The organism is Tissierella carlieri, from assembly GCF_018917285.1.
GTDB classification, from domain to species: Bacteria; Bacillota; Clostridia; order Tissierellales; family Tissierellaceae; genus Tissierella; species Tissierella carlieri.
The window spans coordinates 1-57,671 of record NZ_JAHLOH010000058.1 but is presented as its reverse complement, the minus strand read 5'-3'; the positions used below and the strand labels follow the sequence as shown (position 1 = coordinate 57,671).

Here is a 57,671-nt window from a genome sequence, read left to right as displayed (position 1 = left end):
TCGTATATTGTGATGAACCATTACTACCTTATCCAATGACTTGTTCATTATAAATCCAGAACTCGTAATATGTGCAAATTCATTTTCTCTTAACAAAATATTATGAGGAAATCTCTCGATATAATCAAGAATTACCTTTTTATCTTGAATTTCCTGTTCGTTGGCAGGAAGGAAATCAACAATTTGTTTTATATAATCCATTTATGTCCTCCTTAAATCATCCTAGGTAATGAAAGAAATATCTATTAAATCTATTAAATCAATTCAAATGATGTATGTAGTTACTTAAAGTTATTTTCATTTTTCCTTCATCTAATTCGACCTTATGTATACTTGTGTTTCCAGACTTGAAAATCTTATTTTTATTACTCCATTCAATCTCCTCTATTAAATGATATATAATATTTATCACTCCACCATGTGTAACTACTAATATATCTTCATTTTTGGCGGAAACTTCGTCTACTAACTTATAAAACGTTCTTTTTATTCTATATAAAAATTCTCTTGGACTTTCTCCTCCTGGATATCTTTCATCCATTCCCAATGTGTTAAAGTACAAATCTGGAAATGCTGTTTCAGCTTTTTCATTTGACATGCCAGCCATTATTCCATTGTTATGTTCTCTCCATTTCTGGTCTAATTCAACTTTCATTTCAGACTTTTTAGCAATATAGAATGCTGTTTCTTTTGATCTATTTAAATCACTACTAATTATTCTAGTAAAATTAAATCTTTCTTTATTTTCATGTAAATATTCAGCAAGTATCTGAGCTTGCTTCTTTCCTTCGTCCGCTAAACCTCTTTGGCTCCATCCTCCCCTAAATCCTTCCTCTTCCTTTCCATGTCTTACAAGATAAATAGTCATGCCTATACCCCCTAACCGTTTTATGTTTGACCTATCTATCTATCAAATCCTTCTTTACTAAATGCATCTTAGCAAAATGTCTTTCTTCGTTATATATAAAGCCTAAATCCATATATCCTTTATCTAAAAACCAATCAAGTGGACCATTTGGAAATGGAGTATTCTCAGAAGCTACGACTATTATGGAATTAAAACCCAAGTTAGGTAATTCTTCCTCTAACTTTTGCAAGGGATATGTCTTATAATCACCATCTTCACTAGAAGCAAAAGAACATGTAAGGAATGCTATATCCTCAGCCTTGGGTATAGGATATGGAACTGCTACTGAAGGAACAAATTCTGCTCCTCCAATACAAACTTTATTTAAGTAATGGAGTTTTCCAATGTATGGGAGATTATATTTTTCCCTTAAAGTTTTTATCCAATTTCCTTTCTCATTACAATAAACATTTTTCTTAGAAGAAGAACACAGATCACAAGTATCTATAATTGTTTCTTCTGTTAAGTCTTTTATATCTCCTATAATAATATTATTACTTATTTTAACATTATAAGGTCTCACCTTTGGTATGATCCCATTTAAGATACTTTCTAAGCTATCCATAGAAATAGGTCCATGCCATCTTAAATTATCATCAATCACAATCATATTAGGGGAAAATATATTTAAATATTGAGCAATCTTATGATTTTTTGATATATCAAATAAATTAATTTTACATCTCTTATCACTTACAAGAGTACTTAATAAACTTCTTATTTTATAATTATGGGGACATTGATCTTCCCAATAATAAAAATCAATTTTTATCATATTCTTCACATCCTTAACTAGCATATATTTAAGAGCTTCTTTTATTATGTTTACTATTTTATATGGCTAGTATCAGAGAAAATACAGTACCCTCTACACAAAAATAGTATTATATGAAATTTTCACAAATGATATTACTTAATTTTAGTTCTAAATCTATCATCTTTTTTACACTTTCAATAAAATTTGGTTTATTACTAGAATAAAGTAATAATGCAAGCATGCCTCTCAATATCCACAACTGAATATTTTTCTGTAATTTTTCCCATTGGAAATCTCCCATATAATTTTTATATTCTTCGTAGAAAGTATATAAAAATTTATAAGCAAACTCTTTACCTAAATCAAAGTTAATCATAGATGTTAAAGTAGCTGCAATATCAAAATGATGGTCTCCTCTTCTAACTTCACCAAAATCAATAATATACACTTGTTTTGAGTTATAAATCAAATTCCATTTACCTAAATCTCCATGTATAAATGTATTTTTTATATTTTGATATGTAACCATCTCATCGATTAATTCTTCAAAATTACTCGTAGTAAATGTGGAGCAATCAAATTGTTTTTGAACATCTTTCCATTTATTCTTAGTTTGTTTCCATATATCTTCTAAACTAAATCTATCTTCTTGTTCAATCAAATCTGTATTATTTTTTAGCTTACTATGTAATATACCTAAAACTCTTCCCAATTCTTTAAATGTCTCCAAATCATTTTTTATAGGCTGAGAAGGTATATATTCCTGTAGGTTATAGTAATTTCCTAAATAATGGCTGTATCCGATATTAGATTTAGTTGTAATTATTTTGGGACAGATATCATTAGCTAAAATATTTGATATGGCATGTTCCGCAATTCCTTGATCTATATTTTTTAACTTTCGTAGAATCCATTTGCCTTTATCCGATAAAATATAACTTGCGTCTGAAGTATTTCCTTTATTCATTGGTTCCATCATTAGTATTTTCCCAATAGAATAATCATACAGTATATTCTCAATATTTTCATTCATACATTTTTCCTCCATTAGAACAACATAAAATCTCTATAACTTAACCACCAATTACAGACAAAAAATACTTACTTAATCCATGGATGTCCCTCTGGATATGCTATATTCATAGCATTTATAAACCAATCATATCTTTCTTTTTCAAGCTTATTTATTACTGCATCAAAGTCATGTTTATAATCATTATTCTCATAATTTCTTGACTTATAAAGTAATATAACTTCTGGAGCGAGAATACTAATTTTATCTTTTTTTATAAAAGCCTTATCTGTATTAATCATAATGTTGTGATTTTTTTGATAATAAAAAATCCCATTTTCTACTTTATTAAATAAAACTTCTATAAAATCTAGCTCTGTTTGTTCTCTATCAATAAACTTCACATATTTAAATACGCCATCGGTTTTCTCAGTCTTTATAAAGTCAGCATCTTTTTTGTAACACCAAATATTATCAAAATATAATTCTGAATGCTTAAGAGCAAATTCTACTGGCACTAATCTTCGATTACCAACGGGCGCATCTATCTCCCACCCCTTTGATTTTAGGTACTGAATACATACTTCCATATCATCAAAACTAACAGTTATATCTATATCTTTATGCTTCCTTGTTATACTTCCTAAGAAAACATCAATAGCAAATCCTCCACAAAGATGCCACTCCACGTCCATATCATATAAATGATTACATAAATCATCCAATAGCTTCATTTTTATTTCCTCACCTTATTTATCTTTTCATTTCCACGTTTGAAATTTCCAGTAATTTTAGCCATAATTAACTGTAACTCTAGGGTACCTGCTTTTTCTATTTTAGCTAAAAACTTCTCACTCTCTTTACCTTTCAGTATCATTACTTGTTTTTCATGCCAATATATAAATACTTTATTATTTTTTGATACTCTATATGAAAAACACTCTTCTTGAAGTCTATTATGTTTGTCTATATTATTCAACTATATCATCTCCTAAATGAATGATCCTAAATAAATGTGCTTACTCCCTAAAAACTTTAAGTTACAACTTACCTTTATGCCTATTTTAAATACATATCTGTGAATTTAACCCCTGAGAAAAACCCCATTCTATGATACATTCCTTCAGCTGGATTACCAATAGTAACACACAATATTTTCTCTAGTTATTACTTCTCATTATTATCTATATAGGTTTCACAGGCTTGAAGAATTATCAATAGAGTTTGACAAATGATTTTCCAGATTAAAATCGATATGATTAAGAAACCTATGCCGATTAAAATACCAAGTATTATATTAGGGCCAGATGTAAAAGTAAACCAACCGGGTGTCTCTGCTGGAATCTGACGAGTTGCTGGAAATAAAACAGCAAAATATTTTCCTATCCAAAAAGCTGGAAGAAATAAAGTAAATATTCCTATATGAAAAATTCTCTTCATAAGATTAAAAGCAGAATCTTTTTCGAAAGATAAAAAGTTCTTAAGCATAACATAATACCTCCTTGATTAAGATTATCAATAATGGCAACCAACTAGTAACTATCTATCTTAATACTATTCTACATTGTTCCCTAAATTCCTTCTTTTCTCAAAATATTCTTTGGTAATCTTATACTAAGTAATCTACAATACAAAAAGGCTATAATAGTCAGATGATTATTATAGCTTTTCATTGTCCTTATATTATTTTCAATTTTTAAATATTTGTTAGTGTATTTATCATTAGCGGCACTACTTACTTTTTTCTTGAAAGGACTTTATAGATTAAACTCGCTCTAATGTTGCCTCCCTATAAATAATTTTTAGAAACTTATTTTCAAACAAATAAATTGACAAAACATTTAAGTTAAAGTCATGATCCTTAGTAACATCTTTTTTTCTTTAATTTTTCACATAATATAAAGATTCTGTATTAAATGATATTACAAATTATACTTATTTTCTTTGATCAATTTTGTTTTCCACATCAATAATAATTTTCCTACAATTTTCACAGCAAAATGATTCCACACTATTATTCATAAATGCATCCGAGAGTTTTATTCCCCTTGCAAACCATTGAAATATAACTCCTTTATCTTTTTCTTCTGGAATCCATTTAAGAGAATACCTATCCCCATATATAAATCCTCGTTTCATTTCTTCTCCACAATATGGACATTTCATATAACATCCATCCCTTCATCTTTAATACAGATAACTCTCATTGAATATAACTCTATAAAGCAGATGCCTTAACTATATCTCCTCGCTCCACATTATAGTCATAATTTACATCTAATAATAAGTGAATTTTATAATTCAAACAGAGTCTTCAAATTTCTTTAAATGGTCTCATACCATGGTGTGCTATAACAGGAATCCAGTTTAGGAATTCGCCACGAACCTCATTAATATATGATAAGCATTTTCCACTTCACCCCAAGTATCTTCCCCGCACATTATATCTGAAAAATATGCTGTATATGAAAAGTTGCTTCCCAAATCATCAACATAAGTAACATTATTACGGCCATATTTTGCCAGATCACTATGTTCTCCTAATCTTTTCATTTAATCAAGGCAATGTCTATCCCAAAATATATTTGTTTTTTTCGCCTCGTCTTTTGAACTATACACTATAAGTTTTGATGTGTTTCTGATATTTGATATTAATAATTCAATAGATTTGGGGTTTTTAGAAAGTTTAAGTATCTCTGCAATCTCGGATTGGCGTGCAAAATATTGGAAATTTTTCTCCATTTCTTTTACTTCCATAGTATTTATATCATAAGGTATCTCCATCTGTTCGTACTTAATGATATCTCGCCAATACGGATAAAAAGTAATAAGTTCTAGAAAATCCTTTAGACTATCTGCAATTTTGCCATAATTCCCTTTGTGATTTACATATCCAACTGGATAGTCATCATCTACTATATTACTTATACCTCCAATTGTACCAAAGCAATTCCCTTTACTATCAACAGCAAAAATTGAAAACTTAGGCACAGGATAAAATTGAAAATCATCCAATGTCTGAGTGGTACAAAAAATCACATCACAGTTTTCTTCGAGTAGTTTATAAATTTTATGTTCTCGTTCATTTTCAGGAACTGGAACAACGATTTTTCCCGCTAGAACAACTTCGATTTTTTTACCTTCCTCAGGTTTAATAAAATAGCTTATCGCTTTATTTTCTTTTTCAATATCTATTAATAACTTTTGGAATATATCCATTACCTTCAATCCTTCCTGTTATATAAATATTTTACTTAATATAATCTAACAATCATGAAATATAGATTCCTCTCTCTTTTTCTATATCCTCGGACACTATGCTAGGGATAACATCAGCATTTTCATATTTACAAGCCTCTTCTATATTAGATAAGTTTTCATTTCAAAGTATTTCTGCTATTGCTAAATCTAAAAATTAATCTATTTCCATCATCTTCTGTTTCTGAAACTTCCTCCTGATAATTTCCATCTGTATAATTTTCAATGGTTTTTCTCCAAAAAGTTTGTGCTCTTTTATTACCTACATTAGGGTTTGTCTGCAATTCCCAGGTACCAAGATGATTATTAAACACTTTAATTGCTGCTTTTTCTGCTACTCCCTTTCCCCTATAACTTCGTAAAACAAAAAATTCATTTACATAAAAATCACTACCCTGTGGTGTATAAGGAGGTGTTGCTATTAAAGCAAAACCTGCTGGAATGTCATCTACTTTTATTAGGTATGGGAATAATATTGATTGTTTAGACCACCATATATCAAAAACTTTGTTTTGCTCATTCAAAGTCAAAATTTCGTCTTCTTCAAAAACTCCGTATTTATTTGGTTTCCATTCCCATATCTCAGATAAATCGTGTAAATATAATGGATATAAGTTATTTATAATAAATTTAGTACTTTGATCTGTCAAGTTTAAGGTTACTTGCATTTACTTCACTCCTTTATGTCCTATAACATCTCCATAACGTGATGACACTTTCTATTACTAAATAAAGTTTACCACAAACCATATTTGTTTCTAGATGAGATATTCTAATATTTTTTAAAATTAAATCCTAATATTTTTACATCTTCATCTTTGTCCAATATTTTATCATAGTTTTTTCTAAGCTGTATTAAATTTAGATGATTAAATCCAAAATCCCTATATAACTTTATTGCTCCAGTATTTCTTGGTATGACATCTACAAATATGGCCACCACATTCTTTTCAATCATTAATTCATCTAATTTCTGCATAGCATATTTCCCAATTCCTTTATCTCTATGTTGTTCTAATATAAACAAATCTTCTAACCATGCTACATTTTGACCACCAAATCTAACATAAAAGAATCCTACAGGTTCATCATCTAAAAATATATTATATACTGTCCCTTCTTCAATCCAATTCCTTAGAGTTTCTTGAGATTGTTCATCAGTCTGCCAGTATTCTTTAGGAGCATTATTTAGTTTCCTATGATAATTCATTAACTCCGTAATCATTTTTGCAGTAATTAAAAATAGATCATCTGATAGTTCATTGATATAAATATTCATATTTTTTCCCCCAATCAAATTACAGTAATATACCTGAACTAGTCCCTAAAGATAGACTTCCTTAATGGAGTTTTCCTACCAATGGTTCAAGCATATACCCTAATCACTTTTTCCACCTATTTTCCTTCACACAAAATAGAAAATGTATCTTAAGTAGAACTACAAATTATACTCATAATTTCCTACAGTATAATACTCCAAATTTTATTTGCAATTGCCGGCTGGATAAAAAACATAACCAATATTATTATTACGAAAAGAATAGTTCCTTCCAATTTAATTATTTTATCCTTTGAAACATCTTCCGTTAAACAAATTTCTTTTATTAGCTCAGGCTTTTTCTTTGAAAAAATCTTGAAAAGCATAAAACCAAGTGATGTGCCTAAAGTGTTCATAATCAAGTCATCTATATCCGTTGTACGATAACAAAATAGTTGGGAAATTTCAATTAGCAATGAAAGACCAAATCCGGTAAATATCGTTCTCTTGGATGTTTGATACTTTGTCCACAATGTTGGAAGCAAGAAGCCAAAGGGTACAAATAGAATTAAGTTCAGTAAATACTGAATAAAATTTCCCACAACATTACAAAAAGGAATATAATTAATTGTAACATCAAAATGTAGCGAATGAAAAGAAGGTACTCCAGTGGCTGCAAATATAGCAACTACAAAAAAGGTATATATAAAAGTTACAATCTTATGTTCAATAGAAACCTTATCTTTTTCAATCAATATTTGAAATAAAGCTAACATAAAAAACACAACCAAAATACCAGAAAAGGTTTCTATTCCTATTGCTAAAATTCTAAACATATAATCTTCTCTCCTATCATCTTTTTCAATATGTTAATTCTAATTTATTTAGAATAATTCCATTAATCGTAGAATAACATTTAAAAATATATTCGTCATCTTTACAACGTTTTCTTTTAACCAAATAATACCTAAAAAATAATCACGATATTACAATTTCTTATAGCATCATCAAACCTTTTCTAATCATCTCTCCTAAATGCTACTAATCCTATGTTATAAAAATCGACAGCATATTTTCTTCTATAATCCTCGGTATGATATGAAGAATATGGTGTAACATGACTTCAGATCACACTAAACAATTCATCATATCACATTCAAATTTGAAACCTTTATGGTGTAATCTTCTATCTTTAGAGCATTAACAAAATCAAAATGATTATATATTAAGTATTGGAAATAACTCATTTAAAGACTCAGTTTCATAATCTGGCTTTATATGGAATCTTTTTCTATAATTATGTCTATTTATCCAACATGTATCTATACCTGCTCTATTAGCACCTATAATATCAGATGAAGAATCTCCTATATGTATTATTTTTCGTGGCTCTATATTGTAATGATTTATGACTTCTTTGAAAATCCTATAATTTGGTTCTCCTTTATAAGATTGTATGTCTTCTGATATAAATATCTTGTCAAAATCAAAATTTTCAATTTGATTTTTAATCATTTCAGTATCAGCATCACTTACTAAACACACTTTATATTTTTTATTAGCTCTATTAATAAATTCTTTACTATCATGATATAAATCTGCTCTATCATGTTCTTCCATAAAAACTCTTGTTGCATAGCTTGGGCAATATTTCACTTGGTTTTCTTCAAAAATGTCCTTAAAACTCTCAAAAAATATTTCCTTTAGACTTTTAAATTTGGTACTAGTACTTTCACTAACGTGAAACTTATCGACTATTTTGATTCTAACAGTTTGTACATATTTATCCCTTAATTCTTCATTATAATCTTCTTCTAGTATCCTTTTCCAGATATATTCAACTCTAGATTCTATATTTACTAATGTTTGAAACATATCTATGCAAATTACTTTATATTCTTTCAAAACTTACACCTCTTATATAAATTTTTAGATATCTAGTATTGTCTGTTTTCTAAGGAGATTTTTTCACATAACAGTCTCAGCATTTCAAATATACATCATCTTTACATATAGCTTGTCTACTAGCTTAGATAATTGCTATCTTCAATAGACATGGTACCATCTTAGTCAACTGAAACACTTGATTTGTCTCGCCTAGAATTTCATCCTTAACTTAGTCAAGGCAAGCTAGAGTGCTATGTTTGTAAAAGTATCTTGCCAATATACTATTGCTTCACAAACAATTTATAAAGCTTTTCTTATTTCAAAGTATTTTGATTCAATTCCGTCTTCAACAAAATTTTCTATTTCAATAAATCCAGCTTTTACCATTAGGCTTATCGAGCCATAATTATTAGAATACGTAAATGCTCCTATTTTTTCTATATCAAACTTACTAAAAACCTCTTCAACAAAAATTTTTGTAACCTCTGTCGCTATCCCTCTTCCCCATAGTTCTTTTTCAAAGATAAGAATACTTAACATAGCCATTTTCTCACTATTTTCATCTATACTGTAACACCAAATATCTCCAATATACTTTCCTTCAAAATAGATTACTTTTCCATAACTTGATGCATTTTCCTTAAGGGATTCCTCAAATAATATTATTGATTCCTCTAGGGACTTACTTACAATAGGGAATAATCTTTTTATTTCTTCATCTTGAGTCTTATTCCAAAAAACAGTAACATGATCTAATGTTCTCGCTTTTAGTATTATGTTCATAAAAATCATCCTCACAAAATATAAACTATTTTTACTTCATATTTTTTAACTACCTTTTATTAATTAATTTAACACCTAAGATTATGTCCTCGTGCACCTTTAAGCAGATATAAGGTTAGCTGAAGTCTAAAATAAAACTTGAATTACAACAAATCTATCAATTCTTTCAATTTAAATATTTCATTATCAGGCTTAATATCAGTATCATTTAAAGTAAGATTCTTATTGAACCATATTCCAGTTAAACCTAATTTTTGTGCTGGCTCTATGTCACTTTTAAGATTATCTCCTACCATTATGGCATCTTCTGGATTAACTTTCATCCTATCAAGAGCAATTTCAAATACTTGTTTTTGGGGTTTGGATATTTTTAAATAGTAACTAAATGTAAACACGTCTATGTACTTAGCTAGTCCAACTTTCTTAAAACAATTGATCATGACCTCATCATAAAGTCTTGAATTTGAAATAACACCAATCCTATATCCTTTTTGTTTGATATTTTCTAATATATGATGAATGTTTTCTTCAGTCCAAACGTCATTCCTATATTCTGTATAAAAAATGTCTAATGCTTTTATACACATATCTAAGTCTAATTCTATATCATATTTTTTTAAAAAGCCATTTAAATAGTCTTCTACTGCATATTCTGTATGATTAATTTTTCTTAAAGGCATAACCTTTTGCCATTCATCAAAGAAATGTTTTTTTACATCATTAAACTCCACTTGACGATTATATTGCTTAAGAAAATTTGTTAGATGTTTTATTCCAATAATATCTTTTTCTTCGTCAGTTTTTCCAAAATGAAAATGTAATAATGTGTTACCCATATCAAAGAAAATTACTTTTGAACTCTTTGTCATCTTTTCCTCCAAACATTGTTTTTATAGTCAATATACATTGCTAAAAATTTCAGCTAACGTCGCGAGGTTTAGCAGTGTAGAATTTTTCCTAGATTATTTCCTTCCGATACCGATAAACCTCTGTTATATGTCGTTTCGTTAAGCCTAGTATTTAGCTACTCATACTCTTTAAGTATGTTTGACATTTATTAATCCATAGCCTTTCATACTCTTCTGGAGTTACTATTCTATTAGCCAGATCTTTATCGGCTTCTTCTATAGTGTTTATCTCATATTCTAATACTCCAATAACATTATCCTCTTCACATGCAATTAAAGTAGTATTATGAATTAAACTCTTCTTGTACTTTATATACTTAAAGTCATTTTCTCTAGCTCTGTAAAAATCCATTTTATTACTTCCCCCTTTAATTCTAAAATTTTCCTATAATAGTTTCACTCAATTTACACATGAATTTAGTCTAGAGATGACATATAACGTCCAGATATTTACAACGTCCTTGAATCCCCCTAGTGTACCTTTATGAAAATATAGTATTATGTGATGAACTCCATGCTACAGAAAAATTCTTTTCAATCTACCATATATATGGAAGAAGCCTATATTTTGTTCTATTACAATATTCAACATAACCGACTAATTTTTCTTTCAACATCTTATCTTCCAAATATGTTCTAATCACTATGATAATAGATATAAGAAATGATGGAATCATCACATATACTGATCCAAATACAAAAGGTATCGCCATAGCCCATAGTATTATAGCCAAGTAACCTGGATGGCGAATAGCTTTATATGGGCCTGAATCGCAAATATTCTGTATTCGATCATTTTGTATGCGTGATGTAGCCTCAAAATTCGCATTTTCTTTCATAGCCCATACTGCAAGAAAAGAAGATAGAATTATAATTGCCAAAGCAGGATACATACAAAATATAGGTACACTAGACAAACCGAATCTTATATCAAAACCAGCAACAATATAAATTATAAAAAACGCCAGTGATATATATAACTTAAGCAATATCTTATCCCATTGTTCAGTATTATTTCTTTCCTTTGCTCTTTCATTTAAGACCTCAGGATTGCGTTTTGATAAATAGAGTATTCCTAATATAGTCGAAATTGTATAAACAGCAAAATAAATCCACCCCTGATGATTCTTAATGTCCCAGAAGAAACAAAAAACAGAATAGCTCCAATAATAACTTAGAAAGCGACTTTCACTAGATAATCGACTCCACTCTTTTCCAATTTTGTATACATAAAACCACCTCTCCGATTCAGTTTGCAACGAGTAATCCACTTTATTCGCAGTGTTTCACATAACATCTTAGTATTTCCCAGTTACAGGTAGTGATCAATCCTTAGATAGCTACTTTCTTAGGTTCAAGTCTACCGCCTAGGTTAAATACGACCAGTAACCTATAAGACTTTTTGTTTATGCCCAAACCTTGCAGAAATATTTTGTTATGTGTGATTGATTAACTCACCTCAACGTACCTCCTATTCATCTTAATTGTACTCTTTTTATAATCATTTATTGGCAAATAAAAACTACCTCATCAATGTTACATAACGTTTTCGATTAGCAATGTCTCTAAATTCAACCATTAAGGAACACTTCTTAACGATGCATTGTACCTAGTGAATGAAGGGATACCTCTAATCTTTTGTTAATGAAAGCCATGTTATTTCTAACCTAACAATTATTTCAGATTTCATTCCCCAAATACTCCAATGGAGAGAATAAAGATATCTAGTTTATACTATTACAATACTACCTCTCATGGTAATTTCGAATGTAATTACCAACCGAATAGAGAAAATGAAACATTATTGAGATAGTTATTTATTGCACAGTTTACATAATCAACCATATTCACTGGTAATTCACGTATACTAAACCATGATAAATCATCACATTTATCTGACTCATTATTGATTACATTACCGTTCCATTTATTGCAAAGGAAAAAATAATCAATTCGTTCATGTCCTACACATTTTCTATGCATAACTTGTACTATTTTCAATTGATTATCTTCTATAGTAATATTAACTTCCTCTTTTGCTTCTCTTTGCATAGCTTTAATAACAGTCTCATTTCCTTCAACATGACCTGCCACAACACTATAGCATCCATCTCCATACCCTGTATTAAACCTTCTAGATAATAATATTTTATCCTCTTTAATTAAAAATAGATGCACTGCCACAAGCATTGAAAATCTTTCCATCACTCTTTCCTCCCCAGATATAAAAATCTGCAAATTTTTATACTATTATGTCTTAATAATTTTAAAACTCTATTATCTTTGACTAACCTCCCCAGAGATTTCCACTAACGGAGGCTTAGGGACGTCTACTTTCCGCTGTCTGCTAAACCTCTGTTAAGTATAGCCTCAATAACTAATCTTTAGTTAGATAAACAGTCATACATTTACTATATTCTCCATTTTCAGTATTCATTATCTTCTCAACAATAAATCCTGCATCTTCCAATTCCTCTCTGTGATTTTTCCAATTGATAGCTCTATATGAAGTGCTTGCAACCTCAAATGTTTTGCCTGACTTCATATGACTTCTCTCTTGCAGATCAAAAGCAGTTTCTATTTCTGTTTTTCTTTCTATTTCTCCATCACCCATACTAATCAATAATAATTTTCCTTTAGGGTTAAGTAGAGAATTTATTGTATTTAAAAATCTTTTTCTATCTTCATCCTCTACTAACATATGTAACGTTCCCACTGAATAAATCCAATCATAATGCTTTTTGAGTTTTTTATTTAGTTGTAATGCATCAGAAACTATCCAGTTTACATTAATTTTTCTTTCTTTTGATAACTCCTCACATTTTTTTATAGCTTCTTGTGAAATATCTACACCTGTAATTTTATGCCCTTGTTCTGCAAGATATAAAGCATCTCTTCCTTCTCCACAGCCAACCTCACATATCTCATCATCTACAGAAATATCATAATACTCTATCCAACTAATTAGTTCTGGAGTTGGCTCTTTAGAAAACCACAATAAGCCTTCCCCATGAATTTTCTTATATCGTTCTTCATATGCATGATAATATTTTTTCATAACACTCACTCCTAATCTACTAGAATCTTATATTTTTTATTAATATTTTTTATTAATATTTCTCTCTAAATACACAAATGTATTTATTATAACTTCCCTATTCCATTTTGTAGCGTTTGATATATTAGACTTCCCCATGAGTTATTAGTTAGTTTTCTAGGCATAGTCATAGCGTAAGCTAACAAAAGGTTATCGTATCTATAAGACTAAATTCATAAGTTCTTCCTTCAATAAATCTTCTTATTAAATAATGTATCATAAAATTATATAAACAAAAAATTATAGGGGCTAAAGAAAGCCATGGATTTAAAGTATTTGGAAGAAGATCATCAATTTTTTTAATAATTACAACATAGTAAATTCCTTCAATTATGCCCCAAATTAGAAAAGTTAACATTATTCCAATCAAATTAAATGGGAACGATAGGTTTAATGAGTATTTGATACTGGTATGATTTCTCATTGGAAAATAAACCACTCCTCCGGCATCAATTGACTTTAATAAAACCATTATTCCTATAAAGCTTAATGTAAATAATATTGATTTTTTTATATTCTCTTTTTTTATACCATAATCAGAAAAAGCCTCTTTTCTTATTAACATAACTATAAAAACTCCAAGACCTGCAGAACAAAATTCTATTATTGATAAAAGCACTACTGAAATAAAATTCGAATTATTGTTAATATAATTTCCAAATAAAATAAACAGTGAAAGCGATAATGGTAAAAATATAAAAATCAAACCTAGATCAATTGCTATATTTAATTTTTGATTCCTTTTTGGTTGCTCATTAATTAACATAATGTCCTCCCTTCTACTATTATTACATAATTTAACTAAGCAAAATAAAAAGCAATAGCCTAGTGGACACTCAAGACCTTCTTTGCAAGTGGTGCTTGTTCCTCAGTGAAGAGGTGTTTAAAGATCTTGCTTCAATTCCCAAACCTACTGAGGTATATTGTTATCACCTCTGACAATTAGTACCCTTTACGTAAATACTTTGCTATACGATATCCATAACATGCAACTTAAATTAATAATAGTAATTTATCAATTCTAATTCAAATCCTTCTCCATTACTATAGCATCAAATAATCTATCCATCCATTGTAATTTGATTTTCTTTATTCCTTCAAATCCCCTGTTCTCCCAGAATTGTAGTACTTCCTCACTGTAACCATATGCAACATCAATTCTAATCCTTCTAAGATTATTCTCTCTTAGATAGCCCTCTAATGCATCATATATTTCTTTTCCATATCCTTTACACCTAAACTCATTATGCACCATAAGTAAAGACAAATAACATTCTTCCATAAAACCAATATCTATAAATCCAATTATGGCATTACTTTCATTTTCTTTAACTACTAATATCTTAAAGTCTATCGCTTTCATTTCTTTTTGTTCTTGAATTAACCATTGGATATTTACTTCTTGCCTTCCAATATGAAACATGAGAAAATCCTGATTTGAATTATATACTTCTATGACTCCATTAATATCTTCTTCTGTTATTTCTCTTATACTCAAATTTTTTGTCCTTAAAATCATTTTTTCTTCTCCCATTTATCAAGTATTCTATCTAGCAAATATATACTTAGATGATATATAACATTCCTGTCATTTCCAACACTCTCTGTCCACCATAGACTTTCCCTAAGAGGTGAGTGTAGCATATTATATATACCTAATCTTGTGTTGACGATAATTCCTTTATAAAGTTATATATTGCATTTTCCATTTGAGTTAGACCTGGCTCCTCTATTGGGAAATGACCTGCATTATCTAAAATTACTTTGCGTTTATTTGATGTAATTTTATTAAAAAACATTTCGCTTATTTCCACAGGGGTCCATAAATCATTTCCTGGATGTACCATAAGTACTGGTACATTTTTAAAGTTGTCTGGCTCAATTAAAGGTTTACTATTCATCAAAGATAGTAGAAAATTAATACTTATACTACTTCCTGCACCATACTTATCTTTCAGTAAAACATTCAAAATTTCTTTATCATTAACAAGTGCATTCATATTTGTAACCATTCTAATAGGAATTTTAAGAGTTCTTAAAAAAGATGGAAGTAAATTTAGGAATCTTATACCATATTTAGCATGAAATTTATTTTTTGCCGAATATATTCTTACTTTCTCTTCTCGATTATCAAGTATATTAGTAACAATAAGTCCTGAGATATTCTGATGTCTACATGCTACATTGTATGCTAACATCCCACCTGCACTTAATCCAATTATAAAAACTTTTTTTGATTTAGATAATTCAGTTTCAACTATTCTGCTTCCAACATTAATCCAATCTGAATAAGTTACTTGCTTACTATATTTGCTAAATCCATATCCTGGTAGGTCGGGACATATTACGTTATATCCAGCTCTAACTAAAGGTATTGCAAAAAATGATAGCAGACGCCCATTACCTCCAACACCATGAAATATGATCACTGTAATTTGTGAGTTATTATCATATTCATCAATATGGATTTCCATACTATCTATATTCACATACTTTTCAAATGGAGTAGAATTAATATCAATTTGATTTTTATCTGGTAGCAATGACTGTAGCTCTTTCCAAGAGTTATTACTGCTGTACACGTTATTTCCTCCTAATTAAATTATATTAATGTTTTTTATAATTAACCAGCAATGAATAATCTACATCCCTAGCTATTTCTTCTTAATGCCCCAAAGATATAATTGCCCATCATCATCTTTTGTGAAAGTATACTCTTCATCTATCCATCTATGGTGTAAAACATTTTCGCTAATTGGGTAGGTAGGTAAAGTATATTCATCATCAATAATTAATAATATATCCTTCTTTTCTTTTTTAAGCTCTAGTTTGAACCCGTCTTCTTTGTAAACGCCTAAGTAACTTTCCAGTGCATTAACACTCAAAGGGAATGCTTCAGGTTTTACAGGAATCTCATATTTTTCCCCAAAGGCAATAGATGTAACGACTTTACATAATTTATTGACAGCTGTAAATCCATAATTACTCAAGACCACAACAGCAAAATCATCATCCACATATCTATGTATTTCAGCTAAAAAGCCCTCACAACCACCATTATGATGAACAACTCTTCTATTGCCATTCATATTTATTGCAACACCATAACCATAGTTGTTTTTAAATGGGGTATTCATTTTCTCAATAGACTTTCTGCTTAACAGTTTATTATTATTTAGAGCCTGATCCCATGTCAATAGATCCCCAACTGTTGAATACATAGCACCAGAAGAAAGAATTAAATTCATATTAATATAATTGCAGTGTATCAAATCATTGCCATTTAAATAGTAACCCGATGCTTTATTTTCAACAATCTTTTTCTCATCATCTATCCCTGTATTAAGCATTCCTAAAGGCAGAAAAATATTTTCAGTTAAAAATTGACTAAAGGTCTTTCCTGATAGTTTTTCAATTAACATTCCCAGAAGATAATATCCTGTATTGCTATAATTCCACTGTGTACCAGGTTCAAAATCCAATGGATTACTTGTAAACATCCTAATTAGTTCAGATTTTTGATGATACATCTTTTGAAAAATTTTATGTGAGTTTGGCAAATTTGAATAGTTAAAAATTCCAGAGGTATGCGTTAATAAGTGATGAATAGTAATTTCAGGGTTTAGATTAACCCAATCAGGAAAATATTTCTTCAAACTGTCTTCTACTTTTAATAATCCTCTTTCCTCAAGAATTAGAACAGCTGCAGCTGTAAACTGTTTTGTAATTGACCATACTCTATATTTAGTCTCTATGGTATTTCTAACCTTGTGTTCAATGTTGGCATATCCATAAGCTTTCTCAAACAGTATTCGCCCATCCTTTATAGCAGCAATAGAACCACTGAATGACCAAAATTTTGTATATAATTCTAGGTATTCATTTATTTGATATTTTACATCTTTATCTTTCATTACACTATCTCCCTCATTTCAACCCATAATATTCTACAATTCCGTAACATTTTGCTTTCTATCAAATAGCCCCCAACGAATAGCTCCGATCCTATAACGTTCCGAATATTACTGATGTTTCTCAATATTAGATAGCTCTTATCTTAGATTGAGGAATATTAGGAATACTGTGTTAACTCGACGTCACATGACCATACCTTTAAAACTTAATCATTAAACACTCTTATCCATAAAATTACTTATTGTCAAATTTTCGATAATAATCTCTTTTAATTTCAATTCATCACTTTCGCAATATGTAAAAACATCTGCTCTATAATCATTACTATCTTTGAATATTATCTTTTGATCTTTTGTAAGCTTGATTATAATTTCATTATCTTTTTCATAAATATCTTCAAATATATTTTTTATCTTTCTTTTATCACTAGCTGTTAATCTTCCTTTAATAATAATTGTTTTAATACCATTTATTTTGTTATCAGTACTATTAGGTACCATATACTGTTCCATAAAAGCTCTAGATTTATCGTCTTTCATTTGCTGAAAAGAAATTTGTAAAGGTATTCCTTCAAAAAATGATATATATGAATTTCTCCAGGGCATTGTCCGAGTGAACAAATTAAAGAACCATTTAAATTTTAAAAATTCTGGTTCAGTAACTTCAACCCTTTTTTGTTTTAATCTATGATAATCTTTATCTAAATCATTTGTTTCAAATATTATACATATTAAACCTCTATGGCCTTTGTTATATTTTTCAACCCACTCCTTACGCCAACCACCACCATCTTTTTTTAAAAGTCTTATCATTTCAAAATATTCTTGTCCTATCCAAATGTTTGAAGCTTTAAATCCTTTCGTTCCTTTTCCCCACTTAGGCTCATAAGGATATCCTGAATTTCTAATGCTGTTAATTGTATCGTTATCTATTTGATATTTTTCATCAATATTTATCACTAAATGATCTATCCTTAACATAGCATGTCCTCCTTTTTATACAATCATTTGGTTAATTAATTTTCTTTAATCCATATATTTTTATTCGATGTCAGTTAACGTTCTAAAGCTTATCGATGTCAGACTCCCCAACATTATTTCTTCCCGACATCCATAATCCTCTGTTACAAGAAGTGGCGACATCTTTTCTTCTGTAATTCTTCACATAATAAAAAGAATGAGCCACAAGTGACATATAGATATTCTATAAACAGAAAAACAATCATGTTAAGTGCAATGATTAACCAAGATTTGAGAAATTGTCCTCAACCCTTTTATTCATTTTGATGATTCATTTATAAGACATTCTCATATTAAATTATTAATCTCTTTTCGCATTGTATTATAAAAATTCAATATCTCTTGGAGCATATAAACATCATCATCATTTAATAATATATGTTCTTTACTATCTGCTCTTTTGAAAAGTTGTTCATAATATAATCTTATATCTTCTTCGTTTATCGGCTCAATAGAATTATAGTTATCCCATAGTTGTTGAAAACCATTATCTAATTCAGAATTTATAAAACGAGATTTTTTCTTGAATCCAAATATGCTTCTTTCTAAGTTACGATGATATATTATAAGGCATTTTATGTCTTTATAATCTATATATATTTCTTCCTTATTTAAAATGATATTGTCTATCTCAACTTTACTCTTAGTAATTGAATTATTTATCTCGTAAATAAATTGTTGCTTATCTTCATCTATATATCTTTTTTGCTTAGAATAAACACTAATAGCGAATAAAAGCGATACAATACTAATAGGTATTAATACCACTACCCATGCCTTCCACTTATTAATTATAGTCACTTCACTTCCCCCTATTTATAACATAAGTAAATACCACTTATGACATACCAAAAAATCATTATTAGATTTAAATCTTTATTTTCAACTAAACCCACATAAAATCCTTTTGATTGAAAAAAATTTTGAATTCCTACATTAGTCAACTATTGCACAACATCTTGCCTACGCGTCCCAAACGCTCTCACTGTTAGATGACGTCCTCGTGACTCAGAAACTGCCAAGGACAGTGGCTCCTTATACATATTTCCTTCATACATCAAGTCAGCTTTTTCATGTTTTTAGGTCTAGCTCTATGCTTTCTATTTATATCATATACTTGTTCATATACTCTTTTATCATTAAACTGTTCTCTAGGTCCTTTTACTTCATTAGCATATCCAATGTATGCAATTCCACAAGGTACAACATGCTTAGGAAGCCCTACAATATCAGATATCTTTTTTATAGATTGCTCTCCATAGACCCCAACCCATAATGACCCCAAATCTAGTGCCGTTGCACATAGCAATATATTTTGCATTGCTGCACTACAATCAAAAATATACATACCTTTTATATTTCTACATAAATGAGTATTTGCACATACAATAATAGCACATGGAGCATTATAATTTGCAAAGCTAAACTTTGCTCTTATTTCATCCATAATACTCTTTTCAGTTACAACTATCATTTCCCATGGTTGATTATTACATGTCGAAGGTGCAACAAATGCAGCTTTTAAAATCGTATCTATCTTTTCTTTTTCTACAGGTTTATCAAGATATGAACGAATACTTCTACGTCGAATGAATAAATCTAAAATATCTTTATACACTCTAGTATCCTCCTAATAAAATATTTTCGATTTTGTATTTCGTTAAAACACATTTTTTTCTAATCTGCACCCTCGATGGACCGCCTTTTGCATATGATTTCGTAGAACATTGTGAGTACTTCTGATACTGCTACATTCACTTCTTGCCTCTGATTCAAGTGTTGGAAATACCCTATTAACTGATGTCAAGTGTCCCGCAATTAAATGATGCTATGAATAGCTGTGATATAGACTATATTACTTTGCCACTGTTACTTTACAAGATATCAAGCATATGGATTGACTTTTTTACGACGTTTTTGACTATCAGAAAAAACTTCTTTGCAAAAAAGAAACTTATCAAAATTTCAACGGCAATCCATTTCTCTTCTCCTTGTTATAGTTATTTGTTGATAAATAAAAAACATTGGTTTATTCTATCGCTTAGTTTTCATTCTAAGCCAAATATACTGATTTCGCTTGAATGTAATGTATATTAACTTAATAAATGGCATCCAAAACTTTAAATCCCGTAAGTTACTACCGCATTCAAACTCTATAATCTCCTCATTCATTTCGAATTCAACAATATTACTTCGACACCAATCAATTTTAAAATACAGCTGATGATTGCCTGGAACTATATCTAATTGGATCTTTTGACCATCCTTTATTTTGTCTACTACATCACCGTCGAGGACAATCTTATATTCACGAATTTTATCTACATATCCTGAGTCTCGTTTAATTCTTACTATCACTTCACCACCCCTTAACATGACTTCTTTCAAAGTTCGTAGTAATAACAGTAAGCTCTCTAAATAAACATTAATATTCCTAGTATAATATTAAATATAGATAGTAATTTAAAAAATCTCTGCAATCGAGAAGCCTCTGTTAGCTGATGTCCTTTTCTATATTTCATTATAATTACTAAACTATTTTTTAATATATGAACAAATCTTACATATACTTATAATACAAACATTAATAGTATTATCGGATATGTATAATAAATATATTGAAAAGTAAATTTAACAGCTCCATGATGTTTAAATTCGATAAATGGTTTAAAACCATTCCAATCAACTATACTTACTGTAGTTATTATTATTAATAAAATTACAGAGATAATAAGTTGATTTTTGTTAGGTCTATTTTTATACATAAATACATCAAATGAATATTTCTTTATAGAGAACTTAATAAGTATCAAAGCAACCAAACCCCACCAGACACTTGTTATTGTCCAATGGATCATATGACCTAGATGTTCAAATTGGTTAATTGACTTCCCAGATATAACACCTTCGATAAAAATAATTAGGTTTTCCATGCCAAATCCTGTTAATGCACATAGCTCAAATATAAGATGCTCGCTCCATCTTACTGGTTTGTTTTCAACTATTTTCAACACCTCTTATATTAGTTACTTAGTTTTTCTTATACTATAAAAAAATTATAATCTAATATCTGTATTATTTTAATTAGCTTCCTTTGGATTTTAGCTAACGTTATGCAATTTAGTGACATAGGACTCATCCCTAGATAGCTCCCCGATATCTGCTAAGCCTCTGTTATAAGAAGTAGCGAAATCCTTTCCTCCATAATACTTGTTCATAAAATAAAGAATATGACTTAAATTTATAATTAATTTATCAAGAATAATGCTTAATTATAATTATAAGTTTTGTCTATCCAATCTTTTCATATCATCATATGATTTATATTTTCATTCTTTGTAGCTACAACAAAGTTACATTTTCTAATTTAAGTTTATCTCTAGTCAAATTTATTAAAAGACCTATAACTCTAAACAAATTGTCGCTGAATATGGAACAATCAAATGCCCTACTTGAATATCCTTCTTTAATACACCAGCAGCCCCACATACGATAAATTTCTTAAATCCCATGGCAATTAGTTCCTCAAGTTGTCCACCAGAACCAGCTGCTCCTAAATAACCTTGCACTATTCCAATAAGTTTTCCGTTAAACTCTATCTGATATATAGGCAAGACGACTGTTGTTGTATAAAATTCTGCAATTTTCTTTAATCTTCCTTCATTTAGCATTCTCTTAATAACATCACCAAAGAATGTAATTATGCAATACTCTGGAACATTTCACTTTTCGTTGACATCAGAAGGTTCAATTTTGGATCTTAGGACAGGGTCAAACTCCAATACAGGAAAATCTTTTTTAATATCATTGATTTCTTACCCTTTTATATTAGTTTTATTTACTTCACATAATTTTACAATTGTGTGGCATCTCAGCTTTTATCAAGCAGATCCAAACGAACAGCCCCATATCTCAATTTCTTATCACGTTTTGAATTTCCGCCGTCGAGTCACATAATCAAACTTGGCTTAGCGTCTCAGATAGTTTGATTTTTTATCAGAGAAATTATTAAATATATAATCAACAAGCCAATTTACAGTAATTGTTCCAATTCCTACACCTTGCCATCATGTTTTCTGAAATTGCAAGGATTTGATGAGGTTTATTTACGTCGGGCTTTCCCTATATCATTTCTTTTCGATGTCATTAAGTCTCTGTTAGATGAGATGACTTCTACATCTCACTTAAAATCCTCCCTCTCTAGTTCTATATCAATTATTTTCAAAATATCACTACTGGTGTTAATATTATTTAAATACTTAATAAACTTTAATTCTACTTGATCCAAGGACATTCCAAACGACTCTTTAAAACAATAATTAAAGTCTTCATTTAAATTTTTATAAAACTCTTTGTATGTTTCGATCCCAAAAATAGATATAATATAATCAGTAAACACCCCTGATAAAGGATATGTAATAATATAACTATGTTTATAAAAATCTGAATTCTCTATTAAATCGTAAAGTCTAGGCAACTTATTCTTTTTTAAGAAATAAGCTATCCAGGCAAAATTGGATATACCCCACCAGCTTTTATCAAAAAACATTGCCAAACCTTCTCGAATAAAATTTTGAGGTGGTCTTGATAAAGTATTATATGAAATCATATGGGCATCTTCATGATATCCAATACATTTAATGTCTTTATTATAAACCGCATAAATTTTATTAGGCATTCTTGTGAAACCATTACATGGTTCATTATCTCCATACAGCTCACCTACCTCCACTGGTGAATTACAAAGAAAATAATTTAGTTTCTTATTTAATTTAACATTTAAAACTTCACATATATATTCATAACAATTTTCTTGTCTCTCAATAATTTTGACTATGTCTTGTTCAGCATAAGAATTTTCATGATAATTAAATATATAATGTTCCGACTCTCTTATTTTCCACACCTTTATTCCCCCTTACAAACATAAGAACTGTTGCTAGCCATTTTATCTAACGTGGTGTATCCAAAATATCAGCTAGAACTACAAGGATTCTGAAGTTCGCTTCATAACTCTTATATTATATCTCGATAACTAGGTTAACTAGTTGATGTGATATTTTATAACTTCTCCTAAATCTTGTCTCATTATAACTACAACAAACTTGAATGCAATGTTAATTAAAGTACCACACCACTAAATTCACAATCAATTCTACGTAAACTGATTATTATTACATAAAATAAAAATACTCCTCATTAATTCAATTTTTAATATGATAAAAATCAGTATAAAGCTAAATCTATATATTTATTTCTAAATCATCATATGCAATATGATAACCATTATTTATTGCAACTTTTTCCATGACATCATGGATACTATTCCTTTCATGTAATATGTGCGTTGCATAAACTAAGCTACTTTCATCTATTATTTTTTCCACCTTCATTTTCGAAATAATATCAGTTACTTGTCCTGAATCCAGGTGTCCACCTGCATTCTCACCTTCTCCATATGTCTGGTCCAATATACCCAAATCAAGTCTAAATGATTTGAAAATCTTCCATACTCTATCAGATATCTTCAAGCAATAAGTTCCATACATTATATTTCTATTATTATAATTAATAATAAACATCAAAGAATTATCTCTTATATCATGTAAAGATTCTAAAGGAGTAACTAAATAATTCTCTATCTTCACATTCTCTCTGTGTCTTAGATATTTAATATCCATGCATAACCTACTCAACCAATTTGAATCAAATAAATCAGCTGTTGGTTCCTCAGTTTTAAGCCACATATCTAGAGTACAAATAGTTTCTTTAGACGCAAACAAACTGATATGCCCTACATTTTCCGTTGCATATTCTTTAAGTCGTGTTATTAAGTGGCCCGCATCAAAATGGTCAGAATGTCCATGTGTTTGTAAAATATACTTTATCTTTGTCAAATCAATGTTATACATAGCTGCTGAAGTAGTAATATCAGGGTCTAAATCAATTAATAAATCATCATTTATTAACAAGGATGCTCTTTTTCGAATATCTTTCCCTTTATTAATCCTAGCACTTTTACATACCATACATCTGCAAAAAATCAAGGGATATGATGTTGCCGCTGAGGTACCTAAAAACGTTATTTTCATTAAGGTTCACCTATTTTCTATTCTAAAATTATATTTTGTACGCATAAATTTACTATTGCGACTTCAATCTTTTTCCAAACTCTAAAATCTTTACTATTGTCCTATAGGATTTCGGTTAACAGCCTATCCCTGAACCTGGCACTAAAGCCTTAATTCTTGGCGAGGCTTCGCTCCCAACGAAGTATTATTGTATACATTGCTCTAGGCTTGCACCCCTTGCATCTTTACGTAAATACATTGCTAACTGCTGTCCTGTATATCAAAACCTCAATAATCAATGCATTGTTTTCTTTATCTATAATGACTTATGTAATTTCTTTCTATCTAGTATAAAAAAATAAACTCCTGTACCTATAGCAGTAAGAACTCCTATTCCTCCTACTGTATAATCTAATATTGCATGAACAAATACAGGTATAAATAATGATTTGGATTTCTCTAGAAGATATATAAAGTAGTAACCTGCAACAATTCTTCCACCTATCTCACTGAGCATTCTAATTCCTATTTGTTTTAAACCATCTCCAGCCAATAGTCGGGCAATATTGCATGTAAAATACCCCAAAAGAAACCACTTACAATAACTGCCAAAAACTTATTATGTCTTAGCAACTCATTATAAACGTATCCACGAAAAATAAATTCTTCTCCAAAACCAACCACAACTAGATAAAAGAAAAGCTTATAATACCCTCTTATTGTAAAATCCCCGTGTAAAAGAAAAAGTGTCATCATAATTGCTATTAAAACGTATTGAAGATATGTATGTACAAAATGAAGTTTGAATTCTATTAATCTTTTTCTATAAATCACTGCCAAAATAAGTGGAACTAATAACATTACAAAAAAATCACCAATAAACTTCGTACCTATATTATTAATCGTAATATTGTTAATACTAATCAGCATATTGCATTCTATAATAAACTTTATTGCTACATAAAAATAAATTATATAAAGTAATGAAATTATTATTGGTATAGCTATATAATTATTAAACTTTTGTTTATTCATCCCAGTCACTCCTCAGTAAATATAACTATTAATTATTTTATATAATGCATCTTTTGCATATTAATATTTTTATTTATTGTATTCTTATAGTCTGTAAGGATAGCAGATAATATCCCTTGTATTCACTCCCCCGAGCATCTTAAGCACTCTAATGCCGGCCACTGCACGATTAGATTCACAGGGTTATCACCCTAAATCAGCTTCTCTAAATCCAATTTTTTGATATAATTTCATTGCTGCCAAATTATCTGGATCTACACTTAATGATATTTGTCTTATTCCCTTCTCTTTCAGTTCATCGAATAGCTTTCTTAATAGTGCTGTACCGCTCCCTTTACCACGATATTCTGCTCTTAATGCTATTCCCAATTCAGGTATGTCATTACTAACATACCCAAAACCTTTATTGTCTTCACTAAAATATCGCATGGTAATTGAGCCTACTTGCCTTCCTTTACTATTTTCTGCTATGTAACCTAAATCTCCTTCTTTACCCCAATTTTCCACATACTTAGATAAAAATGACTCTTCAATTACACTTCTACTAAAAGATTCTTGACCTTCAGGAACATATAATGATTCATATAGCATCTCCTATAAGAAGGGTGCATCTTTCTCTGTAATTATTCTAATTGTGTACAACTTCACCGAAACCTCCTTTTTCTTATCTTTTTACATTATCTTTAAGTGATTTTCCCTAACGTTCTAAGTGTTATGTGACGGAATGACATTGGAAACTAGGACATGCTCTAACAAGGAATACACTACATTTCATCCAGTCTATAAAGTATTGTCATAATATTTTTCTTTGAATCGTTCAAGAACATCTTCTGTTGTAACTGTTAATTCTAATGGTAACCTATCCATTGGAAAGCAGCCAATTTCCAGCACTTCTTCATCAAATGATATGTTTGTCTTTTCAACTTCACTACAAGTATAGACTATATCTGTTATATATACTTCATGTCCATTAGGATAAGTGTAATGTCGTCTTTCACCTGCAAAAACACCAAACAACTTAATGTTTTTTGCAATATATCCTGTCTCTTCAGTAAATTCCCTTTTTGCAGACTCTTCTGGTGTCTCGAATATCTCCATACAACCGCCGGGATACCCCCACAATCCATTATCAGCTCTTTTCTGTAATAATACTTTTCCATCTATGCAAGCAATAATACTTGTCCCAACTAACATTAATGGCCTATTACCAATAAGTTCTCTCATCTCCTTTATATAGTTCATCTTTTTCCTCCCTAGCTGATTATTCATTTTTTAGATTTATCTTTATTTTTTTATCAATCCCTAGAATTTCACAATAAAACAATGTCATTCTGTACACAACATTCTTATATTTAAGAACTCTCACTGCGTAGATACGGTGTTATACGGAGTTCATGACATCTTTCATTTCGCAATCTAGAATGCTTTTAATACTATCAAACATCTTATTCCAATCTCTATCTGTATTATTCAAAATATAAGAACGAAAAGGTAGGAGCTTGACTATTCTAAGTTCCAAATTTTTTCGTTTTATGTAATATTCCACTGTTTCAGGATTTGACCATTTTGGTTTTGACCGAATAATAGCCGTGTGTTTCAATGATTCTTCAACACTATTTTGCGATATATACAATAAAACTGGATTTAATGGGCTAATTATAACTGTAAGATTTCTTATGTATTCGATGATTTCATCTTCTGTGATTTGAGGATACAATCTATTGATATCATGAATTTGGTGCTGAAATAAGACACTCTCGAAAATTGTTACTGCATCCGTATTAGACATTCTTGTAACATACTGTTCAAAACGTGTATAAAATGCCTTCTTATATGTATTAAATGGGACAATAGCCTTATTTGAATAACAAAATTCTTTAAAAGATAAATACTCAGCTAATTCATCACTCCATGGTTTTGGCTCAGGTACTTTATAAGGTGTTAAGATATAATCATTTTCTATAATAGAGTTTAATCGAATCCATTCTGCTTGTTGAGGGAATCTTATTAGTAAATTATTGTATTCATTCTTCGTAAGATAAGCATAAAAAGGCAAATCAATTGGATGTTCACTACCTTCAATATAAACTTCTGAATTTACACCAACTTCTTTAAGATATGTATATAGCAATTGAGATGTGGTTGTTTTGCCTGAACCTGGTATACCCTCAAACATAATTAATTTAGTCTTTTTCATTTTCTCCATCCTTATCATATATAATAAACTCATTATTAAATTTTAGGTTCATATTGATTTAATTAATTTTCAAGGCTCTATATAGCTTTTCATGAATTCCGCATAACGTTTTGCACTTGAGATGTTCCTGAGTCTTATCCAAACCTAGCTATCGAAGGAATGTGCTTTGACTACTTCAAAGGCTCAACCCTAACATTGCCAAAGCGCACTTGAGTGCATTGTTATACGAAGTGGGGTGTCCCGTTATTCAGAGGGAGAAGACATCGCTCCTTTAAACCTTAGAAATCATTATTAGCTTCACAATTTATAAAGAATGCGTCTTAACTACAAATATTGATTTTGATTATATCTATTATAGAATTTATTAAACTTTTCCAAATTAAGTTTAAACGTAAGACCATCATATAACTGACCTCGCAGCTCTCGCAACTTTTCTTCATAATTACATACTTCAAAGCCAACTTTTTCTGCCATGGCAATCATAGGATAATTTCCGGACCATGTCTCTGTATAAATATCAGTAATTCCTTTAGAGAAATGATAGTCTATGAAAGCAGTAAAAGCTTGTGTACCATAACCCTTGTACCAGTATGCTGACTCACATATATCAATTCCAAGAGTATGTAAACATCCACCTTGTGAGGCAGGCTTCCAATTATATTCTATATCGTTAAGATAAGAATTCACGCCTCCTATATGAATCCCATCTTTCGTATCAATTTCAAATTTCCAACGAAATTCATTATCATCTTCCTTGTCTTGCAATTTTTTCATTGCTTTTTCATAGTACCTATCTGCATTGAAATTCTTAAAATTTTCTTCTGCTTCCCAAGGTGCATCCCATTCATGCCAAGCTATTTCTTCTGCCATCCATCGAATGTCATCAACAATGTCTCCTTCTTTATAATCACGTAAAATAATATCCTTATAAGCAATTAACATTTTTTTCTCCTCTCAAAGTTAAATGTTCTTACTATACATAATTCATCTTATATTATAAAATCAAATAATCTGTGGTTAAAATTACTATTTGCCTAAATCTTATGCAAATAATTTATATACCACACTGTTTTTAAAATGCCGACTTTGCAAGTCCTAAGCTAAAAGATCGGATTTAAGTCACTTTTTATTCGGGAGCGCTTTATATACATTTGAATTTACGGCTATTTCATCGTAAACTCTTCCGTTGACGGCTGACCATTCCGGATATACCCGTCGGAGCGATAGTATACCCTTTCTATAGAACTGTCTGTTTTTGTATAGTCTATAACAAAAACTTGTCCTGTTTCTATCAGCATTGGGTAATTGTCATAAGGTAGCACATAGCCTATTTTCTTCTTATCCTTAAAATGTTCATAAGCATTTTCCAAGCGCCAAAATTCCCGGCATGCGTAATCTTTGAATCCTGACAAATCTTGTTTTCCGAAATAGGACGCCTCGTAATCTTTTTCGTTGACTGTGATTGTATCCACTCTGAACGGTTCAATCTCTTTCGCTAACCAAGCTAAGTCCTCGGAATAAATGGCGTCGTCGTAACGTTCCTTTAGTTGGTTTGCCATACAGGGAACAGAATTAGTCATATAGTCCATAGCGTCAAAATCCGTATGAGCTCCGCCGTAAATCCCCATAATCTTCTCGCCCTTTAGTTTGTCAAATTCGCGGATAAAGTTCTCCACCATCTTGTTTTCGCGGTATACATGATCAGAATGTTCGTAGTAATACTTGCCTTGCTCAATCGCTTGTTGTCCCAATAAATATTGCTCGGAGCTCTCCAAATTATTTTCTTCAAGATACTTCAAAAATCGTTGTCCAGTAGTACGGTGCTGGTGACCCACATCCGTACCGTGGAAAATAGTTTCGGGACACTCACTTTTTATTTTCTTATAAAATTCCTTAATATAAAGGTTTTGTGACGCTGTACCTCCCCAATCCTTATATAATTCCTCCAGAATATCGTCGCTATCCGACTGCATCCACAAATTTAAAAACTCTGCAGAATAGTAGGGATATTCAACAAATAAATGTCGGATATTCCCGTTATGGTAGTATTCACGCCACAACTCTAATTCTTTTTCCAGTATTTTTTTTACACCATGATGTTCTCCATACAGATAAATCTGCCCCGTTGATTGTTCTAAAGGCCTGGCTGTATCGACCGATGTGGTACTATATGAACAAGCAACCAATGCCAACAGCATGATTAACGCGACAGCAAACATAAAAAATCTTGTATTTTTCATAGGCTCACCTCGTAATATAAATTATTTTTGTTGACTAATTTATCTCAAAAAACAAAAAATACGAAAAAACATCTCTTTCATGCTTTATAAACAATATTTTACTTGCACTATACGTTTGTATCACAAGTTAAAAGCTTTCCCAAAGGTATAGTAAATCCTTATACATATCCACGTCTATATTGGTACACCCTACATAATATTTCTACTTTATTTTTCAATAAATTAAAGATAACCCCCTTGGTTGAGCTTTGCTCCCAGTGAGAGGATGTGGCGCACAACACCCTAAGATTGCACCCAAACACCCTTGCGCAAATACATTGTTATGGGAAGTGATGACGCTTTTCACCCTACACTTCTCTATATTAAATAATTGATGTGAACTTCCTACTCTGTTATATGATTAATAACATGCTCATTTGAAAAAATAAAATCTGTAGCCAACTCTTTAATAGTTGGCAAAACAGCTAAATAGTATTTTTCTCCTGGAAGTGTTTCTTCATTAAATTTTGTATCTTTATATCCTAATTTGACAATAACTTTTTTTATAAATTCATAATGATTAATAACTTCACTGCTACCAAGATGAAATATCCCTTCTAAATCATTTTCAATTATATAATATATCTGTTTTGCTAACATTTCATCTGTATTATTATTAAGATATAGATTTGTGTAAACATCAACTTTTTCATTATTCTTTAATGATGTTACAAGACTATTTAGTCTAGGTGAGTCTTTACCCCATATCATTGGAAGTCTAAAAATTATGCCATTGCCGTTTAAATCTTTTCTTAATATTTTTTCGCACTCTATTTTAAATTTACCATAATCACTTTTAGCAATTGGTTCATGAACTTTGAGATGTGGTATAGTTGTATCACCATCAAAAACATTTGCAGTAGAGCAGAAATAAAGTTTTCCGTTGATAGGTATTAAATATCTTATAAGTTCATTGAGAAGTTCTATTTGAGTCTTAAAATTCCCTGTTAAACAGTACACTATTCTTGAAGGCTTAACACTATTAAGAATATTAATTATCTTATTAACTTCGCTCATATCATAATAAATCGAATTTATCGAAACTATTTTATTACTGTTATATGTACCATAAACATCATATTTCTTATTTAGTTTTTTTGATAAAGCCTTCCCTACTAATCCACTTGCCCCAAGTATTAAAATTCTTTCCATTTTGTACCCCTTTCTTCTTGAATTCGCATTTTACTATTTTACAGCATCTAGTTTTCTATCAAATAGACCCCCAAAGAACTGCCTAATATCATCATTTTCACTAACTATTGCATTAAGGTGTATATCGCTAATATTTACTTTAGACTACGTTCTTTTATCCCTTCTAACCATTGTATTAATAAGGTTTACAATATTTTATCTTCTTTCCTTAATTACATGAATCTATATTTCTGTAGTCTTTGAACTTGCTGCATCTAATATCAGCTCCAAACTCTAGTCGACCTATGGCAAATTTACTTCTTAATACCATTCCCCTTTACCATTTCCTACCATATACTATTCTACATTATACTATTCTACATTGTTTTTCAAATTCCTTCTTTTTTCAAAACATTCTTTTATCCTTCACTACTAACGAATTCATCCCAATAAATATTGTCTTCAAGTAATAATGAATTCTACGCAAAAAGGCTATAATAATCAGCTGATTATTATAGCCCTTCATTGTCTTTATATAATTTTACAATTCTTTAATATTTGTTAAGGTATTTGTAATAGGAGGAACTACTTGCTTTTTCCTTGAAAGGACTCCTGGTGCATAGAATGAGTTATTTACAAGATTCTTTCCAAATGCCTTTGCCACTAATTCTTTATTATGTCCTACTACTACCATTTCTGAAGCCTCTTTAAATATATCTGTTAGCATTAGTATAAATATAGAATACCCTCGTTCTTCTGCTCTTTCTTCCATTAATGATATTAAGTCGGATTTCATATCCTTTAAGCTATCTGGGTCCATAGTATATACTTGGGCAATTCCTATCTTATCTTCATCTATAGTAAAGGTTTTAAAATCTTGGCTAAGTAATTCTTGTGGTGTTTTTCCAACTAAGGAAGTTCCAGCCTTAAACATTTCCATAGCGAATTTTTCTACATCTAAGTCTGCAATTCTTGCTAGTCTTTCCAATATCATTCTATCTACATTAGTTGATGTAGGAGATCTAAATAATAAAGTATCGGAAATTATAGCTGCTGCCAATACTCCTGCCATTTTTTTTGAAGGCCTTCTGCCATTTTCAAATAATATTGATGCTATTATTGTAGATGTACTACCTACAGGCTCATTTCTAAAATATATTGGATTTCCCGTAAATACATCTGCCACTCTATGGTGGTCTATAATTTCTAATATTTCACATTCCTCTAAACCATCTACTGATTGACTACGCTCATTATGATCAACTAGTATTACCTTTTTCTTCATACTTGATATTAAATGGTACCTAGATATTAAACCTACCACTTTATTGTTATTATCATCATCTATTACTGGATAAGATCTATATCTAGTTTGAGACATCTGCTCTTTTACATTATCTACTAAGTCATCAAGTGTAAATGTCACTAGATTGTCTGTAGACATTACATGGCTAATGGGTACAGATTGAGTTATTAGTCTAGAGGTTGTAAAGGTATCGTGAGGTGTGGATATTATGGTTATACCCTTTTCTTTTCCTAGATTAATAATTTCTTCATCTACTTTAACATCTCCTGTTACAATCATTAAAGAAATATTACTATTAATTGCAAGTTCTTGGGCATCTTTTCTATCACCACATATGACTATGTCATTTTCTTCTATGTATTTTCCTACAGATTTAGGTTCCATCGCCAAAACTAAAAGTTTTCCTGTAAGTGGCTTAGTTTTATCTGCTATTGTAATGATTTTAGCAGACAGAGTATCTATAATATTATCTATAGAAGTATCTGATTTTCCTAAAATACCATTATCCCATACATCTATATAAGCCCCTATTATATCTGATATTGTTACAATACCTGCTAATTGCTCATTTCCATCTATCACAGGAAGACTATTCAAATTGTTTTTCTTCATCAATTCTAATGCCATACGTAGTGATATATCTGGACTAATGGAAGCTATTTTGTCAAAGTCTAAATCCTCCACACTTAATCTTACTGTTTCTAAAAGAATAGGTGCATCAACTCCAAAATATTCTAGAATGAATTTTGTTTCTCTATTTATCTTTCCAAGCCTTACAGGAATAGCATTAACATCCCCATTGCCATTTTTATACTCTGCATAGGCTAAAGCTGCACATATGGAATCTGAATCAGGATTTTTATGTCCCGTAATATAAATCGTTTCCTTCATATTATCCCTCCCCTATGGTTCATCATTAGTTCACTGTAAAGATATTATATCATTAAAATGGTAATATTAAAGTACAAAAAGCTGATGTAAAAACATCAACTTTTCTGTACCTCTAATTCATTATAATCAAAAATAATTTGCTCTCCATCGTTTACAACTATACAAGGTAATCCTATTTTTCCAGATTCCTTAATCTCTTTAAATTCTTCATAGTTATCCCTATACTTCAAAAATCTTTTTAAATTCAACATTCCTTCTGAAATATCTAAATATAAGAACTTAATATTATGACTTGAAAGATACTCTTTCGCTGGTTCACAATCCGGTCAATATTTGCTTCCAAATACAATTATTTTATCCATATAATTCTCTCCTAACCCACTACTCATCTGTTTTATTTTTTCCTTTTCTCCTCTGCTTCACACAATCTGTTAAAAGGTATTCTATTTGCCCATTGATTGAGCGAAAATCATCTTCTGCCCAAGCAGCCAGTTCCTGCCAAAGGGATGAGGATAGTCTCAAAAGTATCTGTTTTTTTCCATTATCTTTATTCTCCATCTACAACATCCCTCCCTTCAATTTATTTTAATATAAGGAGCCACTATTTACAATAGGCTGTGCATCCTTATTTCCACATAATACAACAAGCAGGTTACTAACCATAGCAGCTTTACGCTCCTCATCTAAATGAACAATATCATTTTCGTTTAATTTAGCAAGAGCCATCTCTACCATACCTACTGCTCCCTCAACTATCATCTGCCTTGCATCTATTATTGCTGAAGCTTGCTGTCTTTGAAGCATTACAGATGCTATTTCTGGAGCATAAGCTAAATGGGTGATTCTTGCTTCTAAGATTTCCAAACCTGCTACTTCTACATTAGCTTGAATCTCAGTCTTTAGCTTATCCGCTACTTCTTGGCTGCTACCCCTTAAGGACTTTTCATTATCTTCATTGGATACATCATAGGGATATACCCTAACAATATTTCTAAGGGCAGCATCAGTCTGTATGGATAAAAATTCTGTATAGTTATCAACATTAAAAACAGCCTTTGCAGTATTAACAACTCTCCAAATTACAACAATTCCTATGACTATAGGATTTCCTAGCTGATCATTGATCTTTTGTTTCTCATTATTTAGCGTCATAGTCTTAAGAGAAATTTTTTTATTGGTTCTAGCAGGTAATGTGACTTCTGCACTACCTAATTTAGTTTGTTCAACACCTAATTTTCCTGTAGTTGTTCCGGATTAATAGCACTAACAAATGGATTAACAAAGAAGAATCCTTCACCTCTAAGTGTACCATAATACTTACCAAAGAGAGTAAGAACTATTGCTTCATTAGGTTTCAACACTTTCAATCCAGAAAACATGATAGGACCTATTATAAAAGAATAGGAAATTCCTGCAATTATTAGCAATATTCCTTTATCGTATCCATAATCAACCAAATTAATTCCATAGACAAGTGCAGCAATACCAGCAATTATAAATATAATGTTTAAAAGGAGGATCCCCATACCATTCATTGATCTAGGTATGATTTCTTCATTATGCAGTTTGCTTTCATTTTTGTTAATTGTATTTGACATTTTAAAACCCCCTTAATATATTTTTGATATCATTTTGATATTAATTATATATTATGCCGGTGTTATTAAAATGTCAATATTTTTTTATTAACTTGAGACAAAAGACTACTGTTCTGTTACAGTAGTCTTTTTAACTAAGCTATATAATCAAAATAATTATATCTAAAAAACGCCTCAAATATTCTTTTTTATCTCAAACAAATTCCTTATTTCTCTATGGTTTTTCTTTCTATTAAATATACCTAAACCTATAATCTTTTTAATACTAAGAGTAGAAATATAAAACTAATCGAATATAAATATTTCTTCGATAGAAGCATCTACTGCCCTTGAAATATCTACAGCAAGTTTTAATGAAGGGTTATATTTTCCAGCTTCAAGTCTCATTATTGTCTCCCTTCGTACACCAACAATTTCTGCAAGCTGTTCTTGGGTAAGTTCTTTCAACTGCCTATATTTTTTTAGATTACAAATAAATTCAGCCATATTACTTTTCCTCTAATATATAGTTTTGTAGCATATACATTTAGTGTAATTGCATATGACAATGAAACTAATATGCAAATAAAGTCAATATTTCTAACAATCATTGTAGCACACTATATAATAAATAGTTCTATAATAGCAAGTTGACCAGTTAAGGCTAATGCTGTTTTCCTATCCTCAATATACCGTTCATCTTCCTTACTCCCACTAATTTTCGCAATAATAAAGTTTGCAAAGAAACCAAAAAATCCAATGTACCATAAGTCTAATAAATTACCAGAATAAAAGTAGCGAAGGCTCACGAAACCCAAGAATCCTGGAAATCCCATGTAAAACTGCTTTTTTATCATTATAAAACTCCTCTTTTGTGATATATTTATCTCTTAACGAGATAAATATATCACAACATTTTTACTTTGTCAATATCAAAAGAGAAATATTTGTCACTTTTATATCCATAAAATAAGTAGTCAATAAGCTACCTATTTTATAAATTATCTTTATTACACATAATTTAGCAAGTGTATGTCAAGTTATAGAATGTATTTGTCCTTCTTCAGATTTATGGGATATTGCATATTCCAACTTTCTCTTAGTACAGCATTTCTGCTCTTCAATATATTTTTTAGTCATACCTTCAAATTTTATTGAAATTCTGAGTAAATTATTTACTAATGGTCTATAGATTGCTGTAATTTATATCATATTTTAATTTATCATAAATATCCTCATTTAATAAAAACATATCTTGAATTAAAAATTCACCTTCTTTATTTCGAGTAACTTTTACCATTAGTGTGCTACCATTTTTATATTCTATAGCAATATAACTTTTCATGTTATATGTTGTCCCTATCTCTGGTTTAATTTTTTCAAATTTGTCTATCAAATAATCTAAGTCTTCAGGTAGTAGCTTTAGTGTCAGTGCTTCAGTGAAATTTTCATTTGCTGCAATTGTTATTGCACGAGATATGTTAAAAACATAATTAGAATTCCTATCCATTTCTTTAAATTTTCTATAAAAAAATAAATTTGATATAAGTAATAATAATACGAGTACTATAAGAGCATTAAAAGTTACTTCACGCCATTTGATATTTTTAATATTCTTCATAATCTTCTCTCCTCTTTGAATCAAGTAGTATTTTTCAATATCCTATTATTTTTTACTATGAATATATCTATATTACTTTTATATTCTACTTTATCAAATTAGTACAATAATTTCCATAGAAGGTTGTAAAGAACAATCACTCTGCATCGCGTAATTCTACAAAAATTTTAATCGATATATAATACTATAAAAATAAAGATGAGAACAGCCTATCTTATATAAGGTGATGGGAAAAATAATCTACGGTTTTAACTTATTTGATTTAACAAATGTGTATTCCTTGCCACACATAAAGGCTCTTCCAATAATCTGAAAGAGCCTTTTATTATCTTAAATCTTTATATTTGAACCCTATTTAGCTGCGTTTTGTCCGGCAATTCTACCAAATACTGTAATGTCCGCAAGTGCATTACTACCTAATCTATTGGCACCTTGGATTCCTCCTGTGACCTCACCTGCTGCATATAATCCTTCTATTACATTTCCTTCTGTATCTAATACTTGAGCATTCGTATTTATTTTTATACCACCCATTGTATGATGAACAGCTGGAGTAGCTTTTAAGATATAGAATGGACCAACTTCTACAGTTGAAGGTAAACTTCTTTTATTGAATTCTGGGTCTTTTCCATCTGCTATATATCCATTATATTTATCAACAGTTTTTTGTAATTCTACTGCATCAATTCCGAAGAAATCAGCAGCTTCTTTTATAGTATCAGCTTTTACTAATAAATCATTTTTATATAAGTAATCAAGTTCTGGTCCATGATTTTCTTGCAATTTACTTGCTTCAAATCCTTTTTGATCAAGTAATTCATAACACACATGACCTGTTTGAGCCTTGATAGCCATAGACATTACATCACGTCTACCTAATTCTTCTACAAAACGCTTGCCTTCTTTATTTACAATAATTGTATGTCCATATAATCTTGCATCATCATAGTAAAGTAATGTTCCAGTTAGTGGGTCACATATTGGGTATGTTTGAATATATTCCATACCTACTAGAGATGCTCCTATTTTTTCAGCCATTACAATACCATCACCTGTACTACCTGTTGAGTTAGTTGATAGAATTGTTTCGTCTATATCAGGATTATACTTAACTCTCATCTCTACATTAGAGCCAAATCCTCCTGATGCAATGATTACTGCTTTGTTAGTATTAAAAGTATAATTTTTATTTTCCCCTTCTGCTTCTACTCCTATAACTTTTCCATTCTCATCTGTAATTAAAGCTGTTGCTTTAGTATTTAAAAGAACAGGAATATTCATTTCTTCGGCTTTTGCAAGTTGCTTAGATATGATTTCTCTTCCACTAGCTCCTGCTGGAACTAAACTTCTCTTAACTGAATGTCCACCGAAAAACATCAATTCATCTTCCCATACTACTCCAACTTCATCTCTTAGCCACTCAGCACCTGCAAGAGCATTCTCAGCTAAAACTCTAACTAGTTCCTCATTAGCCTTATTGTCTCCACCTTTTAAAGTATCTTCTATATGAAGCTCTATACTATCTTCAATACCTTCCTCTTTCTGTAACCAATTGTTTGGTGCAGCATATTCAGCACCTGATATCAATGTATTTCCACCAGCCATAGGCATTTTTTCTAAAACAATTACATCTGCTCCCGCAGCCTTGGCCTCTATAGCTGCTGAAAGACCTGCTCCACCAGCTCCAATTACTACGATGTCATGAGTTTCCGTAACTTCTTCCTTTACTCCACTTGAAGATGTAACATCAATTTTTTTCAACATTTCTGGAGTTGCTCCTGCTGCAGTTAATGCTTCAGTTACCGCCTCTATAAATCCGTTAGAAGTAAAGGTACATCCTGAAACTCCATCTACTTCAAGGCTATTTTTTGATATAATACTTTCTGTTAAAGTTTCCATTGCAGTATCGAATCCTGGTGTTTCATTGTGGCTCACTACTTTTATAGCAGTAATAGTATCATCTGCAATTGTTACTTCAACTTTTATTTCCCCACCTTTACCAGTGCCAACCCCTTCATACACACCATCTTTTATAGATGTTGTAGATTCATTAGAGTCTACTTTTTCCGTCTTATTACACCCTACTAAACCTACTACTATAGTTATTACTAGAAAAAATACTAAAAACTTTTTCAAATTTTGTCCCTCCTATTTTGTTAATTTGTTGATTATATTGTTATTAGTTTAACACAATCATTTGTTTTAGTATTTACACTTATATGTCTATTTTTGTACTTTTAAATCTAATATTTAAAAGTACAAGAAAATCCTATATAATAATTATTGAACTTAAAAATCAAAATTCAGGTGAAAAACTATGTCTTTACGTCTAAAAATTATCACAGTTTTTGTTTTATGTATAATACTTACCTTCTCTCCTTTATTGTTCATATTGGAAACAAAGGTAAAATCTTTAAATATGGAGCAATTGGAGTATCAAACTTTACAACTCATTGATTCAAAATCAAATGAGATTGGTTCCTGGTTAAATCAACGAATAAGCGAAATAAGAATTATTCATGAATATGCTTCAACTAAGGAGTTTAATTTAGTTTCTTTAAAACCTTATTTAACACGTTTAAACAAAGTTCTAAGTAAGCAATATGGAAATTTAAATGAGACTTTTGCAATAGGAACTATTGATGGCTATGGATGGATAAATGATAATATAACCATTCATGTCTATAATCGAGATTATTTTAATAAACTAATGTCGTCAGATATGGAGTATGTTATATCTAAGCCAATCATTTCTAAATCTGATAATACTCCTATTTTTATTATTTGCTATCCAATTGTAAATGATGAAAATGAAAAAATAGGATTTATTAATGGTGCTGTTAATTTGGAGAAAATCTCTGAAATATCAAATGGCATTGATGTTTATAATGGATTTTCTTGGATTATGAACAAAGATATGGATATATACTCTATTTCAAAAGATAATTTGACAAATAATTATATTTCCATAGAAGGATTAGATAAAATAATTAAAAAATCTAAGGAAGAAAATTTAGGAACTATTAGCTTGAAAAATATCTCCAACAAAGATTCCACTTTGTTTTTTTCTTCTATCCCTTATACAGAAGACTGGATCTTATGTACTCTAATTGAAAATAGCTATATTCATGCCCAAACTAATAATATTATCAACTTAGTTGTTGCTTTAGGAATAATTTTATTATTGTTTGCCATTTTACTTGCAATTATCATCTCTGGAACTATTGTAAAACCAATACATAAGTTAAAGAATCATATGGTAGAAGTGTCTAATGGGAATCTAGATTCCTATTATGAAACTAGAAATAATGATGAAATATCTATATTAGGTAAAGTGTTCAATCAAATGCTTAGGGATATTAAGAAACTAATAAATCAAGTATATCGGGTACAATCTCAAAAGAGAAATGCTGAATTGAGAGTATTGCAATCACAGATAAATCCTCATTTTTTATATAACACATTAGATACAATTCAATGGAAGGCTTTAGAGTATAATGCCTTTGATCTTGCAGATATGATTAACTCATTGTCCATATTTTTTAGAATATCACTAAGTGATGGAAAAGAATTTATTACAATTGCTGATGAAATAGAACATGTACATAACTATCTGAAAATCCAAGAAACACGTTATAAAGATAAGATTAGTTATACTATTGATTTAGATGAACTAATTTCACAATATCTAGTCCCTAAGATGATAATACAGCCTTTAATTGAAAACTCTATTTACCATGGATTAAAGTTGAAAAGGAAAAAAGGTATTATCAATATAAATATACTATCTCAAGATGACTATATACTTATTGAAGTTATAGATAATGGCTTAGGTATGAATTATGAAAAACTTACTACAATTAGAGAAAATCTCTACCAATCTATTGAATCAGAGCATTATGGATTGTATAATATCAACGAACGTTTGAAACTTACATTTAAAGATAAATATAGTATTAATATTGATAGTAAATTTGAAGAAGGAACTAAAGTCTCATTAAAGATACCAAAGATAAGTGAGGGATTCCAATGTTTAGAGTAGTAATTGCTGATGATGAGGAAATAATACGTAATGGTTTAAAAAAATTAATAGAATCCTACGATTTAAATTTATCTGTTGTAGGAGCAGCACAAGACGGTGAAGAAGCTCTGCATTTAATCAATATGTATCAACCAGAAATTATTTTAATGGATATTAATATGCCTTTTATAAATGGTCTTGAAGTAATAGAAAAAATTAAGGAACTGGATCCTAATTCTAAAATAATAATTATATCAGGATATGATCAATTTGAATATGCACAGAAAGCTTTAGAACTTGGAGTATTTAGTTATTTGCTTAAACCTATACAGTATAGAGATTTTAAAAATATTATTATTAAAGCCATGGACTCCTACTGCGAAAGAATGTGGGAGTTAAATAAATTAAAAGAAACGGAAATAGATAATACAAACTATAAATGTATTGGAAGTCAAGCAATTAACTACATAAAAGAAAACTTTACTCAAAATGATCTAACCTTAAATCTTATAGCTGAAAATTTACATATAAGTCAATCATATCTTACCAGAATAATCAAACAGAAAACAGGAGTTAGTTTCACTGATTATCTTAATAACCTAAGAATCAATATGGCAATAAAACTTCTATTAGATAAAGATAAGGATTATACTGTAAATGATATTGCAAACATGGTAGGATATAGCAGCCAACATTATTTTAGCAGAGCTTTTAAAAATTATATGGGACTTTCACCCAATCAATATAGAAATAAAAATTCCCTTAATCATTAAATTTGTGGAATTAATTCAGCTGTAATTATTCTTTTAAATGCAGCTGAGTTGTTTCCTAATTCCATCATATACATTTAATAAAGTATTTAGGCCTCTTTAAATCTTGTGATTGTAATTTTGCCGTCTACTTTACTTATAGTTTTAACTTTTAAGGTTGGATTTACCACATTAAATTCTGCTATAATATCTTCAAATATTTTAAATTCTTTTCTTTTGATAACGACTTCCATTTGATATCTCTTTTCCTCATTATTCCCTCCAACAAGAAAAGTATTGACTGTATATCCTGTTTCTCTAAGTTTATTTGCTATTTCCATAATCTTATTTTTGTTATTCAAAAATAAATCTACTTCTAAAATACCAAGTGCTAGCCTATCTTCAATTTTACCACCTATAAAAACTCCAGCTGTTCTTCCTAAAGCATATGATATTGTAAATTGAATCCCATCAGAACTAGTTACCTTACTAACAATAGTTGCAAAGATCATGGCATCCGCAAAAACCAGCAAATAAACTGGATTCATAATTTTTTTTGACATCAATATTGTTTTTAGTGTTGCTAAAACATTTGTAAAAGCAGTTACCAAAAACAAGCCCACAAGTGCAAACATAACATTTGTTGTCATTTAAACACCTCCTTTTTAAATTTTATATCACAAAAAACTAATATACAAATCGTATATTAGTTAGTAATTAATTATTCGTATTCATTTAAATAATCCATAGGGAAAATTCAAGATTAAATAAATATAATCCCCTTTCGGAGCATATAGGTATAAAGTAAATGGTTATATCTAAATCACCATCATAACTTTAAAATAAGGATAAGATTATTATAAAAATTATTTTAAATACTTTAACTACATTCTAACAATTAATCTAACTTCATCATTATACTACATCTCCTGATTATTTGCAAATCTAGGCCTATTTTTTACATTTTATCATTTCAAATCAAATACATCTTATGTAAAATCACTATATTATTTACAGAAAAATTTTAATAAAAAAACTATTGACATTATTAGATTAAAGTATTATGATATTTTTTAATATTAAAAATGCTTTGATGGAGAGAAAGATATCCTAACTTAATTACAGAGAGTTGGAAAAGGTGAGAGCCAACATTAAGAAGATATGTAATATTCACTCCTAAGCTGATTCGTTAAACGAAACTTTCAAGTAGACGAATCCGAAGGCCCATCGTTATAGGGGATAGGACTGTTAGGTCTGATTGAGTGATGACTTTGTCATAATTAGGGTGGTACCGCGGATATAATCTTTCGTCCCTATAAGTATAGCTAAAAGCTATATTTATAGGGATTGAAAGATTTTTTTTATGACCTAACTTAGCGAACGAAGTGAGCTTTAGTAGGTCAAACGCAATGAGCACCAAATCTATATGAGCGTAGCGAGTGAATAGATTTGAGTTGCAGAACTGCACGAGGTTACTTAACCAAATTTAAATTGTCAGTTCTCAATCGTCAATTCAAATTATAGGAGGATAATAAAATGAAAAAATCTAAAGTTAGTAAATTAATGTCTTTAGTATTAGTAAGTGTGATGGTTATATCAGGTTGTAATGCAAATGTAAGTAAACTAAGTAATGTTTCTGGTGAAGGAGTATATAAAATTGGAATTAGTCAGTTAGCAGATCATCCAGCACTTGACGATGCTAGGAAAGGATTTGAAGATGGATTAAAAGAACTTGGTATCAATGCAGAAATAGACTATCAAAATGCACAGGGAGATATTCCAACTACTGTTAGTATATCTCAAAAATTTGTAAAAGATAAAGTAGATTTAATATATGCTATAGCTACACCAGCAGCTCAATCTGCCAAACAAGCTACTTCAGATATTCCTATATTATTTAGCGCAGTAACAGACCCTGTAAAATCAGAAATAGTAGCAGATTGGAAAAATGTTGGCGGTAATGTAACTGGAACATCAGATATGGCACCTACAGCTTCTCAATTGAAGATGTTTAAAGAAATCGATCCTAATATAAAGACCATAGGTATACTATATAATACATCTGAAGCAAATTCTGAAATTCAAATAGAAGAAGTAAAAAAATTAGCACCCGCTGAAGGTCTAGAAATAGTTACAGTTGGAGTAAGCAATGTAAATGAACTTCCTCAAGCTATAGATTCATTATTGAATAAAATCGATGCTGTTTATGGTCTAAGTGATAATCTAATAGCCTCTTCTGTTGAATTGGTATCAAAGAAACTTATAGATAAAAAAATCATATCTATTTGTGCAGAGGAAACACAGGTAAAAGGCGGATTATTAGTAACAAATGGGCTTAGTTATTATGAACTAGGTAAGCAAACAGCTAAAATGGCTAAAGAAATACTTGTAGATAAAAAAAATATTTCTACTATACCAGTTGGTGTAGCAGAAAAAACTGTAACAACTGTAAATATAAACACCTTAGAAGCATTAGAATTAAATTCAAGTCTTCCACTATTTAAAGATGCTGTAAATGTAGGAGAATAATCTCCCTTAACAAAAACTAAATATTTTTGGCTATACTTAAACCACTAGGCTCTATCAGACTTTATATCAAACCATCAGAAATTTTTAAAACATTTTTTCAAAAAAGTATTGACATTACTAAAATAAAGTATTATTATCTTATCTAATATTAAAAATGCTCTGATGGAGAGAAAGATATCATTGATTATTCAAAGAGAGTTGGGAAGGGTGAAAACCAACAATAACAAGATATGTAATATACACTCCTGAGCTGATTTGCTAAAAGAAACTTCTAGTAGGTGAATCCGAAGTCCCATCGTTATAGGGGATAAGACTGTTAGGTCTGATTGAGTGATGACTTTGTCATAATTAGGGTGGTACCGCGCGGATATATAATCTTTCGTCCCTATAAGTATAGCTAAAAGCTATGTTTATAGAGATTGAAAGATTTTTTTATGACCTAACTTGGCGAACGAAGTGAGCTTTAGTAGGTCAAACGCAATGAGAGCCAAATCTATACGAGTAAAGCGAGTGAATAGATTTGAGTTTCGAAACTGCGTGAAGTTACTTGCCCAATTATCCAATTGCATTCAATCTGGCAAGATTATATTAAGGGAGGATAATAAAATGAAAAAATCTAAAGTTAGTAAATTAATGTCTTTAGCAGTAGCAAGTATTATGGTTTTATCAGGTTGTAATGCAAATGTAAGTAAACCAAGTAATGTTTCCGGTGAAGGAGTATATAAAATTGGAATTAGTCAGTTAGCAGATCATCCAGCACTTGACGATGCTAGGAAAGGATTTGAAGATGGATTAAAAGAACTTGGTGTAAATGCAGAAATAGACTATCAAAATGCACAGGGAGATATTCCAACTACTGTTAGTATATCTCAAAAATTTGTAAAAGATAAAGTAGATTTAATATATGCTATAGCTACACCAGCAGCTCAATCTGCCAAGCAAGCTACTTCAGATATTCCTATATTATTTAGCGCAGTAACAGACCCTGTAAAATCAGAGCTAGTGGCTTCGATAGAAAAACCTGATGGCAACGTAACTGGAACATCAGATGCCAGTCCAATGTATAGACAGCTACAACTATTTAAAGATTTAAATAGCAATACCAAAAAAATTGGAATTGTCTTTAATACTAGCGAGCCAAATTCACAAATTCAAATTGAAATGGCGAAAGAATTAGCACCTTCTATGGGACTTGAAATAGTAGAGGTTGGAGTATCTAGTATATCCGATATCTCTCAAGCTGTAGATTCTATAGTTAAAAAAGTAGATGGAATATATACAATAACAGATAATATGGTTGCATCTGCAATTAATATAGTTTCTGAGAAAGCCATATCTAACAAATTAATTACTGTAGCTGCTGAAGATTCTCATGTAAGTGGCGGTATTCTTGTTACTGATGGAATTAGCTACTATGAACTAGGTAAACAGACTGCAAAAATGGCTAAAGAGATTTTAGTTAATGGAAAAACACCTTCTGATATTCCACCCCAAACTGCAGCTAATACAAAGAAAGTATTCAACAAAGAAACATTAAATTCCTTAGGACTTGATGAAAATAATAATGTATTTAAGGACGCAATAAAAAATGATTAAACAATGAGGTGATATATATGAATTCCCTAATAATTACTTCTCTAGAACAAGGGCTAATATTTGCAATTTTAGCTATGGGAGTATTCTTAACTTATAAAATATTAGATATAGCAGATCTTTCCGTAGAAGGGACTTTTCCTTTTGGAGCCTTTGTATTTGCTAAGTTTATATCTATGGGTGTTAATCCAATCATTAGTACTTTAATGGCATTTTTCTTTGGAACCTTAGCAGGACTCTTTACCGCAACTCTCTTTACAAGACTAAGAATAAAGCCATTATTATCAGGAATATTGACCATGACTATACTATATTCTGTAAATTTAAAAATAAATGGAAAATCTAATTTTCCGCTGTTTAAATATGGTTCAGTTTTTGATTTAGGTTCATCCTTAATAGTATTAGCTGGAACTGTCTTGTTAATAAAAATAATACTAGACCAGTTTTTAAAAACTGAAACGGGATATTTACTAATAGCAACTGGCGATAATGAATCTTTAGTGAAATCTCTAGGAGAAAATAGTAATAAATACAAGGTAATAGGGCTAATGTTAGCTAATGGATTGGTAGCTTTAAGTGGTGCTTTAATGGCTCAAATGCAAGGTTTTGCAGATATAACCATGGGTAATTCCATTATAGTAGTAGCTCTTGCTTCAATCATAATAGGAGATACTATTAAAAAGAATTCTAATAGAATAAAAAATACAACACGGGCTATATTAGGGGCAATTATCTATAAACTTATCGGCGGAATTGCTATAGACCTAGGTTTAAACCCTAATGACCTTAGAGCTATAAACGCAATAATTGTAATAGTTTTTCTATCCTACAATAACTTTGCAGCTGATTTTTTAGGATTCATGAAAAAAGAAGGAGGGAGAAAAAATGTTAAAAATAGTAAACCTATCAAAGAGTTTTAACAAGAATACAGATAATGAAATAAATATCTTTAGGAATTTTAATTTAGAATTTGAAGAAAATAGATGTACAGCAATTATTGGCTCTAATGGCTGTGGAAAATCTACTCTCCTTAATATCATTGGTGGAAGTATATTAGCAGATAAAGGACAAATTTTACTGAATGAGAAAGACATAGCAAGCTTAAAAGAAGAACAACGAGCAACTTATATAGGAAGAGTATATCAAAACCCATCTATGGGAGTCTCCCCTTCCCTTACTATACTGGAAAATATGTCCCTAGCAGATAAAAAGGGAGAAAAATTTACTTTGAGAAAGCTTATAAAAAAGAATAATATAAGTAAATATGTGGAACTATTAAAGGATTTGGATTTGGGTCTTGAAAACAAGTTAAATACAAAGGTAAAATTTTTATCTGGCGGTCAAAGACAATCTTTATCTCTGGTAATGGCAGCTATGAAGCATCCAGATTTACTTTTACTTGACGAACATACCGCTGCCTTAGACCCTAAAACATCAAATGTAGTAATGCAGAAAACTAAAGAATTAATAAACAAATATTCCATGACAACAATAATAATTTCTCACAATATGAAAGATGCCATAGAATATTCAGATAGAATAATAATGCTAGATAAAGGTGATATAGTATTTGATAAGCCAAGTATAAATGTGACGGAAAAAGAATTGATTGATATATATAGGGAAAAACTCATACAGAATGTGGCATAAACAATAATATATCAGGCATTATTAATGCCTGATATATTATTGTTCAATAAATTTATAAACTATTCAATTAATCAAGTTATAACCCGATATATAATATATTTTGATTTATTATTCATCTATCACCTTATCAGTTGTTACTTTATCAGTGAAAAGAAATTCAAGAAAAATATATGTTGCTATCATAATAAGAGTAAATAAAGTAGTACCTACGTCTCCTGAAGCAAAATAAAATTTTAAAGTAAAAAAATTAGATTGCTGAGGAAAAAAACTATTATCAATCATTGATAATATTGGAGATATGAGACCTCGATGTGTAGATCCATTTTCACTATAATATAAAGCTATTAATGTAAATACTACAATGGACAGTCCTCGCCACTTTATATACCTTATATATTCAGGATGCTTTCTCCCATATAGAAGTGGTCTTTTAACCCTTAGCGATTTCCAATTAGTGATAAAATATAATATAATCCCTGATAAAATCATAATAATAACTTGTGTAGCAATATAAAAAAGAGTGTCTTTCATACTTCTTATTACAATTTTAGTAGTGACTAATCTAAGCATAACCAAAATAAATCCTATTACAAATAACAGGAAGGTAGAAATAAATAATTTAATAACTTCTTTTCTAGTCATAAACTCCCCCCTAATAGTTTATACCAATTAATAATAAATGCAGTTATTATATTAAATTAATTTTCTCATATTAAAACCAAGGCAACTGACCTTAATAGTTGCCTTGGGACTATCAACACTATCCATACATAACTATTAGTTATGAAAACATGCTAGTTTTAACATAACATATAATATTATTAGGATAACCAACTGAATTTACAATTGAATAAGCTTTAAAACTAAATCCAGTATATCCTGGACTATAGTCAAAAGTATTTGAAGTCGGATATTTTATGGAATATTTTCCTTCTATAAATTCACCAACACGATTCATCTCCCCATACCAAACTTGTCTATCATATAATGTTCTACCATTGGGCCACCATCCACCCCAAACCTCTACAAGCTCATTATTTACACCAAAGTTGTCAATCCATACTAATGTAATGTAACAATCCACATTATCTTCTGTATGTGGTTCATACTCTTCTTTTTGAGTCCCTCTTGCAACAGCTGTCAATGAGTACATAGTACCTATATCATCATTTTCTGATACAATATTACCTACATTTTTAACAGTATAGCTGATGTCAAATATATCACTAGCATCAACACCCATTAACTCACTACGTGATAAATCTTTTGGAACAACTTGAACACCAACATCAACTTGGTTCATTATATCTTCCGGTACTGATTCATCAGTTATACCATTTAATGCATTACTAATCTCTTCCGACATATTAATAGTCGAAAGAAGTGCTTCTTTATTCATTTGAAAATTAGATATTTCTCCTGCTGAAACAATAGAAGAAGTACTAAGAAAAACAATCAATCCCATAATTAATGATAACATTTTTCTTTTCATTTTTTTAACCCCTTTCTTTAAATACAAATCATTCATTCTACCAATTTTTCTACTTATTAAATAAGTTATTATCTAGACAAATCATACATTTTCTTTAAAGTATTAAGAAAATTATGACTTACTAAATTAAAAAATCAATAGAATCTCCTCCTTTCAAATAACTGCTATAAAACTCATACATACTTAATGCTTTTATCTTTTAATCTTATTGATTTATGTTAATCTTATTTAAATAAGTTGATTTTGTCAATGAATTAATTGTGCTAATATTCGACAAATTCTAATATTCATAATTTCGGAAAAATAACTACAAAATGTGGCATAAGTTAAATAGACCACTCCTACACATTAATTAGTAGGAGTGGTCTATAATTACAGCATTATTCTTTATTAAAATCTCCATACCATCCTGGCTCAAAATCCAATTCTAACATCTTTCCAAACTCAATTGCCCATTCTATAAAGAATGCGCCTACAGAGGTAATTATATTCCCATCTTTTATAAAATGTCCAATCTCTTCAAAGGATTCTCTATACTCTGTTATATCCACCATCCCCTCTAATTCTTCTATGGTGGTATGACCATGTTTTAATAATTCTTCCTTTAACATCCCGGCCAAATAACGCTTATTCTTCAATAAACCTGCCCTTGCAAGTAAAAAGGGTGTGCTGGAGATACTGGCAATTTTAATTCTAGGTAGATCAAATTGCTTCAAAAACGAATATATTCTCTCTTCATTGATAATGGGCTCAAGATCCATGCATCCTGTTAATACCAAAGAATCAAACTCTTCTATATTTAAATCCTCAACTAATGCATCGCAAACTACATTTAGCCCTTCTTCACTCTTTACTGGTTCCTTAGTTAAACTAAATGTTGTATAGGGTTTACCAGCTTGAAAAAACATTGATAACATTACACTAAACTCATAGTTACTAAAATCATCATATAATAATACTGCTGTTTTCTTTTTACTCATAAACTATCCACCTCGTTTAATAAATATTCTGACTTAAAAGCCACTTATCTTTCTTGCATAAATTGATCATATCACTCACCTCCAACAAAAAATGCTGAGAGAAAATCCCTCAGCATAATTAAAGCCTAAAAAGAGTACAAAAAAAGATGATAAAATCATCCTCAAATGTCAATAAATATTTGAAAGAGAGTTCTCGCTAAATTACGCACCAAAACAAAGCATTCTTAAGAATGTATTTTTGTGCATATTAAAATTTCTTATTTAGCAAGAATTTTGCTCATTGATACACCCCTCTAATATAATTGAATAAATTGTATCATAGATTAATTTTGAATTCAAGTGATAAGCTATATAAATAATTAGAAAACCTTTCTTAAAGGAAAGACTTTCTAATTATTGTTCATCATATGCTATTAATTTTTCTATGCATACTGCATTAATATATCATTATTCTTCTATAAGATAATTGTCTATTTTATATTCGTCATATTTCTCTTGATACCAGTTTTGATATACCTCAGGTAGCTTCGCTTCTACGAGAATATCCTTTATTTCATCCTTGTGTTCTTCTAGTGTTGCTTCTTTTGCTTCCTTCTTTTCCTCTACTTTTATTATATGATAGCCGTAATCAGTTTTAACTGGATTACTGATTTCACCTATCCCTAGTCCAAAGGCTTCTTCTTCAAATTCCTTTACCATTTTACCTTTACCAAAAAAGCCTAAATCTCCTCCAGACTCTTTGGTCATTTCATCTGTAGAATGTTCCTTTGCTAATTGAGCAAAGTCTTCTCCTGCTGAAATTTTTTCTTTAATTTCTTTCGCTTGATCTTCTGTTTTAACAAGTATATGACGTGCTCGTACTTCCTCTTTTTGATCAAATGAAGTTTTATTTTGTTCAAAATAACTTGAAATGTCTTCTTCTCCTATTGTAATATTAGGCCCAAGAAGTCTCTTAATTTGAATATTCATAGTTACATCCTTCTTTATATCGTCTAAAGTGTAACCATAATATGCCATAGCTTCAGTAAATGCTTGGTCACTCTCATAGTATTGTTTAATCTTATTGAGTTCAGTCTCAATATCTTCCTCACTAACTTCAATTTTCTGTTTTTCAAGCTCTGCATTAACAATCTTCTCGCCAATCAATGAATCCAAAGCCTGAGTACCATATTGTTCAACCATTAAATCATATAATTCATTCTTAGTTATAGCTTCACCATCTACTTTCGCTACTATCTCCTCATCTACTAGCTTTTCATTTTTACAGCCTACCATACTTATGACTAACACCATAATAGCTGTTATCATTATGTACTTGTAAACTTTTCTGTTCCTCAACTTCCCTAACATATTTTAACCCCTCCATGTTTAATTAATAAAAAAATGCCTCTTAATATATCTCTTCAAATCATTGATATATTGAAAAATTGCTTTTCATCCATCATATCATAAAAATATGGGATTGTTGTGATAAAATTATGAAAAGATGTAAAAAATCTTTATTTAATTTCCTATTTCTCAATTTACAAATCTTCCTAATTGATCTAACTCAAATGTCCACTCAGGAGTAATCAGTTTCTCTTTATCATTTAGTGAATACCAAGGACTTATACTTTTATCAATAGGGTTAATAAGTATTTGAGTTTGCTGTGCCGGCATATAGGATTGAGCAAGAACAAATATTTTACCACCTTCGTCACTTATAGCCATATCCATAACTATAACAGCATGACCCGGGCTTCCTCCAACAATAAACACATCCCCTATTTTTATTTTCTCTATATTAATAGGCTCTAATTCTTTTTCTAAGGATAAAGTTCCTGCATAAGCCATTACCATATCCATATATTTTCTAAAGTCTTCATAGGTATTGGATGGTTCTGTTGCCTTATAATAACTTACATTATTACCTTCAACCTTAATCCTATATCCTTCCATCCACTTTTTATATTCTGCTTTAAATCCTGATACGAAGTTAAAGCTAATATCCTCATATTTGCCTATTGAGTAAAGGTATTCACCTCTTAGAAGCATTATAGCATCTGCACACTGATGAAGGTCCCTATCTCCTATTTCCACATCTAGAACACTATCATAAACATCTTTCTTATTTTTCTCTCTGCCATCATAGTATAAAACCTTTTCACCATAAGGTTTCAATCTCTGGGCCCTTAAAAATTCTCCAAAACTATTTTCTTCTGTTTCTATCCTCTTATATCCTTCTAAAGTTAGATATCTTTCCTCTATGGTTTCGCCTGCCACATTAATATAGGTTTTTTCTTTTTTAGGCAAATTGTCTGTAACTAGTGATAATTTGGTATCATCTTCTATAGGTTTACAACTAATAGGTAACACTAAGATTAACAATATAATAAATATCTTTTTCATATCTAAACTTGCTCCTATCCTATACTTTCTACAGTTTCCTCTGGTATTTCAAGAATCCGAGAAAACAGTTCAATCTCCAATTCACCGCTGAAGTCCTTATCTATAGGTTGAAGTACACATTCCCGTAGCTTATACCCATTGATTCCAATTTCATCCTCTTTGGATCCCCATATAATTCCTATGGCAGAGTCACTATATATTGGCTTCGCTTCTAGATGCTCTTTCATATGAAAATTAAGTTGGGTACTATCTGCTGCTTCATATTTTATAACAGCTAAGTTTTTATCCCTTGGATAAATTCTTTCTAGTCCTTCTATAAAAATCTTAAGGTTTCTTTCTCGCATTTCTACCTCTTCAATTTTCTCAACCTTCTTTTTGATATTCTCATATACATCAAAAGAATAGATTTCATTTATAAAAAAGTAATTCTCTTTGCCAAGTTCTTCATCATAATATACGATTTTTGTTCCCATTTCTTGTTTGCCGAACTGTATTTTAAATGGATGTTGTATTGGTATTTCTCTTGTGCCTCGATCAACATATAATTTAATGTCTAATTCCTTAGTATTATCTATATTAGGAGCAGTTTCCTCATCCATTTGTTTATATTGAGCGATTACAAGATTTTCTAAATTCACATCATCCCACTCATCTGAAATCGAACCACTTTCAACAAAATGCTGTAATCGCATTATTCCTTCTGGATCCATATTATAGATTGAACTGCTACTTGATGAACTAAAATTAACAATATGTCCTTGTATTTCCATTTGTCTTATATGTAAATCTTTATGTTTACTACTAGCATTAATACCTCTTAATAGTTTTTCTCGATTTGTCCTAAACTCTACTATATATTCATCGTCAGATCTATCTCTATATAACTCCTGATTTTCATATATCATCCATAAATTATTTTTATCTCTTTCTATAGTGAAACTCAAAATCAAAACATCTATCCCTCTAATATTCACACGTTGATTAATAATATATTCTTTTATGGGAAGTAACATCTGTTGTTTCAAATACCTTAATATCATTTTATATTCTCCTTTCATTTTTATCTAAATTCTTTAGCATCCTTTGGCAGCTCCTTAATCTTTGTAATGTATTCCGTTACATTAATATCATCTTTAATAGGATAGGAATATCCTAGAGGTTCAGCTAATGGTTCACCTATTCTCCTAATAAATTTACCTGCTCTAAACAGTGATTGCCACATTTCTTCATAATCTATAGTTGGATATATTGAAATAAAATCATTATAAATCTCATCAGATAAGTATCCTTTGAACCATTTTCCGCATTTTCCTACATTTACATTCCATTTATGGTTTTCTCCAATATACCACGACAATAATTTTCTTATACAGTCCATTAAAATAACATCAAACATATATTTAGCAAGAGGCAATTCATCCCTCCATATTCCTTTAGCAACATAGGTTTGAATCCACCATGCTTCATTTAATAATTCATCGAATTCTTTTTTTGAAGGCTTTAGTACATAGTGACTGCTATCATTGGGTCTAGGTAATTTAAGTTCAATATCATCTTTATTTAATAGTATTTTGCTAAGAGTATCTTCTCTAACCGATTCTTCAATTCTTCTAATATCTTGAAAACTAAGGTCTATTCTTATTCCATCTTTAAATTGCATCAAAAAGATATATGCCCCATCCTCAAAATCATTCTGCTGCATAATAACAAGCTCTCCAAATGCACTAATCCAACTTTGATCTATTTTATAACTTAAATCTTCAATATCTGTTATAAAGAATACTATATCGTAATCCTGCATTATATCCTTAGGTGCATTAGGGTTAACTCTCGAACCATTCAACATAACAGCTCTAACCCTATCTTCACTGTTAGCAAAATCTAATATCTGTTTCATTACTTCATTTTCTTTTCTCATGTACTTCTCTCCTTTTACAATCTTAAATTCATAACAAATAGAGAATGTATATTTTTCCGGCTACTAATGTATCTTAATTTTAGAGGCTGACAAGATGTCAGCCTCTAAACTCTACTACTCTATTGGTTTCCCAAAAAATATAGAATCTTGTTTCATAATACTCTTTAATCTAGCTCTTAAGTCCAGCATCCATTTAGGCTCATTATCCCAAACTTCCTTGGATGATACTAGGACTCTAGTATATCCATATAAATTTGCAAATCTTCTTAGCATAGGCATATACAGTAGCATTTCGTCGGAAACATTAAACTCTTGTCTATATCCTATTATAAAGTTTTCCCTCAGCATTGAATGATTCTCACAAGATGTTTCACTCATTATATTATCTAGTGCTCTCTCTATATCCATAGCATACCAGTGATACATGGCATCATCAAAGTCAATTACATTTAATTTATCTGTTGATTGGTCATAAAACACATTATCCAACTCAAAGTCATAGTGGATTAAGCCAAAATTATAGCTATCTTTAGGTATTTCTGATAAATAATCCCTTACTATCTTAACCTCTTGTTTGGCTAAAGCTTCATTAGGAAAATTTTCTAATTCCCTTTCAATCCACTCAAGGACATCTTCGTATGACCAACGCAATCTTTTATCAGGCTTATATCCCGAAGACAGTCTATGCAATTTACCTAAATATTCACCATGTTTTCTGCATATTTCTTGTGTGTATTCTATTTCTCCTAATTGAATCCCCGCAACTCTATCAAAAACAACTCCAAAATACTTTCCCCAGGGGGTCTTCACTTCTACTAATTCTTTATTATCCTTTGAAGGCACAGTGCATAAAACAGGATATTCCCTTGATTTTAAATAACTAATGAATTCTAATTCTCCCATTATATTATTCTTGTCTTTTTCATCTACAGGAGAAAATCTCAGTAATCGAGTTTTACCATTATATTGAAATGGATAAATCGCATTTGATGAAATTCTATAGTAGTCAAAGAGTTTAAGTGAAAATAAATCGTATTCCCAATTCTCTAAGATCATTTCTGCCAAATCCCTATTATCAAAAAGATACTTTAGTTTTAACATGTTATTCTACCTCTTTCAAATAAATTTTAATTGGTTTTATCTAGCCTTGAAACAGTAAAATAACATCAGCCAACTTAACCGAGAAAATATTATTTACTGCTTCATTTTAAATATAAATCACCTTGTTTCGTATTACCCGACGTTTCATGTCGATCACTCCTTCCAAAATTAGCGTTTTATTAGTTTTGATGTATATTAAATATTTCCTAATAAATCCGATAAATTTTTTTGGTTTTCAGCAAGCCAAATCATTTCTTTTGCGAATCTAGCAGGTGGTAAACTGTGTTGATCCATGTAAGCATTTGTCCACCATGTACTTTCCATATACCATAACAACTGTAATGCATTTGTTAAATACCCCTTACTTACGTTACATTCCTCACTGTAACCTTCAATAAATGCTGAAGCAAGGGATACATCAAAATTATCGTCTAGAGCACATGACATAACAGCACGAGCAACATCAAGTTGAGGATAATCATAATTTAATCGGTCAAAGTCTAAAATCGCTGTTAATTCCTTATTATCAAATAAAAGATTATCAACCCAGAGGTCACGATGCCCCCATCCTGATTGGAGATAATCAAATATTTCTATATTTAAATCTTCTGTTGCCTTACGTTGGACCTCTATATAAGTAAGTAACTTAATTTTATCAGTTTCCTTTGCTTGTTCCCACATTGAATTCCAATGTTGTAAACGCTCCTTACGGCATGGAGGAATAAATTTGGGATTATCTTTAATACCTAGTGTTCCATCATTTAATAATCCATGCATTTTTCCTATTTCTTTACCTAAATCATACATTTGATGAACATTGGCTTTACCTGGTGAAATCACTTTCCCTTTACAAAACTCCATTGCCATAAATCGTTCACCATTATCGGATTCAAGTAAAATATCTTCATTATGTGATAACAAATTTGGACACCGGATCCCCTTATTATACAATCTAACCTGCTGAGTGAATGCAAACAATAGATTCTCTCTTTTATACATTTTATATCTTTCTTCATTATATTGCTTAAGTAAAAACTGTCCTGAGTCCGTCGTAATTTTCCACTTTAAATTTAACCATCCTCTTTTTACTGGTGTAGACTCCAATACATTCAAATCAAATAAACGCTGAAATGTTTTTATTAAATCATCTAAGATCATTTCTTCTGATATTATTGTTTTCATTTGCCAACTCCTACATTTATGATAGATAATTTTATACTTCTCATAAAAATCTATATAACTTCTCTAATCTTCACCTCTAATTCCATAATAATTTTCCTTTACTAATGTTATAAATGTCTTAAATACTGCCCTGGATTGTTTAAGAAATCTTTGGTTAAATTCACATGCTCCAAATCATTATAATTTACTTCTTTAATAGGATACTCATCAAAGGATATGATTGCAGCCTCTGGAATAGCCATTAATATTGGAGAATGAGTAGCTATAATAAACTGAGCATTTTTTTCTACCATTTCCTTTATCATAGATATAAATGCAAGTTGCTTCATGGGAGATAGAGGTGTCTCTGGTTCATCTAATATATATAATCCATTAGGCACAAATCTTGAATTAAATAATTCTAAAAAACTTTCTCCATGAGATTTAGTTTCTAATCCTTCTCCATATTTCTTCTTTAATTCATATAGGGAATTATTATAGGGCATTTTAGCTAAACTCTTAGATAACTCTGATCTATCGTCATATGTATTATCAATTTCCTTTAATTCTTCTTCTAACTCATTTCTTATCTCCGCTATTCTTTTAGTATATGATATAAAATCCTCTGCCCTTAAAAAAAATCCCTTTTTAGTTTTTATATTCCATATTAGTTTTAAACTTTTAGATAACTCCCTAGCTGCCTTCAAAGATTTATCATAATCAATTGAATCATCTCCGATAGTTATAGATCCAACCCCTGCTGCAATCCCTTCTATTAAAGTAGATTTACCTGTACCATTTTCTCCTACAAAAATTGTTACAGGAGTTCTAAATTCTAATATATCAAAATCCTTAAATAGTGGAATATTAAAAGGATATTTATTTGTATTCTTAGGTTTTATATATTTTACAGATTTTAAATGCATAATAGTTCTACCTTTCAATTGATTTTGTTATTCTATTTTTAATAATAACTATCTATAATATTATTTATTCTACATGTTTATCCAAAATCCTTCCTATAATAAAATATATTTATTAATATTCAGTAACTTTATTTAAATCGAGTAGGGAAAAATAAATTTTCCCTCTCACACCACCGTACTTACGGTTCCGTATACGGCGGTTCAATTAAATCTAACATTACGCCTGTGTTCATAGTAATCTAATGGACTGACTA

At 30.1% G+C, this 57,671-nt stretch carries 66 protein-coding genes and 2 other annotated features (1 of these 68 running past the window's edge); of the genes, 6 read left to right on the top strand and 60 right to left on the bottom strand.

Translation table 11 applies throughout. The annotated features are described in order from the left end of the window. From KQI38_RS21805 to KQI38_RS21570, 49 genes are all read right to left on the bottom strand, one after another. Positions 1 to 201: the start of an NUDIX hydrolase gene (locus KQI38_RS21805; RefSeq protein ID WP_216563172.1), read on the bottom strand. Its footprint begins 381 nt before the window's first position; the window shows 201 of its 582 coding nt (coding positions 1–201); the start codon lies at positions 199 to 201; its stop codon lies beyond the left edge, outside the window. A gap of 58 nt (positions 202 to 259) precedes the next feature. Then, entirely contained in the window at positions 260 to 868 is a 609-nt protein-coding gene (locus KQI38_RS21800; protein WP_216563171.1) for a histidine phosphatase family protein, read from the bottom strand. Positions 869 to 899: 31 nt separating this feature from the next. Next, positions 900 to 1,682: a hypothetical protein gene (locus KQI38_RS21795; protein WP_216563170.1), complete on the bottom strand. Its 783-nt coding sequence runs from the start codon at positions 1,680 to 1,682 to the stop codon at positions 900 to 902. A 109-nt stretch (positions 1,683 to 1,791) separates the two neighbouring features. Further along, complete coding sequence (locus KQI38_RS21790) at positions 1,792 to 2,697, bottom strand: aminoglycoside phosphotransferase family protein (RefSeq protein WP_216563169.1); 906 nt, start codon at positions 2,695 to 2,697, stop codon at positions 1,792 to 1,794. Positions 2,698 to 2,765: 68 nt separating this feature from the next. Beyond that, complete coding sequence (locus tag KQI38_RS21785; RefSeq protein WP_216563168.1) at positions 2,766 to 3,410, bottom strand: nucleotidyltransferase domain-containing protein; 645 nt, start codon at positions 3,408 to 3,410, stop codon at positions 2,766 to 2,768. A gap of 2 nt (positions 3,411 to 3,412) precedes the next feature. Continuing rightward, on the bottom strand, positions 3,413 to 3,655 hold the full coding sequence (locus tag KQI38_RS21780; RefSeq protein WP_216563167.1) for a hypothetical protein: 243 nt from the start codon (positions 3,653 to 3,655) through the stop codon (positions 3,413 to 3,415). A 188-nt stretch (positions 3,656 to 3,843) separates the two neighbouring features. Then, positions 3,844 to 4,164 carry a hypothetical protein gene (locus KQI38_RS21775; protein ID WP_216563166.1) on the bottom strand — a complete coding sequence of 107 codons (321 nt, stop codon included), beginning with the start codon at positions 4,162 to 4,164 and terminating at the stop codon, positions 3,844 to 3,846. A 447-nt stretch (positions 4,165 to 4,611) separates the two neighbouring features. After that, positions 4,612 to 4,842, bottom strand: a complete 231-nt coding sequence (locus tag KQI38_RS21770; protein WP_216563165.1) for a PF20097 family protein — start codon at positions 4,840 to 4,842, stop codon at positions 4,612 to 4,614. Positions 4,843 to 5,043: 201 nt separating this feature from the next. Beyond that, entirely contained in the window at positions 5,044 to 5,229 is a 186-nt protein-coding gene (locus KQI38_RS21765) for a hypothetical protein (protein WP_216563164.1), read from the bottom strand. After that, complete coding sequence (locus KQI38_RS21760) at positions 5,230 to 5,895, bottom strand: hypothetical protein (protein ID WP_216563163.1); 666 nt, start codon at positions 5,893 to 5,895, stop codon at positions 5,230 to 5,232. It abuts the gene before it with no gap. 158 nt (positions 5,896 to 6,053) lie between these two features. Beyond that, on the bottom strand, positions 6,054 to 6,602 hold the full coding sequence (locus KQI38_RS21755) for a GNAT family N-acetyltransferase (RefSeq protein ID WP_216563162.1): 549 nt from the start codon (positions 6,600 to 6,602) through the stop codon (positions 6,054 to 6,056). Positions 6,603 to 6,706: 104 nt separating this feature from the next. Further along, positions 6,707 to 7,213 carry a GNAT family N-acetyltransferase gene (locus tag KQI38_RS21750; RefSeq protein WP_216563161.1) on the bottom strand — a complete coding sequence of 169 codons (507 nt, stop codon included), beginning with the start codon at positions 7,211 to 7,213 and terminating at the stop codon, positions 6,707 to 6,709. Positions 7,214 to 7,395: 182 nt separating this feature from the next. Further along, on the bottom strand, positions 7,396 to 8,028 hold the full coding sequence (locus KQI38_RS21745; protein WP_216563160.1) for a VanZ family protein: 633 nt from the start codon (positions 8,026 to 8,028) through the stop codon (positions 7,396 to 7,398). A 382-nt stretch (positions 8,029 to 8,410) separates the two neighbouring features. Further along, positions 8,411 to 9,097: an HAD family hydrolase gene (locus KQI38_RS21740; protein WP_216563159.1), complete on the bottom strand. Its 687-nt coding sequence runs from the start codon at positions 9,095 to 9,097 to the stop codon at positions 8,411 to 8,413. A gap of 282 nt (positions 9,098 to 9,379) precedes the next feature. Beyond that, positions 9,380 to 9,862, bottom strand: a complete 483-nt coding sequence (locus tag KQI38_RS21735; protein WP_216563158.1) for a GNAT family N-acetyltransferase — start codon at positions 9,860 to 9,862, stop codon at positions 9,380 to 9,382. Between the two features lie 143 nt (positions 9,863 to 10,005). Continuing rightward, positions 10,006 to 10,731: an HAD family hydrolase gene (locus KQI38_RS21730; RefSeq protein WP_216563157.1), complete on the bottom strand. Its 726-nt coding sequence runs from the start codon at positions 10,729 to 10,731 to the stop codon at positions 10,006 to 10,008. 151 nt (positions 10,732 to 10,882) lie between these two features. Then, positions 10,883 to 11,122 carry a hypothetical protein gene (locus tag KQI38_RS21725; RefSeq protein ID WP_216563156.1) on the bottom strand — a complete coding sequence of 80 codons (240 nt, stop codon included), beginning with the start codon at positions 11,120 to 11,122 and terminating at the stop codon, positions 10,883 to 10,885. Between the two features lie 187 nt (positions 11,123 to 11,309). Continuing rightward, entirely contained in the window at positions 11,310 to 12,041 is a 732-nt protein-coding gene (locus KQI38_RS22715; protein WP_216563155.1) for a methyltransferase family protein, read from the bottom strand. A gap of 502 nt (positions 12,042 to 12,543) precedes the next feature. Beyond that, the gene (locus KQI38_RS21715) at positions 12,544 to 12,975 is read right to left on the bottom strand and encodes an NUDIX hydrolase (RefSeq protein WP_216563154.1); all 432 of its coding nucleotides are present in this window, start codon (positions 12,973 to 12,975) and stop codon (positions 12,544 to 12,546) included. Between the two features lie 172 nt (positions 12,976 to 13,147). Continuing rightward, a complete protein-coding gene (locus tag KQI38_RS21710; RefSeq protein ID WP_216563153.1) occupies positions 13,148 to 13,828 on the bottom strand; it encodes a class I SAM-dependent methyltransferase in 681 nt (226 codons plus the stop codon). 178 nt (positions 13,829 to 14,006) lie between these two features. Then, positions 14,007 to 14,633 carry a hypothetical protein gene (locus KQI38_RS21705; protein WP_216563152.1) on the bottom strand — a complete coding sequence of 209 codons (627 nt, stop codon included), beginning with the start codon at positions 14,631 to 14,633 and terminating at the stop codon, positions 14,007 to 14,009. A 255-nt stretch (positions 14,634 to 14,888) separates the two neighbouring features. Further along, the gene (locus KQI38_RS21700; protein ID WP_216563151.1) at positions 14,889 to 15,386 is read right to left on the bottom strand and encodes a GNAT family N-acetyltransferase; all 498 of its coding nucleotides are present in this window, start codon (positions 15,384 to 15,386) and stop codon (positions 14,889 to 14,891) included. Between the two features lie 136 nt (positions 15,387 to 15,522). Beyond that, entirely contained in the window at positions 15,523 to 16,449 is a 927-nt protein-coding gene (locus KQI38_RS21695) for an alpha/beta hydrolase (protein WP_216563150.1), read from the bottom strand. Between the two features lie 72 nt (positions 16,450 to 16,521). After that, positions 16,522 to 17,781, bottom strand: a complete 1,260-nt coding sequence (locus tag KQI38_RS21690; protein WP_216563149.1) for a serine hydrolase domain-containing protein — start codon at positions 17,779 to 17,781, stop codon at positions 16,522 to 16,524. Between the two features lie 213 nt (positions 17,782 to 17,994). After that, positions 17,995 to 18,762 (bottom strand): hypothetical protein, encoded by a 768-nt coding sequence (locus KQI38_RS21685; RefSeq protein WP_216563148.1) that lies wholly within the window; start codon positions 18,760 to 18,762, stop codon positions 17,995 to 17,997. A 327-nt stretch (positions 18,763 to 19,089) separates the two neighbouring features. After that, a complete protein-coding gene (locus tag KQI38_RS21680) occupies positions 19,090 to 19,602 on the bottom strand; it encodes a hypothetical protein (RefSeq protein WP_216563147.1) in 513 nt (170 codons plus the stop codon). 256 nt (positions 19,603 to 19,858) lie between these two features. Beyond that, the gene (locus tag KQI38_RS22710; protein WP_216563146.1) at positions 19,859 to 20,419 is read right to left on the bottom strand and encodes a nitroreductase family protein; all 561 of its coding nucleotides are present in this window, start codon (positions 20,417 to 20,419) and stop codon (positions 19,859 to 19,861) included. Positions 20,420 to 20,835: 416 nt separating this feature from the next. Further along, positions 20,836 to 21,159, bottom strand: coding sequence for a hypothetical protein (locus KQI38_RS21670; RefSeq protein WP_216563145.1), 324 nt, complete (start codon positions 21,157 to 21,159; stop codon positions 20,836 to 20,838). 212 nt (positions 21,160 to 21,371) lie between these two features. After that, on the bottom strand, positions 21,372 to 21,815 hold the full coding sequence (locus tag KQI38_RS21665; RefSeq protein ID WP_216563144.1) for a hypothetical protein: 444 nt from the start codon (positions 21,813 to 21,815) through the stop codon (positions 21,372 to 21,374). Positions 21,816 to 22,202: 387 nt separating this feature from the next. After that, positions 22,203 to 22,502, bottom strand: coding sequence for a phosphorylase family protein (locus tag KQI38_RS21660; RefSeq protein ID WP_338114501.1), 300 nt, complete (start codon positions 22,500 to 22,502; stop codon positions 22,203 to 22,205). Between the two features lie 479 nt (positions 22,503 to 22,981). After that, complete coding sequence (locus tag KQI38_RS21655; RefSeq protein WP_216563142.1) at positions 22,982 to 23,707, bottom strand: hypothetical protein; 726 nt, start codon at positions 23,705 to 23,707, stop codon at positions 22,982 to 22,984. A gap of 337 nt (positions 23,708 to 24,044) precedes the next feature. Beyond that, positions 24,045 to 24,893 carry an MBL fold metallo-hydrolase gene (locus tag KQI38_RS21650; RefSeq protein ID WP_216563141.1) on the bottom strand — a complete coding sequence of 283 codons (849 nt, stop codon included), beginning with the start codon at positions 24,891 to 24,893 and terminating at the stop codon, positions 24,045 to 24,047. A gap of 295 nt (positions 24,894 to 25,188) precedes the next feature. Continuing rightward, positions 25,189 to 25,425, bottom strand: a complete 237-nt coding sequence (locus KQI38_RS21645; protein ID WP_216563140.1) for a hypothetical protein — start codon at positions 25,423 to 25,425, stop codon at positions 25,189 to 25,191. Continuing rightward, positions 25,407 to 25,907, bottom strand: a complete 501-nt coding sequence (locus KQI38_RS21640) for a CPBP family intramembrane glutamic endopeptidase (RefSeq protein WP_216563139.1) — start codon at positions 25,905 to 25,907, stop codon at positions 25,407 to 25,409. Before KQI38_RS21640 ends, KQI38_RS21645 begins: the two co-directional genes overlap by 19 nt. 186 nt (positions 25,908 to 26,093) lie before the next feature. Continuing rightward, positions 26,094 to 26,498 (bottom strand): GNAT family N-acetyltransferase, encoded by a 405-nt coding sequence (locus tag KQI38_RS21635; RefSeq protein WP_216563138.1) that lies wholly within the window; start codon positions 26,496 to 26,498, stop codon positions 26,094 to 26,096. A gap of 189 nt (positions 26,499 to 26,687) precedes the next feature. Continuing rightward, on the bottom strand, positions 26,688 to 27,149 hold the full coding sequence (locus KQI38_RS21630; RefSeq protein WP_216563137.1) for an NUDIX hydrolase: 462 nt from the start codon (positions 27,147 to 27,149) through the stop codon (positions 26,688 to 26,690). Between the two features lie 139 nt (positions 27,150 to 27,288). Continuing rightward, complete coding sequence (locus tag KQI38_RS21625; RefSeq protein ID WP_216563136.1) at positions 27,289 to 28,137, bottom strand: P-loop NTPase family protein; 849 nt, start codon at positions 28,135 to 28,137, stop codon at positions 27,289 to 27,291. Positions 28,138 to 28,428: 291 nt separating this feature from the next. Further along, complete coding sequence (locus tag KQI38_RS21620; RefSeq protein ID WP_216563135.1) at positions 28,429 to 29,046, bottom strand: GNAT family N-acetyltransferase; 618 nt, start codon at positions 29,044 to 29,046, stop codon at positions 28,429 to 28,431. Positions 29,047 to 29,267: 221 nt separating this feature from the next. After that, positions 29,268 to 30,344: a hypothetical protein gene (locus tag KQI38_RS21615; RefSeq protein ID WP_216563134.1), complete on the bottom strand. Its 1,077-nt coding sequence runs from the start codon at positions 30,342 to 30,344 to the stop codon at positions 29,268 to 29,270. Positions 30,345 to 30,728: 384 nt separating this feature from the next. Continuing rightward, positions 30,729 to 31,535 (bottom strand): sugar nucleotide-binding protein, encoded by an 807-nt coding sequence (locus KQI38_RS21610; protein WP_216563133.1) that lies wholly within the window; start codon positions 31,533 to 31,535, stop codon positions 30,729 to 30,731. A 520-nt stretch (positions 31,536 to 32,055) separates the two neighbouring features. Beyond that, positions 32,056 to 33,711 carry a putative manganese-dependent inorganic diphosphatase gene (locus tag KQI38_RS21605; protein ID WP_216563132.1) on the bottom strand — a complete coding sequence of 552 codons (1,656 nt, stop codon included), beginning with the start codon at positions 33,709 to 33,711 and terminating at the stop codon, positions 32,056 to 32,058. 95 nt (positions 33,712 to 33,806) lie between these two features. Further along, positions 33,807 to 33,941: a hypothetical protein gene (locus tag KQI38_RS22525; protein ID WP_276515622.1), complete on the bottom strand. Its 135-nt coding sequence runs from the start codon at positions 33,939 to 33,941 to the stop codon at positions 33,807 to 33,809. A gap of 151 nt (positions 33,942 to 34,092) precedes the next feature. Further along, entirely contained in the window at positions 34,093 to 34,269 is a 177-nt protein-coding gene (locus tag KQI38_RS21595; protein WP_216563131.1) for a type II toxin-antitoxin system antitoxin, read from the bottom strand. 27 nt (positions 34,270 to 34,296) lie between these two features. Continuing rightward, on the bottom strand, positions 34,297 to 34,863 hold the full coding sequence (locus KQI38_RS22140; protein WP_246565977.1) for an SPFH domain-containing protein: 567 nt from the start codon (positions 34,861 to 34,863) through the stop codon (positions 34,297 to 34,299). 77 nt (positions 34,864 to 34,940) lie between these two features. Beyond that, positions 34,941 to 35,309 (bottom strand): hypothetical protein, encoded by a 369-nt coding sequence (locus tag KQI38_RS22135; protein WP_246565976.1) that lies wholly within the window; start codon positions 35,307 to 35,309, stop codon positions 34,941 to 34,943. A gap of 285 nt (positions 35,310 to 35,594) precedes the next feature. Then, entirely contained in the window at positions 35,595 to 35,795 is a 201-nt protein-coding gene (locus KQI38_RS21585; protein WP_216563130.1) for a helix-turn-helix transcriptional regulator, read from the bottom strand. A gap of 113 nt (positions 35,796 to 35,908) precedes the next feature. Continuing rightward, positions 35,909 to 36,145 carry a DUF2178 domain-containing protein gene (locus KQI38_RS21580; protein ID WP_216563129.1) on the bottom strand — a complete coding sequence of 79 codons (237 nt, stop codon included), beginning with the start codon at positions 36,143 to 36,145 and terminating at the stop codon, positions 35,909 to 35,911. A 329-nt stretch (positions 36,146 to 36,474) separates the two neighbouring features. Further along, positions 36,475 to 36,909: a hypothetical protein gene (locus KQI38_RS21575; RefSeq protein ID WP_216563128.1), complete on the bottom strand. Its 435-nt coding sequence runs from the start codon at positions 36,907 to 36,909 to the stop codon at positions 36,475 to 36,477. Positions 36,910 to 37,260: 351 nt separating this feature from the next. After that, positions 37,261 to 39,045 carry a flavocytochrome c gene (locus KQI38_RS21570; protein ID WP_216563127.1) on the bottom strand — a complete coding sequence of 595 codons (1,785 nt, stop codon included), beginning with the start codon at positions 39,043 to 39,045 and terminating at the stop codon, positions 37,261 to 37,263. 181 nt (positions 39,046 to 39,226) lie between these two features. Between KQI38_RS21570 and KQI38_RS21565 the strand changes: the two genes are divergently transcribed. Further along, on the top strand, positions 39,227 to 40,951 hold the full coding sequence (locus tag KQI38_RS21565; RefSeq protein ID WP_094898987.1) for a sensor histidine kinase: 1,725 nt from the start codon (positions 39,227 to 39,229) through the stop codon (positions 40,949 to 40,951). After that, complete coding sequence (locus KQI38_RS21560; protein WP_216563126.1) at positions 40,939 to 41,703, top strand: response regulator transcription factor; 765 nt, start codon at positions 40,939 to 40,941, stop codon at positions 41,701 to 41,703. Before KQI38_RS21565 ends, KQI38_RS21560 begins: the two co-directional genes overlap by 13 nt. An 86-nt stretch (positions 41,704 to 41,789) precedes the next feature. Here KQI38_RS21560 and KQI38_RS21555 read toward each other — a convergent pair whose 3' ends face one another. Further along, positions 41,790 to 42,329 (bottom strand): DUF5698 domain-containing protein, encoded by a 540-nt coding sequence (locus KQI38_RS21555; RefSeq protein ID WP_216563125.1) that lies wholly within the window; start codon positions 42,327 to 42,329, stop codon positions 41,790 to 41,792. A gap of 431 nt (positions 42,330 to 42,760) precedes the next feature. Continuing rightward, positions 42,761 to 42,997 (top strand) — a binding site (T-box leader). Between the two features lie 218 nt (positions 42,998 to 43,215). Here KQI38_RS21555 and KQI38_RS21550 point away from each other — a divergent pair. The 4 genes from KQI38_RS21550 (at position 43,216) to KQI38_RS21535 (ending at position 47,451) form a co-directional block, all read left to right on the top strand. Next, entirely contained in the window at positions 43,216 to 44,208 is a 993-nt protein-coding gene (locus KQI38_RS21550; RefSeq protein ID WP_216563124.1) for an ABC transporter substrate-binding protein, read from the top strand. A 150-nt stretch (positions 44,209 to 44,358) separates the two neighbouring features. Beyond that, positions 44,359 to 44,598: a binding site (T-box leader), on the top strand. A gap of 216 nt (positions 44,599 to 44,814) precedes the next feature. Then, positions 44,815 to 45,804, top strand: coding sequence for an ABC transporter substrate-binding protein (locus tag KQI38_RS21545; protein WP_216563123.1), 990 nt, complete (start codon positions 44,815 to 44,817; stop codon positions 45,802 to 45,804). Positions 45,805 to 45,821: 17 nt separating this feature from the next. Beyond that, positions 45,822 to 46,721, top strand: a complete 900-nt coding sequence (locus KQI38_RS21540) for an ABC transporter permease (protein ID WP_216563122.1) — start codon at positions 45,822 to 45,824, stop codon at positions 46,719 to 46,721. Further along, positions 46,687 to 47,451, top strand: a complete 765-nt coding sequence (locus KQI38_RS21535) for an ABC transporter ATP-binding protein (protein ID WP_216563121.1) — start codon at positions 46,687 to 46,689, stop codon at positions 47,449 to 47,451. The genes KQI38_RS21540 and KQI38_RS21535 overlap by 35 nt, the downstream gene beginning before the upstream one ends. Before the next feature lie 108 nt (positions 47,452 to 47,559). Here KQI38_RS21535 and KQI38_RS21530 read toward each other — a convergent pair whose 3' ends face one another. The 10 genes from KQI38_RS21530 to KQI38_RS21485 all read right to left on the bottom strand — a co-directional run bounded on the left by KQI38_RS21530 (position 47,560) and on the right by KQI38_RS21485 (position 57,417). Further along, positions 47,560 to 48,093 (bottom strand): hypothetical protein, encoded by a 534-nt coding sequence (locus KQI38_RS21530; protein ID WP_216563120.1) that lies wholly within the window; start codon positions 48,091 to 48,093, stop codon positions 47,560 to 47,562. Between the two features lie 139 nt (positions 48,094 to 48,232). Further along, on the bottom strand, positions 48,233 to 48,943 hold the full coding sequence (locus KQI38_RS21525; RefSeq protein WP_216563119.1) for a hypothetical protein: 711 nt from the start codon (positions 48,941 to 48,943) through the stop codon (positions 48,233 to 48,235). Positions 48,944 to 49,323: 380 nt separating this feature from the next. Further along, positions 49,324 to 49,923, bottom strand: coding sequence for a DJ-1/PfpI family protein (locus KQI38_RS21520; protein ID WP_216563118.1), 600 nt, complete (start codon positions 49,921 to 49,923; stop codon positions 49,324 to 49,326). A 447-nt stretch (positions 49,924 to 50,370) separates the two neighbouring features. Then, entirely contained in the window at positions 50,371 to 51,273 is a 903-nt protein-coding gene (locus KQI38_RS21515) for a peptidylprolyl isomerase (RefSeq protein WP_216563117.1), read from the bottom strand. A 168-nt stretch (positions 51,274 to 51,441) separates the two neighbouring features. Beyond that, a complete protein-coding gene (locus KQI38_RS21510) occupies positions 51,442 to 52,311 on the bottom strand; it encodes a DUF4846 domain-containing protein (RefSeq protein WP_216563116.1) in 870 nt (289 codons plus the stop codon). 14 nt (positions 52,312 to 52,325) lie between these two features. Further along, positions 52,326 to 53,351, bottom strand: coding sequence for a hypothetical protein (locus KQI38_RS21505; RefSeq protein ID WP_216563115.1), 1,026 nt, complete (start codon positions 53,349 to 53,351; stop codon positions 52,326 to 52,328). Positions 53,352 to 53,371: 20 nt separating this feature from the next. Continuing rightward, entirely contained in the window at positions 53,372 to 54,229 is an 858-nt protein-coding gene (locus KQI38_RS21500) for an aminoglycoside 6-adenylyltransferase (protein ID WP_216563114.1), read from the bottom strand. A 114-nt stretch (positions 54,230 to 54,343) separates the two neighbouring features. Beyond that, positions 54,344 to 55,330: a phosphotransferase enzyme family protein gene (locus tag KQI38_RS21495; RefSeq protein ID WP_216563113.1), complete on the bottom strand. Its 987-nt coding sequence runs from the start codon at positions 55,328 to 55,330 to the stop codon at positions 54,344 to 54,346. A gap of 195 nt (positions 55,331 to 55,525) precedes the next feature. Then, on the bottom strand, positions 55,526 to 56,512 hold the full coding sequence (locus tag KQI38_RS21490; RefSeq protein WP_216563112.1) for a phosphotransferase: 987 nt from the start codon (positions 56,510 to 56,512) through the stop codon (positions 55,526 to 55,528). Between the two features lie 107 nt (positions 56,513 to 56,619). Continuing rightward, a complete protein-coding gene (locus tag KQI38_RS21485) occupies positions 56,620 to 57,417 on the bottom strand; it encodes an AAA family ATPase (RefSeq protein ID WP_216563111.1) in 798 nt (265 codons plus the stop codon). Between the last annotated feature and the right edge of the window lie 254 nt (positions 57,418 to 57,671).

What these genes read in the sequence shown, in the direction of transcription:
- KQI38_RS21565 (WP_094898987.1), top strand. Translation starts at nt 39,227, where the DNA reads ATGTCTTTACGTCTAAAAATTATCACAGTTTTTGTTTTATGTATAATA.
- KQI38_RS21790 (WP_216563169.1), bottom strand. Translation starts at nt 2,697, where the DNA reads ATGAATGAAAATATTGAGAATATACTGTATGATTATTCTATTGGGAAA.
- KQI38_RS21775 (WP_216563166.1), bottom strand. Translation starts at nt 4,164, where the DNA reads ATGCTTAAGAACTTTTTATCTTTCGAAAAAGATTCTGCTTTTAATCTT.
- KQI38_RS21620 (WP_216563135.1), bottom strand. Translation starts at nt 29,046, where the DNA reads ATGTTAATTGCTTATAAGGATATTATTTTACGTGATTATAAAGAAGGA.
- KQI38_RS21795 (WP_216563170.1), bottom strand. Translation starts at nt 1,682, where the DNA reads ATGATAAAAATTGATTTTTATTATTGGGAAGATCAATGTCCCCATAAT.
- KQI38_RS21650 (WP_216563141.1), bottom strand. Translation starts at nt 24,893, where the DNA reads ATGAAAATAACGTTTTTAGGTACCTCAGCGGCAACATCATATCCCTTG.
- KQI38_RS21560 (WP_216563126.1), top strand. Translation starts at nt 40,939, where the DNA reads ATGTTTAGAGTAGTAATTGCTGATGATGAGGAAATAATACGTAATGGT.
- KQI38_RS21605 (WP_216563132.1), bottom strand. Translation starts at nt 33,711, where the DNA reads ATGAAGGAAACGATTTATATTACGGGACATAAAAATCCTGATTCAGAT.
- KQI38_RS21685 (WP_216563148.1), bottom strand. Translation starts at nt 18,762, where the DNA reads ATGTTAAGGATAGATCATTTAGTGATAAATATTGATGAAAAATATCAA.
- KQI38_RS21750 (WP_216563161.1), bottom strand. Translation starts at nt 7,213, where the DNA reads ATGAATATTTATATCAATGAACTATCAGATGATCTATTTTTAATTACT.
- KQI38_RS21550 (WP_216563124.1), top strand. Translation starts at nt 43,216, where the DNA reads ATGAAAAAATCTAAAGTTAGTAAATTAATGTCTTTAGTATTAGTAAGT.
- KQI38_RS21715 (WP_216563154.1), bottom strand. Translation starts at nt 12,975, where the DNA reads ATGGAAAGATTTTCAATGCTTGTGGCAGTGCATCTATTTTTAATTAAA.
- KQI38_RS21515 (WP_216563117.1), bottom strand. Translation starts at nt 51,273, where the DNA reads ATGTTAGGGAAGTTGAGGAACAGAAAAGTTTACAAGTACATAATGATA.
- KQI38_RS21580 (WP_216563129.1), bottom strand. Translation starts at nt 36,145, where the DNA reads ATGATAAAAAAGCAGTTTTACATGGGATTTCCAGGATTCTTGGGTTTC.
- KQI38_RS21495 (WP_216563113.1), bottom strand. Translation starts at nt 55,330, where the DNA reads ATGTTAAAACTAAAGTATCTTTTTGATAATAGGGATTTGGCAGAAATG.
- KQI38_RS22140 (WP_246565977.1), bottom strand. Translation starts at nt 34,863, where the DNA reads ATGACGCTAAATAATGAGAAACAAAAGATCAATGATCAGCTAGGAAAT.
- KQI38_RS21735 (WP_216563158.1), bottom strand. Translation starts at nt 9,862, where the DNA reads ATGAACATAATACTAAAAGCGAGAACATTAGATCATGTTACTGTTTTT.
- KQI38_RS21640 (WP_216563139.1), bottom strand. Translation starts at nt 25,907, where the DNA reads ATGAATAAACAAAAGTTTAATAATTATATAGCTATACCAATAATAATT.
- KQI38_RS21510 (WP_216563116.1), bottom strand. Translation starts at nt 52,311, where the DNA reads ATGAAAAAGATATTTATTATATTGTTAATCTTAGTGTTACCTATTAGT.
- KQI38_RS21540 (WP_216563122.1), top strand. Translation starts at nt 45,822, where the DNA reads ATGAATTCCCTAATAATTACTTCTCTAGAACAAGGGCTAATATTTGCA.
- KQI38_RS21525 (WP_216563119.1), bottom strand. Translation starts at nt 48,943, where the DNA reads ATGAAAAGAAAAATGTTATCATTAATTATGGGATTGATTGTTTTTCTT.
- KQI38_RS21755 (WP_216563162.1), bottom strand. Translation starts at nt 6,602, where the DNA reads ATGCAAGTAACCTTAAACTTGACAGATCAAAGTACTAAATTTATTATA.
- KQI38_RS21635 (WP_216563138.1), bottom strand. Translation starts at nt 26,498, where the DNA reads ATGCTATATGAATCATTATATGTTCCTGAAGGTCAAGAATCTTTTAGT.
- KQI38_RS21575 (WP_216563128.1), bottom strand. Translation starts at nt 36,909, where the DNA reads ATGAAGAATATTAAAAATATCAAATGGCGTGAAGTAACTTTTAATGCT.
- KQI38_RS21625 (WP_216563136.1), bottom strand. Translation starts at nt 28,137, where the DNA reads ATGAGTTTATTATATATGATAAGGATGGAGAAAATGAAAAAGACTAAA.
- KQI38_RS21705 (WP_216563152.1), bottom strand. Translation starts at nt 14,633, where the DNA reads ATGTTAATTAATGAGCAACCAAAAAGGAATCAAAAATTAAATATAGCA.
- KQI38_RS21745 (WP_216563160.1), bottom strand. Translation starts at nt 8,028, where the DNA reads ATGTTTAGAATTTTAGCAATAGGAATAGAAACCTTTTCTGGTATTTTG.
- KQI38_RS21615 (WP_216563134.1), bottom strand. Translation starts at nt 30,344, where the DNA reads ATGAAAAATACAAGATTTTTTATGTTTGCTGTCGCGTTAATCATGCTG.
- KQI38_RS21490 (WP_216563112.1), bottom strand. Translation starts at nt 56,512, where the DNA reads ATGAAAACAATAATATCAGAAGAAATGATCTTAGATGATTTAATAAAA.
- KQI38_RS21785 (WP_216563168.1), bottom strand. Translation starts at nt 3,410, where the DNA reads ATGAAGCTATTGGATGATTTATGTAATCATTTATATGATATGGACGTG.
- KQI38_RS21520 (WP_216563118.1), bottom strand. Translation starts at nt 49,923, where the DNA reads ATGAGTAAAAAGAAAACAGCAGTATTATTATATGATGATTTTAGTAAC.
- KQI38_RS21770 (WP_216563165.1), bottom strand. Translation starts at nt 4,842, where the DNA reads ATGAAATGTCCATATTGTGGAGAAGAAATGAAACGAGGATTTATATAT.
- KQI38_RS21535 (WP_216563121.1), top strand. Translation starts at nt 46,687, where the DNA reads ATGTTAAAAATAGTAAACCTATCAAAGAGTTTTAACAAGAATACAGAT.
- KQI38_RS21760 (WP_216563163.1), bottom strand. Translation starts at nt 5,895, where the DNA reads ATGGATATATTCCAAAAGTTATTAATAGATATTGAAAAAGAAAATAAA.
- KQI38_RS21530 (WP_216563120.1), bottom strand. Translation starts at nt 48,093, where the DNA reads ATGACTAGAAAAGAAGTTATTAAATTATTTATTTCTACCTTCCTGTTA.
- KQI38_RS21555 (WP_216563125.1), bottom strand. Translation starts at nt 42,329, where the DNA reads ATGACAACAAATGTTATGTTTGCACTTGTGGGCTTGTTTTTGGTAACT.
- KQI38_RS21725 (WP_216563156.1), bottom strand. Translation starts at nt 11,122, where the DNA reads ATGGATTTTTACAGAGCTAGAGAAAATGACTTTAAGTATATAAAGTAC.
- KQI38_RS21500 (WP_216563114.1), bottom strand. Translation starts at nt 54,229, where the DNA reads ATGAGAAAAGAAAATGAAGTAATGAAACAGATATTAGATTTTGCTAAC.
- KQI38_RS21610 (WP_216563133.1), bottom strand. Translation starts at nt 31,535, where the DNA reads ATGGAAAGAATTTTAATACTTGGGGCAAGTGGATTAGTAGGGAAGGCT.
- KQI38_RS21505 (WP_216563115.1), bottom strand. Translation starts at nt 53,351, where the DNA reads ATGATATTAAGGTATTTGAAACAACAGATGTTACTTCCCATAAAAGAA.
- KQI38_RS21630 (WP_216563137.1), bottom strand. Translation starts at nt 27,149, where the DNA reads ATGAACTATATAAAGGAGATGAGAGAACTTATTGGTAATAGGCCATTA.
- KQI38_RS21545 (WP_216563123.1), top strand. Translation starts at nt 44,815, where the DNA reads ATGAAAAAATCTAAAGTTAGTAAATTAATGTCTTTAGCAGTAGCAAGT.
- KQI38_RS21800 (WP_216563171.1), bottom strand. Translation starts at nt 868, where the DNA reads ATGACTATTTATCTTGTAAGACATGGAAAGGAAGAGGAAGGATTTAGG.
- KQI38_RS21595 (WP_216563131.1), bottom strand. Translation starts at nt 34,269, where the DNA reads ATGGAGAATAAAGATAATGGAAAAAAACAGATACTTTTGAGACTATCC.
- KQI38_RS21765 (WP_216563164.1), bottom strand. Translation starts at nt 5,229, where the DNA reads ATGAAAAGATTAGGAGAACATAGTGATCTGGCAAAATATGGCCGTAAT.
- KQI38_RS21730 (WP_216563157.1), bottom strand. Translation starts at nt 10,731, where the DNA reads ATGACAAAGAGTTCAAAAGTAATTTTCTTTGATATGGGTAACACATTA.
- KQI38_RS22135 (WP_246565976.1), bottom strand. Translation starts at nt 35,309, where the DNA reads ATGTCAAATACAATTAACAAAAATGAAAGCAAACTGCATAATGAAGAA.
- KQI38_RS21710 (WP_216563153.1), bottom strand. Translation starts at nt 13,828, where the DNA reads ATGAAAAAATATTATCATGCATATGAAGAACGATATAAGAAAATTCAT.
- KQI38_RS21700 (WP_216563151.1), bottom strand. Translation starts at nt 15,386, where the DNA reads ATGATTTTAAGGACAAAAAATTTGAGTATAAGAGAAATAACAGAAGAA.
- KQI38_RS21585 (WP_216563130.1), bottom strand. Translation starts at nt 35,795, where the DNA reads ATGGCTGAATTTATTTGTAATCTAAAAAAATATAGGCAGTTGAAAGAA.
- KQI38_RS21690 (WP_216563149.1), bottom strand. Translation starts at nt 17,781, where the DNA reads ATGAAAGATAAAGATGTAAAATATCAAATAAATGAATACCTAGAATTA.
- KQI38_RS21485 (WP_216563111.1), bottom strand. Translation starts at nt 57,417, where the DNA reads ATGCATTTAAAATCTGTAAAATATATAAAACCTAAGAATACAAATAAA.